The sequence below is a fragment of the Adlercreutzia sp. CNCM I-6215 genome (assembly GCF_977072315.1).
The window spans coordinates 91966-142912 of the sequence record NZ_CDRVMA010000008.1; the positions used below are offsets into that span (position 1 = coordinate 91966).

The 50947-nt window shown below is 56.3% G+C and carries 38 protein-coding genes and 1 pseudogene; 18 read left to right on the top strand and 21 right to left on the bottom strand.

Annotated elements, in window-relative coordinates:
• Both ACW4LP_RS07690 and ACW4LP_RS07695 read right to left on the bottom strand, forming a co-directional pair.
• Window positions 1-579, bottom strand: a pseudogene (locus ACW4LP_RS07690) (hypothetical protein); the annotation flags it as partial.
• Window positions 580-655: 76 nt separating this feature from the next.
• On the bottom strand, window positions 656-3802 hold the full coding sequence (locus ACW4LP_RS07695) for a GH25 family lysozyme (RefSeq protein WP_173113615.1): 3147 nt from the start codon (window positions 3800-3802) through the stop codon (window positions 656-658).
• A gap of 265 nt (window positions 3803-4067) precedes the next feature.
• On the opposite strand from ACW4LP_RS07695, the gene rfbB reads away from it, so the two are divergent.
• From rfbB to ACW4LP_RS07735, 8 genes are all read left to right on the top strand, one after another.
• Complete coding sequence (gene rfbB, locus ACW4LP_RS07700) at window positions 4068-5081, top strand: dTDP-glucose 4,6-dehydratase (protein ID WP_114539815.1); 1014 nt, start codon at window positions 4068-4070, stop codon at window positions 5079-5081.
• Window positions 5082-5139: 58 nt separating this feature from the next.
• Window positions 5140-6399 carry an ATP-grasp domain-containing protein gene (locus ACW4LP_RS07705; protein ID WP_173113617.1) on the top strand — a complete coding sequence of 420 codons (1260 nt, stop codon included), beginning with the start codon at window positions 5140-5142 and terminating at the stop codon, window positions 6397-6399.
• Between the two features lie 2 nt (window positions 6400-6401).
• On the top strand, window positions 6402-6848 hold the full coding sequence (locus ACW4LP_RS07710) for a triose-phosphate transporter family protein (protein ID WP_197745937.1): 447 nt from the start codon (window positions 6402-6404) through the stop codon (window positions 6846-6848).
• 2 nt (window positions 6849-6850) lie between these two features.
• Window positions 6851-7198 carry a multidrug ABC transporter gene (locus tag ACW4LP_RS07715; protein ID WP_114539817.1) on the top strand — a complete coding sequence of 116 codons (348 nt, stop codon included), beginning with the start codon at window positions 6851-6853 and terminating at the stop codon, window positions 7196-7198.
• Between the two features lie 17 nt (window positions 7199-7215).
• Entirely contained in the window at window positions 7216-8136 is a 921-nt protein-coding gene (locus ACW4LP_RS07720; protein WP_173113620.1) for a glycosyltransferase family 2 protein, read from the top strand.
• Window positions 8137-8172: 36 nt separating this feature from the next.
• Window positions 8173-9198, top strand: coding sequence for an NAD-dependent epimerase/dehydratase family protein (locus tag ACW4LP_RS07725; RefSeq protein ID WP_302011962.1), 1026 nt, complete (start codon window positions 8173-8175; stop codon window positions 9196-9198).
• A gap of 2 nt (window positions 9199-9200) precedes the next feature.
• The gene (locus ACW4LP_RS07730; RefSeq protein WP_173113626.1) at window positions 9201-10394 is read left to right on the top strand and encodes a type III PLP-dependent enzyme domain-containing protein; all 1194 of its coding nucleotides are present in this window, start codon (window positions 9201-9203) and stop codon (window positions 10392-10394) included.
• A gap of 105 nt (window positions 10395-10499) precedes the next feature.
• Window positions 10500-11870, top strand: coding sequence for a sodium/glutamate symporter (locus ACW4LP_RS07735; RefSeq protein ID WP_173113629.1), 1371 nt, complete (start codon window positions 10500-10502; stop codon window positions 11868-11870).
• Window positions 11871-11951: 81 nt separating this feature from the next.
• Here the strand turns inward: ACW4LP_RS07735 and rfbA are convergent, their stop codons facing one another.
• From rfbA to ACW4LP_RS07790, 11 genes are all read right to left on the bottom strand, one after another.
• The gene (gene rfbA, locus ACW4LP_RS07740; RefSeq protein WP_173113632.1) at window positions 11952-12845 is read right to left on the bottom strand and encodes a glucose-1-phosphate thymidylyltransferase RfbA; all 894 of its coding nucleotides are present in this window, start codon (window positions 12843-12845) and stop codon (window positions 11952-11954) included.
• Window positions 12846-12872: 27 nt separating this feature from the next.
• Entirely contained in the window at window positions 12873-14477 is a 1605-nt protein-coding gene (locus ACW4LP_RS07745; RefSeq protein WP_418133399.1) for a hypothetical protein, read from the bottom strand.
• A gap of 269 nt (window positions 14478-14746) precedes the next feature.
• Window positions 14747-15667, bottom strand: a complete 921-nt coding sequence (locus ACW4LP_RS07750) for an acyltransferase (RefSeq protein WP_330039005.1) — start codon at window positions 15665-15667, stop codon at window positions 14747-14749.
• 10 nt (window positions 15668-15677) lie between these two features.
• Entirely contained in the window at window positions 15678-16931 is a 1254-nt protein-coding gene (locus ACW4LP_RS07755; protein WP_114539825.1) for a DHHW family protein, read from the bottom strand.
• Between the two features lie 8 nt (window positions 16932-16939).
• Window positions 16940-18466: an MBOAT family O-acyltransferase gene (locus tag ACW4LP_RS07760; protein WP_455803694.1), complete on the bottom strand. Its 1527-nt coding sequence runs from the start codon at window positions 18464-18466 to the stop codon at window positions 16940-16942.
• A gap of 132 nt (window positions 18467-18598) precedes the next feature.
• Window positions 18599-18853: a D-alanine--poly(phosphoribitol) ligase subunit DltC gene (dltC, locus tag ACW4LP_RS07765; protein ID WP_114539827.1), complete on the bottom strand. Its 255-nt coding sequence runs from the start codon at window positions 18851-18853 to the stop codon at window positions 18599-18601.
• Window positions 18846-20030, bottom strand: a complete 1185-nt coding sequence (gene dltB, locus ACW4LP_RS07770; RefSeq protein WP_114539828.1) for a D-alanyl-lipoteichoic acid biosynthesis protein DltB — start codon at window positions 20028-20030, stop codon at window positions 18846-18848. The genes dltC and dltB overlap by 8 nt, the downstream gene beginning before the upstream one ends.
• 12 nt (window positions 20031-20042) lie before the next feature.
• The gene (locus ACW4LP_RS07775) at window positions 20043-21551 is read right to left on the bottom strand and encodes an amino acid adenylation domain-containing protein (RefSeq protein WP_275178646.1); all 1509 of its coding nucleotides are present in this window, start codon (window positions 21549-21551) and stop codon (window positions 20043-20045) included.
• A 114-nt stretch (window positions 21552-21665) separates the two neighbouring features.
• Window positions 21666-21830 (bottom strand): hypothetical protein, encoded by a 165-nt coding sequence (locus ACW4LP_RS07780; protein ID WP_173113647.1) that lies wholly within the window; start codon window positions 21828-21830, stop codon window positions 21666-21668.
• The gene (gene dltD / locus ACW4LP_RS07785) at window positions 21817-23052 is read right to left on the bottom strand and encodes a D-alanyl-lipoteichoic acid biosynthesis protein DltD (protein ID WP_227069987.1); all 1236 of its coding nucleotides are present in this window, start codon (window positions 23050-23052) and stop codon (window positions 21817-21819) included. Before dltD ends, ACW4LP_RS07780 begins: the two co-directional genes overlap by 14 nt.
• A 229-nt stretch (window positions 23053-23281) precedes the next feature.
• The gene (locus ACW4LP_RS07790; protein WP_173113653.1) at window positions 23282-25987 is read right to left on the bottom strand and encodes a bifunctional glycosyltransferase/CDP-glycerol:glycerophosphate glycerophosphotransferase; all 2706 of its coding nucleotides are present in this window, start codon (window positions 25985-25987) and stop codon (window positions 23282-23284) included.
• 227 nt (window positions 25988-26214) lie between these two features.
• Between ACW4LP_RS07790 and ACW4LP_RS07795 the strand changes: the two genes are divergently transcribed.
• From ACW4LP_RS07795 to ACW4LP_RS07810, 4 genes are all read left to right on the top strand, one after another.
• A complete protein-coding gene (locus tag ACW4LP_RS07795) occupies window positions 26215-27324 on the top strand; it encodes an NAD/NADP octopine/nopaline dehydrogenase family protein (protein ID WP_227069989.1) in 1110 nt (369 codons plus the stop codon).
• A gap of 12 nt (window positions 27325-27336) precedes the next feature.
• Window positions 27337-28395 carry a pyridoxal phosphate-dependent aminotransferase gene (locus tag ACW4LP_RS07800; RefSeq protein ID WP_455803695.1) on the top strand — a complete coding sequence of 353 codons (1059 nt, stop codon included), beginning with the start codon at window positions 27337-27339 and terminating at the stop codon, window positions 28393-28395.
• Between the two features lie 102 nt (window positions 28396-28497).
• Window positions 28498-29850, top strand: a complete 1353-nt coding sequence (locus ACW4LP_RS07805) for an adenylyltransferase/cytidyltransferase family protein (RefSeq protein WP_173113659.1) — start codon at window positions 28498-28500, stop codon at window positions 29848-29850.
• A gap of 12 nt (window positions 29851-29862) precedes the next feature.
• On the top strand, window positions 29863-30525 hold the full coding sequence (locus ACW4LP_RS07810) for a GNAT family N-acetyltransferase (RefSeq protein ID WP_455803696.1): 663 nt from the start codon (window positions 29863-29865) through the stop codon (window positions 30523-30525).
• A 481-nt stretch (window positions 30526-31006) separates the two neighbouring features.
• Here the strand turns inward: ACW4LP_RS07810 and ACW4LP_RS07815 are convergent, their stop codons facing one another.
• Together ACW4LP_RS07815 and ACW4LP_RS07820 are read right to left on the bottom strand one after the other, a co-directional pair.
• Window positions 31007-33604 (bottom strand): helicase C-terminal domain-containing protein, encoded by a 2598-nt coding sequence (locus ACW4LP_RS07815; RefSeq protein ID WP_417003675.1) that lies wholly within the window; start codon window positions 33602-33604, stop codon window positions 31007-31009.
• A gap of 104 nt (window positions 33605-33708) precedes the next feature.
• Window positions 33709-35709 (bottom strand): transglutaminase domain-containing protein, encoded by a 2001-nt coding sequence (locus ACW4LP_RS07820; RefSeq protein WP_417003674.1) that lies wholly within the window; start codon window positions 35707-35709, stop codon window positions 33709-33711.
• Between the two features lie 822 nt (window positions 35710-36531).
• Here ACW4LP_RS07820 and ACW4LP_RS07825 point away from each other — a divergent pair.
• The 4 genes from ACW4LP_RS07825 (at window position 36532) to wecB (ending at window position 40606) form a co-directional block, all read left to right on the top strand.
• Window positions 36532-37182, top strand: coding sequence for a sugar transferase (locus ACW4LP_RS07825; protein ID WP_455803697.1), 651 nt, complete (start codon window positions 36532-36534; stop codon window positions 37180-37182).
• Window positions 37179-38102, top strand: a complete 924-nt coding sequence (locus ACW4LP_RS07830; RefSeq protein WP_417003672.1) for an NAD-dependent epimerase/dehydratase family protein — start codon at window positions 37179-37181, stop codon at window positions 38100-38102. The genes ACW4LP_RS07825 and ACW4LP_RS07830 overlap by 4 nt, the downstream gene beginning before the upstream one ends.
• A gap of 152 nt (window positions 38103-38254) precedes the next feature.
• A complete protein-coding gene (locus ACW4LP_RS07835; RefSeq protein ID WP_417003671.1) occupies window positions 38255-39484 on the top strand; it encodes a nucleotide sugar dehydrogenase in 1230 nt (409 codons plus the stop codon).
• A gap of 9 nt (window positions 39485-39493) precedes the next feature.
• The gene (wecB, locus tag ACW4LP_RS07840) at window positions 39494-40606 is read left to right on the top strand and encodes a non-hydrolyzing UDP-N-acetylglucosamine 2-epimerase (RefSeq protein WP_417003670.1); all 1113 of its coding nucleotides are present in this window, start codon (window positions 39494-39496) and stop codon (window positions 40604-40606) included.
• 39 nt (window positions 40607-40645) lie between these two features.
• On the opposite strand, the gene ACW4LP_RS07845 is transcribed toward wecB, so the two are convergent.
• From ACW4LP_RS07845 to ACW4LP_RS07870, 6 genes are read right to left on the bottom strand one after another with little or no spacing between them, the layout of a single operon-like run.
• The gene (locus tag ACW4LP_RS07845) at window positions 40646-41104 is read right to left on the bottom strand and encodes a serine O-acetyltransferase (RefSeq protein WP_417003669.1); all 459 of its coding nucleotides are present in this window, start codon (window positions 41102-41104) and stop codon (window positions 40646-40648) included.
• 1 nt (window position 41105) lies between these two features.
• Window positions 41106-42119, bottom strand: a complete 1014-nt coding sequence (locus tag ACW4LP_RS07850; RefSeq protein WP_417003668.1) for a glycosyltransferase family 4 protein — start codon at window positions 42117-42119, stop codon at window positions 41106-41108.
• The gene (locus ACW4LP_RS07855) at window positions 42116-43495 is read right to left on the bottom strand and encodes a phenylacetate--CoA ligase family protein (protein ID WP_417003667.1); all 1380 of its coding nucleotides are present in this window, start codon (window positions 43493-43495) and stop codon (window positions 42116-42118) included. Before ACW4LP_RS07855 ends, ACW4LP_RS07850 begins: the two co-directional genes overlap by 4 nt.
• A gap of 10 nt (window positions 43496-43505) precedes the next feature.
• Window positions 43506-45131, bottom strand: a complete 1626-nt coding sequence (locus tag ACW4LP_RS07860) for a heparinase II/III domain-containing protein (protein ID WP_417003666.1) — start codon at window positions 45129-45131, stop codon at window positions 43506-43508.
• Complete coding sequence (locus ACW4LP_RS07865; protein ID WP_417003665.1) at window positions 45128-46375, bottom strand: glycosyltransferase family 4 protein; 1248 nt, start codon at window positions 46373-46375, stop codon at window positions 45128-45130. The genes ACW4LP_RS07860 and ACW4LP_RS07865 overlap by 4 nt, the downstream gene beginning before the upstream one ends.
• A 23-nt stretch (window positions 46376-46398) precedes the next feature.
• A complete protein-coding gene (locus ACW4LP_RS07870) occupies window positions 46399-47502 on the bottom strand; it encodes a YveK family protein (RefSeq protein WP_417003664.1) in 1104 nt (367 codons plus the stop codon).
• A gap of 322 nt (window positions 47503-47824) precedes the next feature.
• Here ACW4LP_RS07870 and ACW4LP_RS07875 point away from each other — a divergent pair, with 322 nt between their 5' ends.
• Window positions 47825-49132: a hypothetical protein gene (locus tag ACW4LP_RS07875; protein WP_417003663.1), complete on the top strand. Its 1308-nt coding sequence runs from the start codon at window positions 47825-47827 to the stop codon at window positions 49130-49132.
• Window positions 49129-50430, top strand: a complete 1302-nt coding sequence (locus ACW4LP_RS07880) for an oligosaccharide flippase family protein (protein WP_417003662.1) — start codon at window positions 49129-49131, stop codon at window positions 50428-50430. The genes ACW4LP_RS07875 and ACW4LP_RS07880 overlap by 4 nt, the downstream gene beginning before the upstream one ends.
• Window positions 50431-50947: the final 517 nt, after the last annotated feature.

Below are 50947 nucleotides of genomic sequence, written 5' to 3' on the forward strand. Positions count from 1 at the left end.
GAGGGCGCGGCCGTCCCAGTCGAAGAAGCTCTTGGTTCCGTTCTTCCAGGTCACCCATCCTGTCTGCATACGGCACTCATCGTCGAAAAAGTACCAGATACCCTCGATTTTCTGACGACCGGCTACCGCCAAGCCATCGGCACCGAAATAGTAGCGAGCACCATCCACAATCACCCAGGCATCGACAGCGAAAGATCCGTCGGCATACTCATAGCGGAAAGAGGAGCCTTCCGCAAGAAGGCTCCTCTCTCGCTCGTCCGGAACGACATCGTCAGAATCTTCGGCGCCACCGGCGGCGTTCTCCGCACCAGCGTCTTCAGACTGAATCTCTGGCCGGACTGACACCGCACCACCGAATTCAGCAGCATCCGCCTCTTCGGTACCGATAGCGAGAGCATCGCCATCGACCGGCTTGTCCCCCATGACAGCCTCAGAAGGCTGCGCCTCGGCCTGCTCCTCCCCATTCGTTTCCGCGGCGTAAGCCATTGCAGGCATCGAAAAGCAGAGCAAGCCGGCTAAAAAAAGACTCGTCACTTTACGCACCCGAAACGACAAAGCGCCCCGTTCCCGTTTCTTCATGCTGGTACATCCTCCTACGCAAAACCATTAGACAAAATATCAGTATACCCCAATACATCATTCGAATGCCGAGCGACTAACGATAGCTTGGCACCAGAAATGTCAACCCCGTCTTGGCCTGGCCCACGCTGGCAGAGGCATAAATTGCATTCATAAGCGATCCAATTTTAGTCGCCCAATCACGATCAGTCGCATACTGGTGACCCACCGAGCCATAACGCGCATACTCCACGTAATTCCATCGCATTTTATAAAGAGTATTCTGACTAAACGCATTATTGAGATAGTTGGTGGCGATCCAGCGAGCCGCCCCGTGGATTGCCTTCTCAGGAGTATCCCACCCATTCTTGATGGCCAAAGCTCGACCTCCCGACAGCGGACTGGAATCATAAGCGCCGATCCCGTAAAAATTGTAATACGTTCCCTTCGGCCATGTCTTGCCATCTACTAGCGTCTTTCCGTCATAGACATAGCCCTTGGCCAACGTAGACGTTCCCCATCCACTCTCCAAGATCGCATGAGCCAAAAGATACACCTCGTTGACCCCGTAACGGCGCGCAGCGTTCACAAACGCCTCTCCGTTGCCCGCAAGTGTGCCGGTTCGCCCATTTGCAGTTGAGGCGATGTAGGCATCTAACTGAGCCGCCGACACCATACCGGAATAGCCATGATTCAACTGGGCGAATTGGTAATATCCACTCGTACCTGCTCCACAGCTCGTCGGCGTCATAGATGCGACAATATCAGCTTGGGTATATTTCAGGGCAGAAGGACACGCCCTAAGTTCTTTGGCCGCCAAAGTAGCCAACGAGACGCCCGTAGCCTCGGTCTTGGTCTCCGATTTGGCGCCTACTAACTCAGAGCGCTCATTGAAGTAGTAGGACTGCCCGTCGATGACCTGCATACCCCGCAACGACTGGCCATTGGAAGGATTAAAGTAGTAGGTCTTACCGCCTATGGTTTGCCACTCCATAAGCGCGCGGCCATTTCCATCGAAGTAGCTCTTCGAGCCATCGGCCTTCCACGTCACCCACCCTGTCACCATCTCGGAATCGGTGTTGAAGTAGTACAACGAGCCGTCTATCCACTGGCTCCAACGAACGCTCTTGCCTGAAGACTGCTCAAAGTAATAACGCTTCCCGTTTACGTTCTGCCAGCCGACACGGAGCTTGCCGTCTGATCCATAGTAACTTTTCAGCCCGTCGGCATGCCATGTGAGCAGCCCTGTGAACATAAAGCTGTCGCTGGAGAAGTAGTACCACGCGCCATCGATCTTCTGGCTGTAGCGACGTGAGATACCGGTATTAGGATCAAAGTAGCACTTCCTTCCTTGGAAGCTACGCCACCCGAGCAGTGCTTTACCATCCCAATCGAAGAAGCTCTTAGTGCCATCCTTCCAGGTGATCCAACCAGTCTCCATGACGCTATCGCCATTGAAATAGTACCACGATCCATCGATCTTCTGACTCCAACGCTTTGAGATGCCGTTAGCGGGATTGAAGTAGTATTTCTTATTTCCAATAGTCTGCCATCCCAACCACGCTCGACCGGAGCTGGGATCGAAGTAGCTCTTCGTGCCGTCGGCGCTCCAGGTAACCCAACCAGTCACCATCTGAGACTCACCATTAAAATAGAACCAGTTTCCGTTAATTTTCTGACTCCATCGCAAGCTGATACCGTTGGAAGGGTTGAAGTAGTACCATTCTCCGTCGATTTCGTGCCAACCGGTCAGCGCGGCAGCCTTGCCGTCCTCTCCGGGCTGGAAGTAGCTCTTCGTGCCGTCGGCGCTCCAGGTGACCCAGCCGGTCTTCATGCGGCACTGGCCGTCGAAGTAATACCACTTCCCATCGATCTTCTGGCTCCACTTCACAGCCTTGCCATCGGAACCGTAATAGTAGGCGTAGCCGTTCATCCACGCCCAGGTGTTGGGCGTGCCGGTGAGCACCACCTCTTGGGGCGTCGAGGAGAACGATGTGAACGAGAAGTTCACATCGCAGTTGCCAGACACGCCACTCACTTGGCCAGACTCCGTGAATTGCCAAAGATCGGAAGAGAACGTCACGTCAGGAGCGCCGATTGCGCTCCCGGGATATTGTGCAATCCATCGGCTCCAGGAGCGATTGTTGAAAACGGGGCTTGTCAGGTATTTCTCCCACCAAGTCTTGTTCGCGTAAATACCCACTTTGTATCCCGCAGCTTGAATCTTGTTGCAAAATGTTTCTGCAAGCTGGCCGCGCTGAGCATCAGTCAAGCTCAGCTGGCTATCATCTTCGAGATCGTAGTAGATGGGCAACGCCAAATCACTCGGTTTCAGGTTCGCATGATCTGAGTCCAATAATCTTAGAACATGCTCAGCTTCACTCTGAGCGCTTGGAGCTGAACCTGTCGCTTTCTTCGCGTAGGAATAGAGGTAGATGCCGATCTGAATACCATTTTTGCGAGCGCCTTCAACGTTTTGAAGAAAGCATTTGTCGTCCTGCTCCTCGATGTCGCTTCCGTAACCACATCTTATGATAGCGAACGTAATGCCAGCGGCCTTCACCTTGGCCCAGTCAATACTCCCCTGGTGAACCGACACATCGATGCCAACGGCCTTGGCACCGGAAACCGTAACCCGCTTCCCGCCCAGAGTATAGGTGGTGGCCCCGTTCGATGAGGTCCAAGTCGGCGTCGTGCTGCTTGCCGTTCGAGCGCCTGGGGCGGCAAGGGAGCCTAGCGCTACACCGTCCTCGTAACGCCAACTGTTCTCAGGCCCCTCGGGAACCCATGTCGTTGAACTCCCTTGTCCAGAAGATTCTTCCTGTACCTCGGCGGCGGCAAGCGCCTCCGCCCCAAGACCTTCCCGAAACCCCGCATCATCGACCTCGCCGAACGTTCGATCCCCAACGCCTTCTGCGCCACCGCTTTCGGGGAGAGCTCCCTTATTGCCGGCATCAGACTTGCTGTCGACCGACGTCGCCCTATCGCCCGCCTCGAGCTCGGCGAGCGCGTCCGGAGCGGTCGACGAGGGCTCGGTGGGAATCGGCGCATCGAATGCAGGGGGCTCGGTCGCCTCGATGTCGGAGACATCGGCGTCGAACTCATCGCCCAGAGCCGGAACGGCGGGCACGAGGCTGGCGGCAAGGGCCACGGCGAGCACGGAGGAACTCGACTTCGCCCAATATCCTTTGCGCAAAGCGGGCTTGGCGTGCTTCGCGCGTTTGGCGACCGAGCGATTGACCATGGTGCAACCTCCTGGGATGTTGTCCGTTTTCTGCTTCATTTCCCAAAATGAGATGTCAGATTCTATCAGTCCATTCACAATATGCACATGCTTCTGACAACTTCCCGTAAAAAATCGGCGAAAACGCACGGGGGCTACAGAATCACGGTCCCAAGGGCCTTTTGCTGAAAAGGAGTGTGCCCGTTTTCCCTAAAGTCAACGTAGAGCCAGAATATCCTTTACACTATAGGAAAGTATCACTGCGGCACGAAGGAGCAGCCCGATCATGGCAAGTCCATTCAACCACATCGTCGTCACCGGAGGAGCCGGGTTCATCGGCTCCAATTTCGTGCATTGGGTGCTCGACAACCAGCCCGATGCTCATGTCACGGTGCTCGACGCCCTCACCTATGCGGGCAACCGCGAGAACCTCGCAGGCTGCGATCCGGAGCGTATGACCTTCGTGCATGGCGACATCTGCGATGCGGGCTTAGTCGATCGCCTCTTTGCGGAAGCCGACGCCTGCGTCCATTTCGCCGCCGAGAGCCACAACGACAATTCCATCGCCGATCCCACCCCCTTCCTTCGCACTAACGTCGAGGGCACCTTCACGCTTCTCCAGGCGGCTCGGAACCACGGCGTGCGCTTTCACCACATCTCGACCGACGAAGTCTATGGCGATTTGGCCTTGGACGACCCGAATCGATTCACGGAGGAAACGCCCTATCGCCCATCGAGCCCCTACAGCTCCACCAAGGCGTCCTCCGACATGCTCGTCCGCGCCTGGCATCGCACCTATGGCGTGGAAGCCACCATATCCAACTGCTCGAACAACTACGGACCCTACCAGCATATCGAGAAGTTCATTCCTCGGCAGATCACCAACATTCTGTGCGGCATCCGCCCGAAGCTCTACGGAGACGGCAAGAACGTCCGCGACTGGATTCACACCGAAGACCACTCCTCCGCTGTCTGGGCCATCCTCACCCAAGGGCGTATCGGGGAAACTTATCTCATCGGAGCCGACGGGGAGCGGAGCAACATAGATGTCTTGCGCGCTATCCTCACCGCCATGGGCAAGGACGCCGACGATTTCGATTGGGTAAAGGACCGACCGGGTCACGACCGCCGCTACGCCATCGATTCTACGAAATTGCGCCGCGAACTGGGCTGGTCGCCCAAGCACACAAACTTCGACGAAGGACTGGCCCGCACCATCCAGTGGTACACCGACAATCCCAGCTGGTGGCAGGGCGCCAAAGAGGCCACCGAAGCCAAGTATCGCGCCCAAGGCCAGTAGGACCTGGACAGCAGACAACCACATTGAAGCACGAGTTCGCAGCTAAGGAGCTTTTGTCATGAGCGAAGAAAACCACCGCTTGGTCATTCTCGGATCGATGGACGAGTTCGTCGACCTTGTCGAATGTGCCAAAAAAAGGGGCATCTACACCATCGTTTGCGATGGCTACGAGGACGGTCCCGCCAAAGCCCACGCCGACAAGGCCTATCTGGAAGACGTCCGCCACACTGACGCCATTGCGGAAATCTGCAGGAAGGAACAGGCAGACGGGATCATCGCGTCGTTCTCCGACCTTCTGGCCGAGTGCATGATCGATATCGCCGATGCCGCCGGCCTCCCCTCCTACCTCAAGCCCAAAGGGGAAAAGCTCTTGCGGGAGAAGCCGCTTATGAAGCAGATGTTCCAAGAGCTCGGCATCGCGTCGCCTCGCTACAAGAAGATTCGCCTCGATACGCTAGAGGAAGACTTCGCCGACATGGCGTTCCCTTGCGTCATTAAGCCTGTCAACGGCTACGGCTCCCACGGAGTGTTCGTCGCGAACGCCATCGAGGACGTTCGCGAGCGCTTCCAATCGACCGCAGCCCAATCCACGTTCGACTATCTGATGGCCGAGGAGTACAACGACGGACGAGAATTCAACATCATGACCTGGATCGTGGACGGGCAAGCCCACATCATAAGCATTGCCGATCGCGAGAAAATCGCTTTCGAAGATGGCGAGATCCCCCAAGTCGTCCGGTGCGCCTACCCGAGCCCTCTCACGGCTGAGCTGCAAGACGAAGCCGCTTCCATCGCCACCAAAATCGCCGGTTACGTCGGTCTTGAGAACGGCCCCCTCTGCGTTCAGGCGTTCTATCGGGAAGGCGAGGGGTTAGCCGTGTGCGAGGCGGCCGGACGCATCTTCGGCTACGAGCACGAGCTCGTCACCTTGGGCAGCGGCCTCTCAGTCGAAGAGCTGTTGATCGACTGCGTGTACGACCAACCCGCGGCCAAGGAGCGCGTGCTGGCTCACTCCCCCTTGTTCGCCAACCATGCCGCCGGCCTCTATTTCCACGGCCATGACGGAGAGGTGGCCGACACTTCGTCCATCGATGAACTCGGAGCACTCCCCGGCGTTGTTGAGTATCGTCCCTATTACCGTACAGGCGACACGATCTCCCATGAGCGGGGCGCCAAACCCTACGTCGTGCGCTATTACGTGGCCGGACCATCGCGGGAAAGTGTCGACTCCCTCTCTCGAACCATCATGGGTCGGGCATCGGTGCTCGACCCGGACGGAAACGAGCTGCTGCTTAGAACCGCTCCGATGGCCCACTAGCAATGAGCCCGCACAAGAAAACCGACGGCAGGGCGAAGACGCTCATCGCCCTGCACCTGCTTCTGCTGGTATATTCGCTTTCCGGTATCTTCAGCAAGAACGCGGCCCGCGAGCCCTTCTTGAGCCCGATGTTTATCCTCCTGTACGGTGGCATGCTCGTCATTCTTTTCATCTACGCCATCGGGTGGCAGCAAATACTCAAGCGCCTGTCGCTCTCCATGGCGTTCGCGAATAAAGCAGTCACGGTAATCTGGGGCATGGTATGGGGATTCTTCATTTTCGGGGAGTCTGTTTCCGCCTTGAACATTTTGGGGGCGGCCATGGTCATCGTCGGCGTGGTGCTCTACGCGCGGGCGGATGGCAAGGAGGAGAAGCCAGGCGATCCGATCGATGGCGACCAGTGGACGACCGATGCGCCGGGGAATCTCCCGCCCTTAGGCGGTGAATAGCGATGCTCGAACTTTATGTCGGCGTCTACCTGCTCGGCGTGCTCATCTCGTCAGTATCTCAGGTTCTTCTGAAGAAGGCTGCCATGCGACAGTACGAGACCCCGCTGAAAGAGTATCTCAATCCCTGGGTTATTACCGCCTACGCCCTTTTCTTCGGGGCAACACTCATGACCATCCTCGCCTACAAGGTAGTGCCGCTTTCCATGGGCGCTATATTGGAGGCCACCGCCTACCTGTACATCACGTTCTTCGGTGTGACGATTTTCAAAGAAAAGCTGGGTAGAGACAAAGCCATCGCGCTACTACTCATAGTGGGCGGTATCATTGTGTACTCGTTAGGTATGTCGTAAGCTTACGGAGGAGCTTTATGCTTGTTTCGGTAGTTATCCCCTGTTACTACTCGGAGAAAATGATCGGTACTGTCGTCGATCAAACGCGAGCTGAACTCGTCAAAGCGGGATACGAATACGAATTCATCCTTGTAAACGACGGCTCGACGGACGGCACTTTCGCGGCCATCGAGCAGCTCTGCGCCGCGGACGACCATGTGGTCGGCATCAACTGCGCGAAGAACTCAGGCCAGCACAACGCTATCATGGCAGGTCTGAGAAAGACCGAAGGCGACCTCATCTTGCTGATGGACGACGACATGCAAACCCACCCCTCTCAATGTGTTAAGTTGCTGGACGCCATGGAGGACGGCAGCGACATCGTGTTCGCCTGCTGGGACGAGCACAAGGAAGCCTGGTGGCGCGAGCTCGGATCGAAGTTCACCATTTGGTCGATGCGCGTGCTCACCGATCGCCCCAAAGAGATCTACTCCAGCAACTTCGCTGTATTCCGTCGCCACATCCGCGACGAGGTGGTGCGGTACCAGGGGCCCTACGTCTACATTCAAGGTCTGCTGTTCCGAGCCACGGCGAACATCAAAAACGTGAAGGTAGAGCATTACGAGCGGGCCCAGGGGACATCGGGGTACAGCCTTAAGTCGCTCATTCGTCTCTGGTCCACCGTGCTGAACTTCTCGATGGCGCCTCTTCGCGTTGCCGCAGTGGTGGGCGCAGCACTCGGCGTTATAGGCCTGGTGTCCGCCCTCATTGTTTTCATCATGCGTCTCGCCGACCCCGGCATGCAGGCAGGCTGGCCCTCGCTCATGGCCACCATGCTCACTTGCTCGGGACTCATCATCTTGTTCCTGGGCATTATCGGGGAATACCTCGGACGCATGTTCATGACGATCAACAATGCACCGCAATACGTTCTCAAAGAGACCATCGACAACCGCTAGAAGCAGACCGGACGCAACCATTCGAAAGGAAACCTCGTGAGAAAGAAAATCGTCATCTTCGGTGCTGGGGGCACCCTCGGCTTGTACCTGGTAGATCATCTGTCTCGCCTTCTGTCGGCCGATGAGTGGGAAGTCATCGCAAGCGGGCGCTCCGACATAGCGTTCTTCGACCGCTATGCGCCGCTGGTGCGCTATGTGCAGGCCGACATCACCGACGAGAAGTCGTTCGCCGCACTCCCGCAGCAGGATGTTTATGCCGTCGTCCACTTCGCTGGAGCGCTGCCGGCCTACATGGAAGGCTACGACCCACGCCGTTACGTAGATGCCAATGTCATGGGCACGCTAAACGTGCTCGAGTACGCGCGCACCGCAGGAGCTGATCGGGTGCTGTACACCCAAACCATCTCCGACTATACCGGTTATTTCGGCGAGATGATCGAGCTGGCCGACGACATGCCCCGCAAGCCAGCCATGACCGGCGATCATGCCGTGTACGCCATCACGAAGATCGCCGCTGAGGAGCTTTGTTGGCACTACCGAGCCGCTTACGGCATGGGCTTCTTCGCCTTCCGCCTACCGAATATCTACTGCTTCATGCACGACAGCAAGACCCTCTACCACGACGGAAAGCCCGCCGTAAGCTCCTATCGCCTGATGATCGACAAGGCGCGGGCTGGCGAGCCGTTGGAGATCTGGGGCGATCCCACCAAGGGCATGGACCTCATCTACGTGAAGGATTTCTGCCAGATGATCGAGAAAGCCCTATTCGCTCCTAAGGAGGCCAGCGGCACCTATAACGTCGGCACAGGCGTGCTGACCTCTCTCGAAGATCAGGTTCACAACATCGTGGACGTGTTCTGCGAGCCCGACGCCGTGTCGGATATCAGCTACCGTCCCGAAAAGCACGACTGCGTGAACTACTGCATGAACGTGGATAAGGCACGGGCTAACTTGGGCTATGAGCCGGTTTACACGCCCGTGAAGATGCTCGAAGATTATAAGGCCGAGATGGAGACCGATCGCTTCGCCGACTTCTTTACCGAGCGCTATGAGGGGCGATAGACATGCCTCTTCCTTTCGATGTTGCTTCCCTCCAGACTCCCTGCTTCGTGTTTGACGAGGCCGAGCTGCGCCAGAACTTCAGTGACTTTCGCCGGGCCTTGGCGGATCACTGGTCGCCCTACGCGAACGTCGCCTACTCCGTGAAAACCAACCCCTTTCCATGGATCCTGGAAGTGGCCCGCGATGAAGGTTGTTATGCCGAAGTCGTTTCCAATGAAGAGTACGCACGGGCCCTCCAGTGCGGCTTCGCTCCCGATAAAATCGTTTTCAATGGACCGATCAAGGGCCGCGATTGGCTGTTTTACGCCCTGGACGCGGGCTCCTATGTGAACCTCGACTCGAAGCGAGAGATCGAGTGGGTACGCGAGTACGCTGAATCGGGAAAGAGCGCTCGCGTCGGCCTGCGCGCCAACATCCTGCTTGAAAAGCACTGTCCCGGGGAGACGCTCTCCGACGACCGCCACGGCCGCTTTGGCTTCTCTTTTGAAGGCGGGGAGCTCGCACGGGCCATCGAGGAGCTGCGAAGCATTCCGGGCATCGAGCTGCGCGGACTCCACATGCATGTGACTACATTGAGCCGCTCTCAAAAGGTGTACCGGACGCTGGCCGACTTCGCCGCAGAGATCATCCGCTCGTTCAAGCTCGATTTGGACTGGTTCGACATCGGTGGAGGCTTCTATGGTGGTGGCCCGGCCAATGTCGGCGCCTATGATGAGTACGTGCGCACCATTCGAGAGGCCATCGGCGACGCCTGCGACCCAACTCATACTGAGCTCCTCGTCGAACCAGGTGGTGCGGTGGTGTGCACGCCAGGCTACTACGTTGGCCGCGTTATCGATGTGAAGGACATCGTAGACGAGCATTACGTGGTCACCGAGTTGTCGCGCATCAATATCGACCACGAGATGAAGAAGACGTCCTACGTCCACGAAATGGTGACCGGCGCCCAAGAGACGTTGCCCCGCCAGATCATTTGCGGATACACTTGCATGGACAGCGATCGCCTGTTCACAGCCCATGACGAACCGGCTCTTCGGGTTGGAGATGCAGTGGTCATCCGCTATGCAGGCGCTTACTCCATGTCGTTCACGCCGCAGTTCTTCATCGAGTACCCGCCGGCGGTGTACGCCATGGCGCCCGACGGCCAGCCGATGCTGTTGCGCGAACCTTGGAACGAGCAACCGCCGAGAGGCTAATTATTACCTTCCAGCATAGCGCAGTTCAGTGAGGTGCTAGAATCATCTCACTGAACTGCGCGGAGACCATCTATCCGCGTGCGCATATTCGAGGAAAGGTGGTCTATGGAATTCTCGGCTCTTGATTTGACGTTCGACGTGTGCATCATGTCGGCGCTGCTGGTGCTCGGAAAAATCATCCGAACTCGGGTTCCGCTTCTGCAGAACCTCTTTATCCCTTCAGCCCTGATCGCCGGCTTCATCGGCATTATTCTCGGACCCTTCTGCCTGAATTGGGTACCTCTCAGCTCTCAGGCCTCCAGCTACGCCGGTATTCTCATCGCTGTGCTGTTCGCTACTCTTTACCTGGGCCGACGCAGCCAGGGCAGCTTCAAAGAGATGTTCCGTCAAGTAGGCGACACCTTCATGCTGAACGGCGCCGCCGAAATCCTGCAGTACGGCATTGCGCTTATCCTCGGCGGCATCCTTATCGCCACGGTGTTCCAGGGTGTAACCGAATGGTTCCCCATCCTCATGCCTGGTGGCTTCGTTGGCGGCCACGGCACGGCAGCCGCCATCGGATCAGTGTTCGAAGAGGGCGGCTGGGCCGAGGCTACCACGGTGGGCCAGACCTTCGCCACCTTCGGCCTTCTCGGCGGCATCATCAGCGGCATCATCGCCATCAACTACTGCGCCAACAAAGGTTGGACCACCGAGATTCGTAAGGTAAAGGATATGCCCGAGGAGGTTCGCGTCGGCCTGGTTCCCGAGAAGGATCGCACCCCCATGGGAGAGAATACCGTGAACCCCATGTCCATCGATCCCCTTGCGTGGCATGTGGCACTCGTCATGGTTGCCGTGGGCGGAGCCTACCTCATCAATACGGGCCTCAAGATCCTATTCCCGCAGGTGTCGGTTCCTGTTTACGGCATTGCCCTCCTCGTTGGCGTCGCGCTGTTCGCCCTTCTCAAGCTCATCAAACTCGACCGCTATGTTGACCAGCGCGTCGTGTCCCGCATCGGCAGCTGCGCCACCGATTATCTGGTTGCCTTCGGTGTGGCGACCATCAACATCAACGTGGTTCTGCAGTACTGGGCGATCATCCTCGTGCTGTGTCTCCTCGGCTTTGTACTGGTGGCTTTTTATTTCTTCTACATCTCCCGACATCTCTTCTCCGATCACTGGGTCGAGCGCGGCATCTTCATCTGGGGCTGGTCAACGGGCGTTATGAGCATCGCCGTGCTGCTGTTGCGCGTCGTCGATCCTGAGTTCCGTACCACGGCGCTGGAAGATTCTGGATTCGCCTGGATCTTCGTATCGTTCATAGACATCGCCCTGGTGACGTTCCTCCCCATGTTTGTCATACAGGGAGCAGGCGTTGCCGCCGGTATCGTCTGCTGCCTCATCGCCGTGGCCATGCTCGTCGCCACCGCCTTCCTCTACGGCTGGAGAAACAATCAGGGCGTCAAGGTCTTCCCCAAGGGCAAGAAGGCCTAAGCCACCCGTCTACACCAATAAGAAGGGCTCGCCAGTGTTAAACTGGCGAGCCCTTCTTATTGGTTGCAAATGCTTTGCCTCCTAGGAGGCCATATTTCCAAAGAGAATGCGGTTTTCCGCTACCCGCAGCAAATGCTGCCCATAAGCCGTCTTGGCATGGCGCTCGGCCGCATCAAGTAGCACCTCTTTGGTGATCCATCCATTGTTGTAGGCGATCTCCTCCAAAGCGGCTATCTGAAGGCCTTGGTTGTCTTCCACAGCCTTTACGAACTCGGAGGCCTTGTACAAGCTGGGAATAGTACCCGTGTCAAGCCATGCCGAGCCGCGATGGAGAACCTTCACCTCCAGGCTCCCCTCCTCCAGGTACATACGATTCACATCGGTGATCTCCAGTTCGCCGCGATCGGACGGGATCACGTTCTTGGCGAACTCCACTGCGCGGCTATCGTAGAAGTAAAGGCCCGTGACCGCATAGTTCGACTTAGGATATTCGGGCTTCTCCTCAATGGAAAGAGCGCGGCCCTCAGCGTCGAACTCGACCACGCCGAAGCGCTCCGGATCGTCGACGTAATAGCCGAACACGGTTGCGCCGCACTCGCGCGAAGCCGCCTGCTTCAGCAGCGCCGAAAGGCCTCCGCCGTAGAAGATGTTGTCGCCCAGGATAAGAGCGCAGCCTTCTCCGTCGAGAAACTCCTCACCGATAATGAGCGCTTGAGCCAGCCCGTCTGGCGAGGGCTGAACCGCGTAGGACATGTTGACGCCAAACGAAGATCCGTCCTTGAGCAATTCCTGGAAATTAGGCAAATCCGCCGGCGTGGAGATAAGCAAGATATCGCGAATGCCCGCCAGCATGAGTATGGAAAGCGGGTAATAGACCATCGGTTTGTCGTACACGGGAAGCAGCTGCTTCGACGTGACCTTCGTTAGCGGGTACAGACGCGTTCCCGATCCTCCCGCTAGAATAATGCCCTTCATTTCAACCTCGCTCCCACAGATAAAGAACTAATCTGCATAGAATCGTACCACAAGAAGAGGATCAGCGCCCTTCTCGCTCAGAGGAACCTCGTCTACAACTTCCGCCTTTGCATCTTTGCCATAATGCTCGCGCAGATAGCGCGTCAGTTGCTCTATAGCCTCTCTGCGCCGGGTCACGAAGTAGGTTTCTGGGCGATCGAGAAGACTCTTTATGGGATTGGGAACACCTATCTCCTCATTATGGGCGCGCACCAAAGGAGACCCCTGCGTCCAGCCGCCCATAAGGGCCGTCGACCCCATGAACGACGCCGGGGGCAGATGGCGATATTTCAGCTGCTTCTCGAGCTGCGTGAAGGTCGTCGTGTCCCATACATAGACGACGCCTGGCTCCGTGAACCTCTTCACCAGATCGTTGCTCTCGACAAAAGCGCTGCTCTTCTCGAATTGATCGATGCGCTCGACGTTGAAAGTGGGGGCCCATTTCAGCACAAGCCCCACTACGCATAACAGGGCGAATACTACACCGATGAGCGCCGATGTCGTTACACGCCGTAACCCTACAGGCTTAGCTGCGACAGGCGCGGGGGGTCTAATGGTGAGAAACGCGACGAGACATGGCAGCAGAGAAAGAACCCACGTGGAATACTCGACACGAGCTGGCAAACGGCCCGTGTACCGAAAGAGCACGCAAGCCGCAAAGGCCCCGCCAAGAGACAGGACAACCGCCGCAAGCACCCGTTTACGTCCGAGGAGCAGCGCACAGGCGGCAATACATGCTAAAGAGACAGTCAGCAGAGGGGACTTGACCAAGTGGCGCCCCTCGGCAAGGAAAGCGGTCGGCAAACTGCGGTCTGCCACCGGCTCTCGAGCAATATCGGACACCTCCATAAGCAAATCGGAGGTGATGTAGTCGGGATCGGCCGTAATCCAGTTGCGCATGAGCCAGTAGTCGCTCTCCGAAACGCCGATTGACGCCAGCTCGTCTCGCACTTCGTCGTAATCGCTCATGGGGTAATCAACCAAAGCGTAGCGAGCGTCATTGTACTCGAGCCAATCGGCCCACTTCGGCTCAGCCCACACCGCCTTGTCGAAGGCCAAGGCGCCGCCAACACAAAGCCCGACAGCTATCATGCAGACAAGAGCCCTAACGACTAGAGCCTTAGCCCGCTGGAACTGTTCATGCCCGAGACGAACGAGCAACCCCGCGAAAGCGAGGGCAAGAAAGGGAGCAGAGAGAAGCAAGACAAGGGCCCGCCACATGAATCCCAACGTCACCAATACAGTGCCCGCCACACAGGAGGAAGGAGCCCTCCGCATAGTACCGGAGCAGCAGCAGAGCTCGCCTGACGTAACGCACAGCGCCGCGACCACGGTAAAATTGCTCCCCAAGGTGCACTTCGGCATAATGAAGTACGCAACAAAACCGATGCAAGCGAGCGAAAGCCCGAGCGGAGCATGGCGCAACAGGATGTAGCAGAACGAGAAAAATGCCACCGTCACAGCGAGACGTTCGATCACGAGAAACCAGTTCAACTCCGGTATGGCGATATTGAGCTGGTAGATGATGCCGTTGAGCACCGCACTGGTAAACAGGCATTGGCCGCCGTCGGGATAGAGTCCTGAAAGGACCATCGAGATCCCCAAATCGTCATCAGGGCCTCGGTAGTCGTCGTTTAGGACAAGAATCCCAACCACAAAAAAAGTGAGGGCAAGCGCTGTCGCAACGCAAGGCGCAACTGGTCGACTCTCAGCGGGGCAACACCCCCAAACCTTCAATGCGCGTCGAACGCGCTCTACAACCCTGTCTGACATAGCCCCACTTCGTTAACGCACAGCAGCTTCGATGAACAACAGAACGACAAGATGCCATTGTACCTCAAAGAAGAAGCTGAGGCGATGGCTCAACGACGACGCGATCGCAACCTCAGGAACTCAAAGGCCCTGAACGATGAGCCGCGATTTCCAGATGCTGATGAAGTCGCCGCCTCTGCAATGGCGAAGCGGTTCTTCCCCTTGTCCTCGTAAGCACTTTGCACGAGAGCGATACGCTCCTTCGCATCGGCAACTCCGGCCAGTCGATTTGCTAGCCGCACGAGACCCGACTGATCGCGCTGCGGCGCATTGGCGTAAACCCATTTATCAGAGGTGAATGTCTGAGAGGCAGCCGTCTGCTCGGCAGTCCAGCCGTGGACGCAGGCACCGTCGAAGAAAATCCCACGAGCAATTTGCCGAGCGGGATTGCCCGCCCAACTTGTGTTCGAAGGGACCGTCTTGCCGGCCACTACGGCAGCGCCACCGACAATACTTCCAGATCCAATAGCCGCGCCCTTCAGCAGCATGGCAGATTGACCGAGCCATACATGGTCGCCTATCACCACATCGCGGCTAGGATTAATGCGCCTGCCATCTTCTGCCCTGTACACCAAATGAGGGTCGGCAGTCCTTATCCACACATCAAAGGAAAAAAGGCCTCTGTCGCCAATAAGCACACTGCGCCGCTCGGATACAATTACATGGAGTGAACCGTTGGTGTACGTCGACGAGCCCAAGGCAAACGTGCATCCAGCATGCACCGTTGCATCCAGCCGCAACGAGGTGTTTCCGCTCGCCAGGTAGACGATGGCACCGGGGCCAGCGAAAACCAGCTTGCCTCCCGTCAAGGTTACATCTTCGCCACAGCACAAGATGCACTTTCCCGTATGAGCCTTCTCGGTAAACACAATTTGCGCATTCTTCATTTTCGGCGGAGGGCCCAAAAGAACATTGTCGGTTTCTTGGAAAAACCGCTCAACCTCTTCAGTGGTCTTCAATGTAACGTCCATTGAGCTCCCCCTATTCGCGCATATCTTCCGGCTCAAGAGCATGTTCCGTCGCTTGCGCCAACATGTTCGGACTCCGCATTATGAAAAGGACGTCGGACACATCCTGGTGCTGAGCAAGAAACGCATCAATCGTCTCGTCGTCGTGACGGGGGTCAAGCACGTAGGTTGTTCGATAGTGAACCGCCAGGAACCGCTCCATACAATTGGAATACGAGTCTGCGACAATGAGCAGATCCTGCCGCGAATCCGATTCCTCGTTCTCCAAGGTAATAAGCCCGTAATCGGTATGGAAATACTCGGCATAGCGACTGGTGAAAGCATTGGCACCTACATTGGCCGCTTGGTAGTTCTTCCAATGCACAAGCGAGTCCATAGAAGCCTCAGCCCCGTCAATAATGATCGATAGCTGAGGGAAATCAGCGAATTCGTAGTCGATCATTTGATCCACGTATCGCGTTTCCAACCCACGTCGCGCGAACGTGCCCCGAAAGGATGGCGCGTCATAGGTCACAAGACGCGCGGGCACAAGAAGTTCGTCCCGAAAACCGAGAGCGCTCGCCATGCGCTCATAAGCCCGAAAAGCTCCTTGGATATTCCAGTGGTGATCAGTGGAATTCCACCCATCCGCAAACTCGTCGAACGTGACGTTGCCGTCTATCCATTGGAAATGGCCGCCTTCGTCCTCGAAGATCGAGGATAACTCTCCGTAGGTAAGTGGATTGGAGATGAGTTTCGCCGTCGGGGATCCCTCAACATTCATAGAGTCGGGGCCCATATACACGAAGAACCGTTGCTCGGGATGTCTCAAACTCAGGGCGTCGAGTCCATCCCGAATATGACTGGCCGTTGCAAGGGTATCGCCGGTCGCCTTTTCGGCTATTTCGAGCAGACGGTGCCGACTCGGCATCTCCGCAATAGACGAGCCATAGAAAGCGGGGTAGCACTCCCAGCCAAAGAGCGCATTCGAAGTCTCGATGGCTGAGCGCTGGAGAGCTGCATTTGCGAGAAGAGCCGTAGCCTTCATGGGAATGCAATTGCCCACAGCATCCTCAGCGGCTATCTGAAACTCTCCCGAGCTGAACCCCTCGAGGGAAGCATAGGCGGCCGGATCGGCTTCTACGACACCGCCAGAAAGATAAGCCGCATCGTCAGCCGTGAACCAAGAGGGAAGAGCAACCCCCCCCCATGAGGCTAATCCGATCAGGGCGGGGCCGCAAAGCAACAGGCAGAGCACGCCGGCGAACAGGATATTCCGCAGCTTCATAATGCCCCCTAAAACTGGAAGTAAATAAACGGGTTGTACGAGCTGGAGACCACCGACATGCAGCTCAGGACGAAGACGGCCAGAAGGGCCACGTCGGCGAGCACGTTCACGGCAGTCACGGCGCGGGCGCGGCCGGCGGGCACGGGGCCCTCGCAGACCACCTGGCAGGGCGGCACGGCGGTGTTACCCTTCTGCGGAGCGGCGACGATGGCGCGGTGCGGGTCGCCCTCGGCCCAGGCCTGGATCTTCTTGCGCAGCCACGGCGCCCAGGGCAGCGACCCCACGATGAAGACGGGCACGAGGCTCACGTAGCTCCAGGACTGCAGCTCCCACAACGTGGAGGTACCGAGCCACCCGTAGGCGCCGAACATGGCGCAGAACCACTCCCCCACGTTCGAAAGCCCCGTCACGGCGAACAAAAGCCACCCGAAGAAGAACAGCACGACGCACCAGATATGGCTCACGAACCGCGGCAGCTTATCGAGCACCTTCATGACTAAGAACTTCTCCAACAGGATGAGCACGCCCCAGTACAGGCCCCACAGAAGGAAGTTCCACGCGGCGCCGTGCCAAATGCCCGTCAGGCCCCACACGATCATGGTGTTAGCCACGAAGCGCGGCGTGCTCACGCGGTTGCCGCCGAGCGGGATGTACACGTAGTCGCGGAAGAAGCCGCCGAGCGACATGTGCCAGCGGCGCCAGAACTCCGTGGCCGACTTCGACGTGTAGGGGTAGTTGAAGTTGCGCGGGTACTCGAAGCCCATCATCTTGCCGAGGCCGATGGCCATGTCCGAGTAGCCGGAGAAGTCGAAGTAGATCTGGAAGGTGTAGGCGGCCACGCCCGAGAAGCAGCCGATGAAGCCGATCTCGGCCGCCTCGCGGGGCAGAAGCGAGTCAGCCAGCACGCCGGCGGTGTTGGCGAGCAGCACCTTCTTGCCCAGGCCCACGCAGAACAGCCGCAGGCCCTGGGCAAAGCCCTCCAGCGTCGCGCGGCGATGGTCGATCTCGTGCTCGATGTCGGCGTAGCGCACGATGGGGCCGGCCACCAGCTGCGGGAACATGGCGATGTACATGCCGAGGTACAGCGGATTCTTCTGCACCTTCACCTCGCCGCGGTAGACATCCACCACGTAGGTGATGGCCTGCAGGGTGAAGAACGAGATGCCGATAGGCAGCGCCAGGTTCAACTCGGCGATGAACTCCTCGCCAATGGCGCGGTTGATGTTCTCGGCCAGAAAGCCCTGGTACTTGTAGAACCCGAGCACGAGCAGGTTGGCTGCGAGCGCCGCCACGAGCCAGAAGCGCTTCGGCGCCGTCTTGCCCTCGCCGCACTTGCCTATGATGAAGGCGAACAGCCAGTTGAAGCAGATGGAGACCACCATGAGCCACACGTACACTGGCTCGCCCCAGGCGTAGAACAGAAGCGAGAACAGCAGCAGAACCACATTCTTCGCCGGCCGCCACGGCATGGCGAAGTACACCGCCAGAAACAGCGGCAGAAACGCGAACAGAAAAATAGTGCTGGAGAAGACCAACGCGAGTCCCTTCGAACTGTCATCCCGTCAATTTAGCTCAGGCAATGATACCTTAACTTTTCCTTAACGACGCATCAGCGCCGAAATTAGCATCATGCCCGCGGAGGGACCGAGGCGCGCCTCGCATAATCGCTATTGGGCATCGTAGCGAATCTGCACCTGATAGATGATCTTATTAACCGAATTCATTTCCTCACGCTCCACCGCCGTAGGCGCAATGGTCACGCCGAATTCCGTCTCGATGGCCACCAGCAGTTCAATGGCTGCCATAGAATCGAGCAACCCCTCCTCGAACAGATCGGCGTCGCGCTCTTCGCGAATAATCTCGTCGTCGCAAATCTCCTCGATGAGCTCGAGCATGCGCTCCTCGACGGAATTCTCAGCCATTGGTCAAACCTCCTATGACAGTGTGCATTTGCCCAGAGAAAATAGCCATGCCAAGCATGACCAGATTAATGGTAACAAACCATTGGAGAACCTTGTACCATTTCTTTTTCTTGTGCTTCTTGTGAAAGGAAGATTTCTTCTGGTACACGTCGGTGGCGCCCATGAGAACGCCATAATAGGCGCCATAGACCAGATAGTCCACGGTCAGCCCGTGCCAAGCGCCCATGAGCATGAAATTCGCCATGTAGCCCGCACAGGCCGTCTGAAGTCGGTCTTTGAACAGCTTGCGACGCGTCGCCGACTTCACCGCGCGCATGAACACGAAATCACGTAGCCACGTGGACAGCGTCATATGCCAGCGATCCCAGAAATCGCGCACATCGAGAGCAAGAAAAGGGGCGCGGAAGTTGCGCGGCGTCTTAATGCCGAAGCAGTAGCTGGCCCCCATGGCCATAAGGGAATAGCCAGCAAAGTCGAAGAACAGGTAAAAGCCGTACATATAGGCATCTTTCACCTGGGCGCCCAGCTCTTGCCACCAAGGACCGTCGCCCAAAGGAGCAGGGGTGAAGTAATGGTGGAACACCGTGCCCAACACTTTCTGATACACTGCTCCCACCAAAAGCAGCATAATGCCGCGAGCCAGCAAGTCCGCATACTCAGAAGCGGTATACCTTCGGTTCGCATCCTCAGTGAACCGCCGGCTGCGATCGATGGGGCCGGATGTGAAGGGTGTGAAAAACACCAAGAAGTACAAGTAATCAGTGAAGTTCATATCTTCAATGAGGTCATCTCGGATCTCGATAATGACCTGTATTGCCTTGAATGTGATGTAGGATATCCCCAGAAATCCCATGAGGTTCTGGTCGAATACGGCACCGATTTTGTAAACGACTAGAGGGGCAATAACGGCCGCGAGTGCCAACCGGTACTTCCAAAGCGCCTTTTGCCCCGACCGCCAACTGGAAAGCTCCCAGAACGTAACCGCACAGGCGATGGCGATGAACGCAACGAAAGCGAGCATGCCCTCCAAGTTCTCGCCGAAGAGCAGGAGCAGGAACGCCAACGAGGCCGCCAGTCCGTAATACTTGATGCGGCGCCCCGAGAAGCCGAGAATGGCCGCAGGTACTATGGCAACGGCCAGAAACACATAGAATGCCGGATCGATATAGAAGTTCATAATTGTCGAGCCCTACGCCAACGCCTTGCGATCGATTTTGCCATTGACGTTCAAAGCGAATTCCTCATGGAAGACGATCTTTTTGGGCACCATATAGTCGGGAACAAGTTCCTTAAGGGCCGCCTTAATGGCGCGCGCTCGAGCGAAGTCGGCCGTCATCCCCGGCTCAGCAAGACGTACGTGAGCTACGAGATGAGTCACCTTCCCGTCGCGATCGGCGGGAAGCACCACCGCCTCGGCCACTTCAGGTATCCGGACGAGGGCCTGCTCGACGTCGGCCAGCTCGACGCGAAACCCATTCAGCTTCACTTGGAAATCGAGACGGCCCAAACAGAAGAGCCGACCATCCGCGTCAAGATAGCCCTTATCACCGGTTTTGTAGCAACGCGTCACAGTGCCATCGGAGCCTTCCCTCTCGGAGAATACGGCCTCCGTCAGATCGGGACGGCCATAGTAGCCCGCCGACACCGTGTTTCCCGCAAGGTATATCTCTCCCACTTCCCCGCAAAGCAGCTCCTCACCGGTTTCCGGATCGCGAATAAGGGCACGCACGCCATCGCTCAAATAGCCCACGGGCAAAGGATTCACCTCACGTGCCAAGTTCTCGTCTACCACAATATCGGTGACCGCCTGAGTCTCGGTGGGGCCGTAGGTGTTGAGAACCCTCGCCTCGGGAAAACGTTCGATGATCTTCAGGGCCGTAGCGTTGCGAAACACCTCTCCGCAGAGAATGACGTTGTCGAGCCGGGGCAGGAGATCCTGGTCGAAAGAAGGATCAACCAGGCACATCTCGATAAAGGACGGCGTCGAAATCCATGTTGTAAGGTCACTTGCAGCCAGAGCGCCGAACGTGGCCCTCATGGACTGCTCGTCTTCGGACTCCAGGGAGAACAGGGTATAGCCCGAGGCCAAACCGGCGATAATGTCGAACAGGCTCACATCGAAGGTGTAGGGCACGCGGTTGAAGCTGACGCCGTCGGGCCGCTCGGGGAAAAGTGCGCGGAAATAGTCCATAAAGGCGTCCACGCAGCGCGAGGGCATCTGAACACCTTTGGGGCGGCCGGTGCTCCCCGAGGTGAACAACAAATAGAAGGGCGTCTCATCGGCAATCCAGCGGGAACTGTCCCAGGAGCGTCCCGCCAGGGCCGCCTCGCGAACAACGGCATCTCCGACGACTGAATCTGCCAGCGATGCGTCGCCGGGAAATTCGTCGTCAGACAACGTGATAACAAGAGGGTGCCCGATCTGATCCAAGATGTCGTTCACGCGATCGGACGGATAGGCGATGTCCACCGGGGCATAGGTCAGACCGGCCTTCGCAGCGGCGATAAAGCACACGAGCATGAGAGGCGACTTGTGGCCGTAAACCACCACGGGCTTGCCCTTTGGAGACCATTCGGCAAAGGAAGCGGCAAGAGAGTCGGACCAGGCGTCCAGCTCGGCGTAAGTCAGGCGCTGGCACGCATCCTCCTTTATCCGAGAATTGAAAAACGCCTCTTTCTCCGGATACTCAGCGCTCACTTCCCGTAGCCTTTCAAGAAACCTGCTCACGGTTGTGCCTCCCCTTTCTTTCATCGCGTCATCATTCACTCTCCATTGGCGGAAACGCCAATCGGCTCATCGTCAAAACCATGCTCAGAAGTTCTCATATACCGGCATCGCCGGCTCTCCAAACCCCGAATAAACGAGGAACCAAACGACCAGAGCGAGCATCGCCGCTGCAGCGGCGAACCACAGGATGGCACCGAGCCAAGTGTCGCTGAAAAACACCTCGAGAATCTTGTCCCTAATTCGCTTCATCGGCCTCATCCTTGCCCATGAAGAACTCGTAGATGTCGTGATTCACCTGCACCCAGCCCGTCCAGCCGAAATGGGCCATATCATAGAGAAAATAGGGATCGTACTCATAGGGCGAGTAGTCGACGTATTCAGCGCCCCGTTCTTCGCAGATCGCCTTCATGCGGTCGTACCAGATGGCCCGCACATCGGCGGTGTAATCGGTCTGATCGACCATAGCGCCTTTGAGGGGCATGAGAACGACTAACGGCTGGATACCTGTCTCCTGGCAGACATCGAGAAACAGCTCGAAATCCTCGAACTCGGTCTCCTGATAGGGCTCGTCGGTAAACGTAAGCCAGTCCTCGCGGCCGGCATACCATTTGTCGTACCCGCCGTTCTCGTACCAGCTATTGTAGATGCCCATGTCGTTGCTCGACGTCTGATCCGCTCCCTCGGCCTGCTCTTGGCTCATCCAGGCATCCCAATCGGGCACCTGGGCCTCACCTTGGGTGCGCCCCTCTGGCACGGGACGACTCTTGTTCAACTCACGCTCCGGCGCGTTCCAATCATCTTCTTCGTCGCTGAGCACCGCGTCCCAGTTTTTCGACGTATCAAAGATCTTCTGAACACCTTCGTTGATGCGATCCACGAAGGTCTTATCGGACGCCTCAGCATAGACTTCGTCCTCCGACACGCCGTACTCAACCATCTTCTTCTGAATATTCGCCTTCGTCTTGTCGCTCACCTTGGGATTGGCCATGAGGTCAGCGTAAGCCTCGGGCGAAAACGACAACCTGAAACATTTGGCGGGATTCTGGTAATCCATGAACCAGGAGATTCCGCAGAAGAACACCACTTTGTCGTCGGGAATGTCTTCAGAAAGCGCGCCCGCTTCAATGGCGTGCCACAGATCTTGGCAATAAGGCTGGCCCAAAAGGAACGTGTCCATACCATAATTGTTGTTCGCGAAAAAGTTCCCCGGGTGCGACGAGACCGTATCGGGATAAACCCAGCGAAACTCGGAAGTGCCGAGAACCACCTTGCAGTTATCGCCCTGGGCGTTTCTCTGCTTGATGGCCGCGCGCACGAAGTCCGGAGAATTGGAGCGCGCCTTCGCAGGCCATATCTGATAGGGAGTACTGGCGATCTGCTTCTCCAGAGCCGACGAGGACGCTGTGGCGCCCATAGCCACAGGGACGCACACGAGCGCTATCGCCAAAACCACTGCCACAAGACGCTTCAAAGCCTGCTCCTCCTCCGACGGAATCGATCCGCGCATCCACACAAAACGGGCGACGCTCTCGCGTCGCCCCCTAATTCAAAACCGAAATGCAGATTCATCGTAGCAAAATCGAGAAGCACTGGCGCAAAACTCCCCGCAGTTGCCCCGCATCAACATATCGCGTACACGCTATGTCCACAGGGTTTAACTTCTCCTTGCGCCAAAGTCGAGGCCATGACGAACCGGCGGATCACCGAGCGCAGCCATCGGCGCGGCGCCGCTCTGACAATGCTCGAGCGCCCTCGAAAATGCGTTTGCTGCTCTCGTAGTCAGAAAAACCGAACATGGCGTCGGCACGGCTTCGATATTCGGGCTCCATCTGGCAATCATTTTCCATGTAGCGTATGATGGCGTCCACTGTTTCCTCCAATGTGCGAGTCACAGGGCCAAAGCCGTCGATATCGTAGTCGAAGTAGCTGTCCTCACCGTACGTGTGACCACCGCTGAATACCGAATCGTACTGGCTGTACACCACTGGTTTGCGCTGGTAGCCAAAATCGAATCCCACCCCTGAGTAATCCGTCACCATGAGCGCCGACTCGCTCAGCACGCGCTCGTAGTCAGCCGACCCCTCCCCCACCTGCACAAGCTCATTGCCCTGGAAATCACCGGCTTGCTTCTCGAATGCAGGGTGCACGTAGAACTCGGCCGTGTACCCGTAACGCCTCATGGCGTCCAGCAGACGTTCGTCATTGATGAGGGCATTGTAAAATTTCCAGAAATCCGTGGATTTGAAATGATGCACATACTCGCGCGTGCTCGTGCCCGGGATGATCTTGCCAGCGATATTCGAGCGCCACGTGGGCAGAAACGCGATCTTCTTCTGAGTATGGACATCGCCGTAGGCGTCGTAACGAGCCATGCCCATGAGAGACACCTCATCCTCTCGGTAGCCATAAGCCTCGCTCAAAAGTGCATTGCGCTCCATCTGGGTGCTCACCGAGAACAACTTGATTTTCTTCGCCGGCTTACCCAGCATGAACGCCAGATCTCCAAAGAGCGTCCCATGGGTGAGGTATACGAAATCGTAATCCATGAGATCCTTCACGAACACGAGCTCGGGGCCGTAGGGGTTCACCATGGACTCTTCGGCGCGCGAGGACACCACCACCGAGGACAGCAGGAACAGCAGCTTGTAGCGGAAGGTGGTCGGATCAATTACGTGACCGTACTTGGCCACCGAGGCGTAATCGGCGCTCGACTTCTCCAAAGCGAAGTACATCTTAGCGCCGCGATAGCCGGATCGCTTCATGGCATAACGGTACACGTTCTCGGCGTTGTCGCCTGCCTTCCACTCCTTGTCGCCGAAGATCCAGATGGGTTTCTTGAACAGCAGTCGATGAACCCGGTAGCACAGACGCAGCCAAACGTACTCGAAACGCAATCGGGACGTCCCCTTCTTCGAGCGTAGGATCTCCGCCCAACGACGCAGCTCGGACACGACGGCCATGCGCCACGTGGCGCGATAGGTGCGCAGCTGCTTGCCGATATGCTTCACCATGACGCCGCCGAAACGATGGTAGTCGCGCTTCATTGACTGGCTGAAAATAGCGAAGTTGCCATAATGAGGCGTGAGGATGACCTCCTGGACACGCCCGCAGAACCTCGCGCGGAACGAGAAGGAGCGCTCCGGCTCCAAAGGCAGATCGAGCGTGAACCGCATACCCTTGCATACCGACTCTTTAGCCAGAGTGCGACGATTATCGGTAGGGAATGGGGATAAATGCGCATTGAAGCGCTCACCGCTCTTCTCGTCGCGAACGAATAGCTCGAAGGGCATTCCCAATATGTCGATGTCCGTCGTTCCCTCAATATGCAGCGTCGTGCCTTGGGGAGTGATCTCGTAAAGATAGCAGGGCGCCTTCGCGTTCATGCTGATGAGCTGCATACCGTCGAGCAACCCTCGATCGCGGTCAACCCAAACCAGTTCCTTAAAGACATCCACCCCGTATTTGAGGCGGTACAGAACGATTTTCTTTTCGCGAGTAAGCCAGCGCGCATTGGCGATGACGTCAGCATCGGCGTCCGCGACAATCTTGCGCACAGCGGCCGACCAATTCGCGGCGTCCTCGGCGGACAGGGCATCGCTCGCCTTGCCCAAAAGCTGCCACCCGATGATGTAGAGCGCCACCGCCTGGGCAAAGGGAAGCACCCGCCCCTTGGCACGGCGCGACGCCTCGAGCACGCGCTCGCACACATCCAGATTCTGCATATGCTTGGAATAGGTAATGACCTGGCTCAGAGACGAACCGTCCTGCCGCTTTCGGTAGAGATACGTGCAGAAAGGAGTAACCGCGTAGGCGCACTTGTGCAAAATAACCCGGTTGACGAACAGCGTATCCTCCGACGTAGTCAGATCCTCGTCGAATCGGATATCACCGATAGCTTCGCGCAGAAAGAAGCAGTTCCCAATCGTACTCTGGATGTCGCAGGGGCGATCTCCCAGACGGATGATGGAATCCTTGTCTTTCGGGAAACGGTAAGCCAAGGGATGGGTGTGGTCCTCGCCCTCGAAGAGGGTGAGCTCGCCAACGAGAACGTCGACGTTGTTCTCCTGGTTGTCGAAAAAATCCACGGCATAGGCAAACGATTCCGGCGTCCATTGGTCGTCACTGTCCAGGCAGGTGACGATGCGCCCGCTGGCCCGGTCGAGGCCGGCGTTGCGCGCCGAGGAGACGCCTCCGTTGGGCTGCTGGTGAAAAACGACGTTGGCTGGGTAGCGATCTTGGAACGAACGACAGATGGCGGCGCTGCCATCAGTGGACCCGTCGTCGACGATAACGACCTGAACGGCGTCCATCCCCACTGTTTGGGCAGCCACCGATTCCAGAGTCTCGCCCAGATACTCCTCGGAATTGTACACGGGGATCACGACGGATATTTCAAAATCTGACACTCTCGCTCCTCCAGCCTCGGAAAACGCCTCTCTGCCATCACACATTGCATCGAGTACCCACGCCTGACGGCAGTCCTCATATGATAGCACAAGGGCTCGGCGCAACATTTTGCTCATTTGCCGTAGGCAAGCTCCTTTGCAAGAGGGAAGGAAATCTTTTGGTCTATCATATAAGGTCAGCTCATTCGTTGAGACGAGCCCCTCGCCGGGCGACAAAGGAGTTTGCAGTGAACATTACGGTATTTGGCGCGGGAAACCTCGGCCTCGCCTGCTGCGCGGTGCTTTCGCAGGACAACGACGTCACGCTTTACACCACGCGACCCCATAAGAGCCGCGAAACGCTCGCATACACCTACGAAGAAAAGGCCGTCGCATCGGCGACCTTCACCGTTACCGACGACATGGCCCGGGCCTGCAACGCGGAACTGATCCTGTGCACCTACCCCGCGTTTCTCCGGCAGCAGTTCGTCGCCGACGTAGAGCCTTATGTCGGCAAAGGCACCCTCATCGGCTTTGTTCCGGGCTACGGGGGCGTGGAATACTACTGCCAGGGTCTCATCACCCGCGGCGTCACCGTCTTCGGGCTGCAGCGCGTGCCCTACGTGTGCCGCTCGAGCTGGGACGAGCGCACGGCCGGAATTCTGTCGGCGAAAGAAACGCTGTACGTGGCCACGCTCCCCAAGGGTCGAACCGCCGAGGTGGCCGCGCTTCTCGAGGATCTTTTCCATATTCCCACCGTAGCTCTCAAGGAGTTCCTCGCGGTAACGCTGGTACCTTCAAACCCCCTGTTGCACACTTCGGGCGCCTACGGCGTCTTCAAAGACTACCAACCGGGCGACACCTATCCCGAGCAGCTCATGTTCTACGAGCAGTGGAACGACGACACGTCGCGCTTCCTTCTGGCTTACGACGACGAGCTGCAGGCAATCTGCCGCGCCCTCGCCCCTCTCGATTTGAGCGAGGTGGTATCGCTGCGCGAGTACTACGAGTCCCCCACTCCTGAGGCCATGACTCGCAAGCTGAAGAGCATCCGGGCCTTCGAGGCGGTCAAGGTACCCCTGAGCCCCACCGAGGACGGCACATTCCTGCCGAACTGGAACGACCGCATGTTCACCGAGGACTACCCCTTCGGCGTGGCCATCATCAAGGACATCGCCTCCATGGTCGGCGTGCAAACGCCTACCATCGACACCCTCCTCGATTTCTATCGCGCGCAAACTGGCACTAGCTACCTGAACGCCGACGGTACTTCCAGCAAAGACGCTGGCGCCAGCGCCATGCCCCGCAACTTCGGCCTCACCGACAAAGAGGCCTTCATCGAGTTCTACCAATCGTAAAGGAGACGACCCATGGCATTTTACGTTGACGAGCACATCAAGAACACCGAGCGCGTTTTCCCCGACCAAGGCCGCTATGGGATGCTCCGTTACGACATGAACGAGAACCCGGAAGGGTTGCCCGCCTGGTTCGTGGACGAGGTCAAGGCCGAGATCACGCCGGAGTACCTGTCCATCTACCCCGAGCCCGACCGCTTCCTCACGAAGTACGCGAAGTATGTGGGCGTTCCCCGCGATTGCGTTACGGCCACCAACGGCACCGACCAGGCCATCCGCTACCTGCTGCAGACATTCTGCGGACAAGGGCACGACGTGGTCACCGTGGCCCCCTCCTTCGAGATGTACTGGGTGAACTGCAATATCCTCGGACTGAACCATGTGCCGGTCGCCTACAACGACGATCTGTCCTTCAACATGGAAAACCTCATCGCCGCCATCGGCCCCAACACCGACATCGTCGTGCTGCTGAACCCGAACAACCCCGTGGGCGACGCCTTCAGCCGCGAGGACGTCATCGCAGCCATCGAGGCAGCCCGCGCCGTGGACGCCGTGGTCATCATCGACGAGGCCTACCATTACTTCTACCCCAACACGTTCATCGACTTGACACAGACCTACGACAACGTCATCGTCATGCGCACCTTCTCGAAGCTGTTCTCGCTGGCCGCTTGCCGCCTGGGCGTTATCATCTCGAACCCGACCATCATTCATTACGTCGAAAACGCCAAGCTCACCTTCGATGTGAACGCTCTGGCGCTGCTGTTCGGCGAGAAGATCCTCGATCACCCCGAGATTGCCGAGGAGCTCATCGCTGCCGAGCGGGAGGGCCGCACGTGGGCCATCGAGACTTTGCAGGAGCAGGGCTATGAGGCCCGCCCCTCCGAGGGGAACTTCATCTTCATCCGCACCCATCGTCCCGCACCGGAGGTGGCGGCCGACCTTGAGGCCCGGAACATCCTAGTGAAGTCGTGGAAGTCCGGCATGCTCGCCGACTTCCTGCGAGTGTCCACCGGCTCGAAAGCCGCCATGGAGAAGTTCGTGGACGCCCTTTTGGAAGTGGACGCTGCCTAAGTTGGGCATCCGGGGGCGCACCGCCGACGAGCGGCGCGCCCCCGCATCGGCCCTGCCCCATCCTGCGGCTCAGCCGCACCCCCCCAAGCGAAGGATCAAGCTGTGAAGAAAGTCATCACCTACGGCACGTTCGACCTGCTGCACCACGGACACGTAAACCTGCTGCGCCGGGCGAAGGAGTTGGGCGACTACCTGATCGTGGGCGTCACTTCCTCGGACTTCGACAAAAACCGCGGCAAGATTAATGTGAAGCAATCGCTGATGGACCGCATCGAGGCCGTGAAGGCCCTCGGCATTGCCGATGAGGTGATACCCGAGGAATACTACGGCCAGAAAATCGATGATATCCGCAACTACGATGTGGATATCTTCGCTATCGGGTCTGACTGGCGCGGGCACTTCGATTACCTGAACGAGTACTGCGAGGTAGTGTACCTCGATCGCACAGAGGGCATTTCCAGCACCCAGTTGCGCGAAGGCGGCCATCACATCGCCCTGGGCATCGTGGGCGCCTCGCGCGACATCGCCAAGTTCATCGACGAGTGCAAGTACGTGAGCGGTGTCGATGTAGTGGGGGCGTTCCCCGACAGCGACGAATTCGACCTAGCGGGAAAGACGGCGCTGTTCGGATCGCTCGAGAAGCTCATCGAGGCAAGCGACGCGCTGTACGTCGCCAACGCTCCCGAGCGCCGCTTCGCCACGGCGAAGGCGGGGTTGGAGGCCGGCAAAGACGTGCTGAGCGAATCGCCCGTGGCGCTGGCCGCCTCCGAGGCAGAGGCGCTGTTTGCCGTGGCCGACGAGCGCGGGCTGGTGTTCCACGAGGCCGTGAAAACCGCCTACGCGCTGGCCTTCTCGCGCCTGACGTTGCTCGTCAAAAGCGGCATGATCGGCTCACCGGTCTCCGTGCGGGCCACCTGCACAAGCCAGGCCTTCACGAGCCCCGCAGGCAGTCTCATCGGCTGGGGGCCCATCGCCTGCCTCCCCATCTTCGAGATGCTGGGCACCGACTACACGGCAGCCAGCGCGGCGTCGCTCATGAGCCGCACCGACGGCACCGACGTGTACACGAAGGTGGATTTCATCTATCCGGGCGCCTGCGCGTCCATCGAGGTGGGCAGCGGGGCAAAGTCCGAAGGCGAGCTGGTCATCGCAGGCACCAAGGGCTATGTGTACGTGCCCTCTCCCTGGTGGAAAACCGATTACTTCGAGGTGCGCTTCGAGGACTTCTCCAGCAATAAGCGCTACTTCTATCAGCTGAACGGCGAGGGCATCCGCGACGAGATCTCCGTTTTCGCGAAGACCATCCAGGACGGCAAGAAGCCCAACCTGGACATCACCCGCGACCACACCATCGCCCTCAGCCGCCTTATCGAGAACTATCGCAACGGCCAGATGCAAGTCTACAACCTAGGAACCGAATCCGAAGGCTGCAGCATCAGCTTCTTCCAGAATTAGAGGAAGACAAGCGTGCGCCTTCGCAACAAAAGTAAAAACGCTAGACGATCAGCGGATAAAGCCGAGCGAGGCCATATGAATTGCGAAGCATTGCTTTTCGATCCGGACATCGATGAAGGCGGCTTAATCGCAAGAGCGGGAGACTGCTTCGCTCCACGAAAATACTGTGTGAAATTTTATCCAAAAAACCGTACGGAAAGTCTCCACGGTTTTTTGCACGACATCTCCTTAAAACAACTTCCTACAGTTGAAGTAGTGATTAAAGCGCTTGATGACGAGAGCTCGTCGGGGGAATGCAGATTCACATTAGAAACTGAGGAGGGGGTATGGAGCACAATCAGCCATTTCACAATCCATGTATACGATGAGTTTCGAAACAAGGGCGTCGGCACCGATTTAATTCTCTGTATGCACTTTATTATCAATTCAATTGATAGAAACCTTGTGAAGATGACTCACTCTGAGATTAATCCAGAAGACGAGAGTTATTTTTCTCGCTTACTTGCTTTTTATAGACGAAACGGATTCATCATTGGCAAGGTCGGCAACAACGATCGAGCGATCGTCGAGCGAAAGCCCGTCTGCACATCCAGTTCCCAAATTGCATTTCTGGGAAGTAGCATACGCGACTTGGTCGAGGCTTACACCGCAGCGACCAACTCTGGTCAACGGTAGAGACTCATTGGCTACATGTAATTACCATAATGCATATCACTTACTTTCATTCCGAAATCTCATCATATAGCATCGGAGCGGTCACTGGGGACAATCAGCGTTGTCGCAATGCTCTGGGCCTGCGGAGGCTGGAGCTAACGCTAGACTACCAAGCGTACCGTTGAAAAGTGCCCACACGACGTTCCACGCACGCCACCCTAACGATTCACGCCAACGCTATCTCGCCCACTACAAGCCAGACGATAATTCCAGTCTACAACCCAACATCGGTCTGCATTCAACAGCCTCAATAATCTTTCGCACTGTGGCTGAGCGGCCCGATCGCGCGCCGAATGTCGGTGCAACGACATTCGGCGCGCGATCTACGAAATTATTGCAGATGTGAAGGCGGATACGATAGCTAGCCGATATATGCGAGATGGTCGTCGCCGGCTATTACCAATTGCATTTCGTTCTTTTGTTCTAAGACATTTTTTTCGCATCAATCCTTCTTCAAGTTCGATAACTTCTTATGCCTGATAAAATCAAGAAAAGACTGCGAATCAACTTTGGCGGCTCGAAGCATATTGCTCATGTTTGTTTCAAAATCCGGATCATCGCGCGGATTCTTGTTTTGCCGGATGTAACGTTTTAAAACCCCAATCGCACGTGAGGCCCATTCTGCAAATTGACCTCTCTCTACACACCATAAACCCTCAGCATTTACCGCGGCTTCCTTATCTATTTTCGTTGCTGTCGTCAAAAAAATTGTAATTACTTCGGCATCTACATTCAAATGCAGTTGATCGCTTCTTCTAACCCACCCTTCATGTCTCTTTGCTTCATCCACATGCCTCAATGGGATAGTTTTGTCGAACGCGGAATAGATCTTGTCCTCCGCCACCACGCAGCTGCATGCATCTAACACCCAAATTGGATCAGGAGCGCTCGAGCTACTAGGGTTCAAGCTCTCATAACCAAGCCATTCTCCAAGCTCTTGGTGAGGCTGCTCAAAGTTTCCTTCTTCTGCGTTCTCTATCCTCTCTAGAAGATCGTCCAAAGATGCTTGCACCGCAAATATCCCATTCCTCGATAACTCACGGCTAAGCTTCTTCTTCATTCGCCCTAAAATTGTTGCGTTTTCGAATTGAGTTTCGTTCGCAGTTGCATCTCGAGGCACGATCCACGCGTTGTAGGGAGACGAATGCATAGCGTCTTCCATGAGTATACGAATGTCAATATTGTTGGCCCGCGCATACTCAGCATCTGCTCGAGCAACATGGTACAGAATATAGCTCCAATAGCCAAAATAGCCCTCAAGGCCCTCGTAGTCTCGTAACTTATTCACTATTTCGAAGGCATCTGTCATTGCAGCACCAAGCTGGCTGTTCCAGAGGTTAAGAGCGCACGAAACTTCGAGCTCAACAATATCCCTAAGTTTGCGAGCAGCCATGCCCTCATGCTCACCCGCTGCAGTTAATTGCTTTCTCAGTCCTACGATGTTTCGCTCTGCAATTTCCCATTCATCGCGGTGGTTCAAAAACACATCCACCAATTCCAAATAATCATCCAACGTGTCATTACCAGTTGCATTCCGCAGGCCAAACTGAATCTCCGCACGCAGCTCATCGTTGAACAATTTCTGCTCTTTCGGAGATTGCAACAACCGCACTACCCTCTCGTCAAGCACGAAAATTACCGCATAATCCGTCTGGCTACGCGTGCAACGCCCCAGTGCCTGGGTGATGCGATTACGCATACGCTCAGAATACACTTCGTCGGCATTGGCTGACTCAACCAAAAATCTCTCGTGCATACTGGTTCCTTGCGGTAATTGCACAATGATCTCCGATCGACATTCACCTCCCGGAAAATCCAAGCCATCCAACCTATTTGCTAAAATCGCGACCGCATCTTTCTTACTGATAAATGGCTTCTTATCATTCTCGAGTTCAGCTGCCGTGAACACCGTTTTTCCTGCGACCTTTGCGAGATCCGAATACTGCTCGGCCATGGCATTACTAGACACCATGAGAAGACTTCGCTCGTCCTGATCCAATATCCTGGATACAATCCGATCGAGCGGCACATCGTCTGCTGCGATCGTCGGAAACATCAGCAATCGACGTCCAGTCGTTCGCCCCCTCCATTGATCAAGCATAGGTAGCGCGGTTATACCCCGGACGCCGAAAGACCTCTCCAATTCGCCTCGTTCGCTAAGAGTTCCAGACATGTAAAGTCTTTGACGGGCATCGGCAAAAGGAGCAAACAGCTGCGTAGGAGGAATCACGGGACGAATCAGTAGAGAATTACTTGAAACGAATATTTGGCACCCACGAAGATGATCCTTGACCATATTCCAGCTAAAACGCAAATCATCTTGTCCATTTTGAATAAAATATCGATTAAACGCCATTGAGATACTTGAGATTTCGTTATCAGCACTCACAAGAGGCACTAAGCTAATCCAAGACGACGGCGATGCCGCGCCCCCTCCTGTCAAAGCACGCTCATACTCTTCAACAGTCATGAGGGGCCGCAAGGCCGTGACAACAGCTTCAAACAGTTTTGGGCGTACGGCGGAATCAACCTCCACTGACCACGGCGAAGCGACGAAGCTCTCCGCAGAATGCGCATCATCGAACACTATGAAATCCGCATCAACGAAATAGGGGTTAGAGTTGAACAATGCACTATATGTCGTAACCGCGATACAATTTGCAGAATTGAAATCGGCAGCATCCTTAGGATCAAAATCTTTCTTGCTACCTATAAACGGTCTAGCATCTATGCCATACTGCATCTTTGATTGCGTGCAAACCTGATTCACTAGCTGCTTGTTCAAGCAACAATAAACAACTTTTTCCCTATTTTTAAGTCTGCGAAATTCACCTATTAACAGACCTACCAAAGTTTTTCCACTTCCCGGCGGCAATTCTAGGGACACATCGCGCGTCTCGAATTCTCTCATGTACAGGTCTATCATCTTCGATTGATGATCGAACAAGGATTGAATGGAGCGATTCTTCCTATCCGCGTACATTTCCTGCGGCGTATTGTACGAAAATTCATCTAATTCCACTAATTTAAAACTACCCACCAATATCCTCCTAATCTCTCTAACCTGTTCAATCGAATACCGTTGGCGACATGGATGCTGACGCTCATCTAATAAAAAGCCTTGAAACTACCGCACATGATCTCTTACCTCGAGGTCATGCCCGTCACGGGATCGAGGTAGTACTTTATGCCGTTGAAGCTACGCCAGCCGGTTAGGGCGCGGCCGTCCCAGTTGAAGTAGCTCTTGCGGCCGTCCTGCCAGGTGATCCAACGGTTTTTTTGCATGACGCTGTCGGTGTTGAAATAATACCAATGTCCATCGATCTTCTGGCTCCAGCGCCTGGATATGCCCGTGGCGGGGTCGAAGTAGTACTTCACGCCGTTGAAGCTGCGCCAGCCCGTGAGGGCAGCGGCGTGCCCCGAGGAGTCGGGGTGGAAGTAGCTCCTGGTGCCGTCCTTCCAGGTGACCCAGCCCTTGACCATGCGGGAGGAGGAGTCGAAGTAGTACCACTTGCCGTCGATCTTCTGGCTCCAGCGCTTGGATATGCCCGTGGCCGGGTCGAAGTAGTACTTCACCCCGCTGAAGCTGCGCCAGCCGGTTAGGGCGCGCCCGTCCCAGTCGAAGAAGCTTTTGGTGCCGTCCCTCCAGGTGATCCATCCCGTCTGCATGACGCCGGAGCCGTTGAAGTAGTACCAGAAGCCACCTATCTTCTGGCTCCACTTCACCGGCTGGCCGTCAACTCCGTAGTAATACTTCTTACCGCTGATGGTCAGCCACTTATTCTTAGGAGCCACAATATTGAAGGAGACCGTTCGTGTGCCGGTATAGTTCTTCCCCGTCCCCCGAACCGTTGCCGTCGCCCGGCCAATGCCAACGTTGTTTCCATAGGAGATCGTATAGCCCTCCCCTTCCTTTAGCAGCCGGCCGCTGTGCTTCACGGAAACCTGCGGGCGTTGCGCTTCTCCGGTGTACTCGCAGGAGGGCTGCGCAACGACCACCGTTATCGCACTCGATGACAAGAGCGCAGGCTCTATGCTCCACTGATAGCTGCGGGACTCCCGATTGCCCGTCTCGTCCCACGCGTAGCCCGCAGCAGGCGCCACCGTCGCCGTATAGGTGCCGGCATTCGTCGCCTGAGGCGCTCCCGATACCACGTATTTTCCCGTATCGGGCACCGCAACTCCCGTCTGAGGATCACCGTTGTACGTCAGCCCGCTCGCCACCGAAGGCGCGCCCGACAGCACCGCGAAGGCCTCCACGTTGAAGTAGTCGTCAGCGTAATCAACACGCACGACTGCATCGGATGTCTGGTTGTCGGTGCTCCACTCGCATCGATTCAGTTCGTAGGCCACCAGGTTGTTGATGGGATTCTTGTAGGTGGGCTGGGGCCACGCCGCATTGGTTGCCTTCACCTTGAAGGACGTCACCTTCTGGTTGAGCTTCTGCAATATCTGGTCAGCTACCGGATCAGACCACTCAAGGATGTCGCCCGTCCTGATGAAGTAGTTGTTCTCCAGCGAATTGGCCTCATACCCCGGCGTGGAACCCGCGTAAGAAGGGTTCGCGAGCGCCATAGTGGTGTCGTCTAGCCCGAACAGCAGATGGGCCTGCTGCTCCTTCGAAAGGGTACCCGGCGCCGTCGCATCCAACAGACCGTCCTTCACATCGTCATGGGTCGTGTCCACGTGATACCACTCGCCATCCATCTGGACGGCCGTCCACACATGGCCTCCACCTGTGATGCGTCCTGTTTTCATGCCCGCCGTTTCAAGCAGCTTCACGTAGGCGGCATGATACCCCTCGCAAGTGACCGCCATGCCGGCCAGAGCGCGATCGACTCCCATGTTGCGATAGGTACGGTCATAGCTGACGTTGTCGATGATCCAGTCGTGCAACACGAGGGCCGTTTCATAATCGTCCCGATTCCCGTTCGGCAGACACTCGGCAATGATTTCGCGGGCCCTCTCGTCCGCGTCGACGAAGCCCTCCCCCTCCACATCGACGCTGATCGAGAAACGCTTGTTTAGCTTGCCTGTCGGCTGAACCAGAAACTGATACTCGTATCGTCCTGCTCCGATAAACTCGTAACTCAGCACATTTGAATCTTGGGGAGGATCGAATGTGCCGAAGGAAGGATCGTACACATACGCACCCTCCTTCGAAATGAAGCCTTGCTGATATCGGTAGGGTCCCGTTCCGTTCGGACCGTCTTCAACCGTGATAGTGAAATCTGTCGGCTTGCCCGCCTCGGGTCGCGCATACGACACGAACACGCGCCATCCCTCGGAATTTACCCCGCGCACTTGGGCTTCAACGGTAATGACATCGTTGTCGGCCAGAGCACCCGATCCCTCGGCGTAAGCGCTCGGAGGTGCCACCAATGCAACAAGCACCGCTAACACGATTACCGCAATCAGGCCAAATCGCCGCATTTGCTCAAATGCGCCCACCATACAAGTCTCCCCCCAGATTCCTGACACACTTTCAGACATTAACGCAGCTTTCAAAAGCCGCAGAGGCGATCTTATTTGCATGATGTCAGTCTATCGAAATACGCTAGTTATCGCAAGAGCATTTCCTCGTTTCCGAGCCAGCAAGTCCCTCCATTGCAACCTTTGGTTGATTCACAGTCAAAACCGAGGGGCGCAAATGACCTCGGTTTACGCTACTATATAAGTCAAACGAACTGAGTGGCATGCTCGCGATTTAAATCAGCGCGTTTGTCCGCAAATATTTTCACTTCGGGAGAACAACGCTAGATCTATGAAGAGACAACTACAGACGAAACCTGAACGTGCGAACAGCTCTCGCGATGCAAGCCCACACACCTCAACCGAATCATCGAATGATGAGTGGATTCGCGGGGAAGTTGCCGACGCGGCGCGAATTCTTCAAGAACGCATCTTGCACACGCGAACGCCATCGCCGCCCCCGTCTCCCCCGCAAATGGGATATACGTACGCTACATGAAGCGCATCTTGGATATCGCGCTATCTGGTGTCGCCCTTCTTATTACCCTCCCTATCAACGTAGTGCTCGGCGCACTCACTTTCCACGACGTAGGCTCCCCCCTTTTTTTTCACCAGCAACGATCGGGAAAAAACCTTAAGCCCTTTGATCTCGTGAAATTTCGCAACATGACCAACGAGCGCGACGAGAACGGCGAGCTACTCCCTCCCGAAGAGCGAACGACCAACCTCGGTCGCTTCGTGCGTCAGCACTCCCTCGATGAGCTGCTCAATTTCTGGAGCGTATTCAAGGGCGATATGTCCCTCATCGGACCCCGGCCCCTTCCTGTTGAGTTTACGCCACGTATGACCGAACGCCACAAAATGCGCTACGCAGTTCGCCCTGGTTTAGAGTGCCCGTTTCTCAACAATGCCCTATGCGAACAGTACGATTTTTGCCACGCCCGTTTCGAGAACGACATCCTATATGTCGAGAACGTTAGTTTTATCGTCGATGTTAAACAAGCGTTGCGCCTTGTCCGCATGGTACTCGGTCGGGGACAAACCGGCAACTACATCGGAACTGACTCCCATTTCATAGGCTACGACGAAGACGGTCTTGCCATGAGCCAACAGCGATTGAAGAATCCAGAAGGAACTATTCAATGAAGCGCATCCTCATAACCGGTAAAACTAGCTGGATCGGCAACGAGCTGGAGCGACGGCTTGCCGCGTTTAACGATGAATATGAAGTAACAAGAGTGTCACTTCGCGATGCCGCCTGGAAAAACGATTCTTGGGAAAAGTACGATTCTATCGTCCATGCCGCAGCCATCTCTCACGATGGAGAAGGAACGGCGGAAACGATGAGAGACGTCAACGTCTCACTTACCTACGACGTGGCCACCAAAGCGAAAGCGGACAGCGTTGGCCACCTGATCTTCCTCAGCTCCTTTCATGTATACGCATCCGACACTAACGGCAGTGTTGTCGTAGAAAAGGACACCCTTCCCTCTCCCACCACTGCATACGGAAAGAGCAAGCTTGCCGCCGAGAAAGCTATTAAACCGCTGGCAGACGATCAGTTCTCTATAGCCATCTTGAGACCCCCTCTTGTCTATGGGCCATATTGCACTCAGCGAAACTTTCCTCGCCTCGTCAAGCTTGCGACCACAACTCCCTGCTTCCCGAACGTCCGCAATCGCCGCTCAATGCTTTATTCGCAAAGCCTCGCAGAACTTATGCGCCTTCTTATCGACGAACAGCGCGGAGGACTTTTTTTGCCTCAGAACAGAAAGCATGTATGCACCGCAGACATGCTTTCCAGCATCGGGAAGCATCTAGGTCACAGAGTACGCATGAGCAATTTTTGGGCTAAACCAGCCACGTTTCTCGCTTCCCATAATCAAGTGTTCAGAAAAATGTTCGGCGATGCTTATTACGAACTAGATGCCAGTGACTGCGGTTTCGACTACCACGTAGGTACTTTCGATGAATCGATTGAGGATTCAGTTGCATCGGTCAAGACCAATCAAACAGATAGGGGCTGCCCCATTATTAGAGATACGACATCCTCAACTCCGTACTAGCACGTCGTCGTATAATAGAAAAGTGCGTTCATTCTTAGCTTCAGCAAAATGGAGCACGGCCAATACGCGATCTCGCATAGTCAATCGGTCAAATCTAGAGAGCAGTCGGCATCCACTCCAACCGTCAATCAGAGAAAGGCACAGGAGACAGTATGAAGGTAAACGTAATCGGACTGGGCTACATCGGATTGCCCACGGCACTCATGCTGGCGAGCCATGATGTAAAGGTAATTGGCACTGACTACAACGAAGAACTCGTTGCGACACTCAATGCCGGCAAGACCACGTTCAGCGAAAATGGGCTCGACGACTTGTTCGCGGTCGCCCAGGAAAAGGGCATTACGTTTACAACCGACTATGAAGCCGCCGACATGTACATCATCTCAGTGCCCACTCCCTACGATAAGGACTCCAAGAAGATCGATCCCTCCTACGTAGTAGCAGCGATCGAAGCAACGCTCGACGTATGCCCCAAGGGTGCTATTCTCGTCATCGAATCAACCGTATCCCCTGGCACAATGGATAAGTTCGTTCGTCCTGCCGTAGTGGCGCGAGGACTGGAGATCGGCAAGGACGTTCATTTGGTTCATGCTCCTGAACGTATCATTCCCGGCAACATGGTCAACGAGCTCCTACACAACAATCGCACAATCGGAGCAGACGATCCCGCTATCGGCGAGACCGTTAAGAACATCTACACCTCATTTTGCGAAGGCGATATCGAAGTCACCGACATCTGCACGGCAGAAATGACGAAGGTAGTCGAGAACACATTCCGCGACATCAACATCGCTTTCGCGAACGAGCTAGCTAAGATCTGCCGTTCTGACGAAATGGACGTCTACGAGATTATCCGCATCGCTAACAAACATCCCCGCGTTAGCATCCTCTCTCCCGGACCCGGGGTAGGAGGTCACTGCATCAGCGTTGACCCCTGGTTTCTTGTAGGCGACTATCCAGGTCTGGCCAACATCATCTTAGCAGCCCGAAAAATCAACGATTCCATGCCCGACTTCGTGCTGGAACGCGCCCACGACATCATGGAGGAACGCGGTATTAGATCCTCCTCAAAGGTGGGCATTTATGGCCTGACCTACAAGGAGGACGTCGACGACGTACGTGAATCGCCCACCTTGCAGATGATCGAGTCCATGGAGCGTCATCTGGCCGGAGGCGCCTGCAAGGTATACGATCCATGGGTAGAGCGGGATATCGTGCCGGGCCAGGTACATACCATGAAGGAATTTCTCGAGGATCTCGAAATGGTCATCGTGATGGTCGGACACTCCGAGTTGAAGGACAACCCCTCCGCCCTCGGAGATGTTGTAGTGCTTGATACTCGCAACGTATGCGGCACGGGCGACAACATCTACAAGCTGTAGGCGGATTCCATGGCAGAACGTCGCAAGCGCGTCATGCTCGTCTTCGGCACAAGGCCGGAAGCAATCAAGATGTGTCCGCTGGTGCGCGAGCTTCGGGAGCAGCCTGACGATTTCGAGACACTCGTATGCGTAACGGGGCAACATCGGCAGATGCTCGATCAAGTTCTTGAGGCGTTTTCTGTTACACCCGATTACGATTTGGCGGTCATGGAGCCCGGGCAGACGCTCTTCGACATAACATGCCACGTCCTGCTCAATATCAAAGAAGCCCTCGAGACGAGCCATCCAGATATCGTCCTCGTTCATGGAGATACGACCACCTCTTTCGCTGCCGCGCTCGCATGCTTCTACCTCCAAATACCCGTCGGCCACGTAGAGGCGGGCCTACGCACCCGCGACCTCTACTCGCCGTGGCCTGAAGAGTTCAACCGCCAAGCCGTTGATATTATCTCGAAGTACTACTTCGCACCCACGGAGCAGGCCCGCCAAAACCTCCTCGCTGAGGGGAAGGCCGCCGAGCACATCTATGTCACGGGCAATACAGGCATCGATGCGCTGCGCACAACAGTGCATGACGGCTACACGCACCCCGATCTCGCATGGGCTCAGGGAAGCAGGCTCGTGCTCATAACTGCCCACCGTCGTGAAAATCTCGGAGCACCCATGCATCGCCTCTTTCGGGCAATACGCCGCGTCATGGAAGAGCATCCGGACACAAAAGCCATATATCCTATACATATGAACCCGCTCGTGCGTTCAGCGGCTCATGCCGAACTCGACGGTTTTGATCGCCTTCGCATCATCGAGCCGCTATCCGTGCTCGATTTCCACAATTTCCTCGCCGCCAGCCATGCTGTCCTGACAGATTCCGGCGGCATTCAGGAGGAGGCGCCGGGACTCGGCAAGCCGGTTCTTGTTATGCGCGACACCACCGAACGTCCGGAAGGCGTCGAAGCTGGCACACTCAAGCTCGTCGGCACCCAAGAGGAATCAATCTACCGTTCCTTCACCGAACTCCTCGACAATGAGAGCGTCTATGAGGCCATGGCTCACGCTTCGAATCCCTATGGCGACGGCCATGCATCGGAACGCATCGCCTCAATCCTTCGAGAGTCGACCTAACACGTCAACTCGACTGAACAGCAACCGCGGAGGGTGCCGCTACTGTGCAGAGGCACCCTCCCCTTCCGGCTTGCGCACGATCTCGCGAGCTGGAACGCCGGCCCAAACCGTCCCATCGGGAGCATCTTTCAACATCACGGCATTTGCCCCAATGGTCACGTCGTTCCCTATCACAATGGGCCCGAGAACCTTCGCGCCAGCACCTATCGAGCAGTTGTCTCCGATAACAGGTACCTCGCAATGACCGCTCCGCCCTCCGATGGTCACGTTCTGGGAAATCATGCAATTGGCGCCGATCTTCACGCGTTTATGCAGAACAACACCGATGCCCTTATAGCCAAATGTAGTGCCCGATCCTATTTCACATGAGGCAGGGATAAAGCAGTTGTGAATCAGATAGATCCACATCTCATACAAACGGGCCAGAGGCTTCAAATGGTGCTGCTCGAGCCAATGGGCCCTCCGATACTTGTTCACCGCATTCATGAAGCTGCTCATATCAGCTTACGCTCCCTCCGTTTAAAACTTCTAAAAGAACTCCTATGCAAGCATCCGTGTAGTACTCCTCCGCAGACTCGTATGCGCCGCGCTTGAGCCGATCGAGCTTCGGCCTGTCATCGTCTAACGCCCTCAGCTCGCGAGCCCAAGCTTCAGTGCAATCCTCCGAAACCAAGATCCCTGACAGCCCATCGACGACAATCTCTGCGTTGTAGCAGGCATCGCTGACAATGCTCGGAACAGCCGCCATCTTCGTTTCGACCAAAACCCCCGGCACGCCCTCATAAGGCCATCGTGATGGAAAAAGGTGTACATCATATTGCGCCAGCTCGCAGATAATGTCACCAGTCGCATTGTCAAAAACACCGCAGTACCGGACGTTAGAAAGCGATTCCATTTGTGTCTTGAACGATTCGGCGTATGCATCGTCCACTGGACCGTATATATCGAACTCCACCCCAGGCACAAGACGAGCCGTTTCCAGAACGATATCCGCGCCTTTTTCCGTACTGACGCGAGAGAGGAACACGGCGCGAAGAGGCTCAGAGCGCTCTCGCGAAACAGCACAGCTACAAGACTCCGGTCTCGGGCGACAGTTGCGCAGGACGACAGCGTTGCGCACCGCCGCGCGATGCGCCGCAGCCACCATGCCTTCCGTTTCTAGACACACCGCGCGCATCCGCGCGCAGCAACGAGCATAGAATGCGTCTTCCTCCAGCTCATGACCGAGACGACCGCCCATGCCAATAAGAAGCATGCGACCCAGAACCGCAGGACGCACCGTTCCCAGCACCTTGACAAAACGTCTCCGGAGATCCTTGTTGCCAAATCCAACGACGAAAACGTCTTCCGCTCGAGACAAGAGAACCTTTCTCAGTATATGAACCAAGCTCGTCTCTCGGAAACTCAGAACCTCGATGGCGACATGTTTTGAAAGCTCTTCGCACAGCAGGGCGTTCTTCACCGTCACCCCGCCATAGGGGGGCGGGAACTGCCCTAGATAGTAAACGGTCATGACGGTCGCACCCCCGAGCGCCCCTCGGTAACCTCGGACACGACGAACTTCAACTTGCCTGCCTTCGTCTTGGGAATACAATCCACATAGCGGAAGCTGATCGGCACGTCGCAACCGCTTTCTTGCAGCTCCCGCCGGGCGACCTTTTCATCGGCCGCCGAATCTCCCCCAGTAGCGACAACAATGAGTTCGACCGAATAATCGGGCAGCTGGTGTATCTGAGCCTCCCTGAAATGACGAGTGTCCTTGAACACATGGTCGAGCTTGCCGATCTTTCTCCCCGACGGAAGCAGCAGGTAGTCCTCGACGCGGCCTTCCACTTTCGTTAGGTATCGATAGCCGCGCTCGTCGATTGCCTCCTGCGCGACATCCTGCATGCGCCATCGCAAAAGCGGCATTGCGTAATTTGTCAGCGATGTTCCTACGATGATGCATTCATCGCTACCGTCAACGGGGACGACCTCCATTACAGCATAGTCTTCATCAATGTAATATCGATCGCCCACTGTGTTCTGGGAAGCATTGGCAACGCCCTCACTCGACGCATAGTGCATTCGCGGCTCAACTCCAAACGCCTCGACCATGAGGCTTTTCTGATGCGGGAGTAAGCTCTCCGCAGCCAATGTCAAATGCCGCAGCGGCCGCGAGAGATGCTTCCCATTTTCCACCATATACGATGCAAGGGGCGTGACCAACGATGGGTAGCCGTGAATCCACTCCAAATGACGTGTCTCGATCTCATCAAAATAATGGGCAATCAGATCGTCCGATTCGTGAAATGCACTAAAGTAGACCTCGCCTAGGGCGGCCTTTGACCGCCAGAACGGGGGTCTTGTCTGACTGGGTGCCACAATGCGGCGCGTGCCAAACATAGCGTGGGGCTTTCCGAACTCTATACCCAAGCCCTCCCAATATCGCCAAACCACCGCCCATTGTTCGCGATAAGCCGATGGATCCATGACGAACTGAAAAGAGCTGCCGGTCGTTCCGCTCGTATGACGATGGATCAGCCTCTTTCCCCTGTAATCACTCGACAGGAAATCGTCGGGACAGGCTCGCACGTCATCCTTGGAAAGAACGGGGAGGAGCCGAAGGTCGTCGATGGTCTTTATCTCCGATGGGGCGACACCAAGATCGTTGAAGAGCCTCGTGTAATAGGGAACCGTTCGATAGCAATGGTCGACCATCTTTCTCAAGCGGTGGTCGCGATAATCGGCCAAACGATCAGCCGACCATTCTCTTCTCTCGCGATACTCCGCCATGACATCAGGGAAATCTCCCCCATACCGCTCGCGATAATTGAGGACGGAGATCGAAGCACACGCCACGTTTTGAAGCCAAACAGGCGCTTTGAAGTAAACGTTAGTCAAGCTCATGGAATTCCTTCTATCCGAAACATTCCTCGGGAACCGGCAGGAAATACTCGACTAGGCCCACACCCCGAACCTGGTGCTGGTGGCAAGTTCGAGCGCCACCAAACTCCGGGGCATAACGCGACTCGGCAGAATCGACACCTTCCGCGAACGCAAAGGGCTCAGCCACGTGCACCGTCGAAACAAGGGGGATGTTCTTCTCGGAGGTCGAGTCCCTCACAAGCACTCCTTCGGGGAAAAACTCGATACGTCGCGTAATAGGCCTCCCCCGATGGTCGACCATAGTCGCTTCAAGTTCGTTCTCCGTCCGCGACCAGCCCGTCATGCTGGCCATGCGGGCCATGCGAAACGATGCCCAGCACTCAGATTGCTCGCAGTCCTCGAAACGCGGGGCGTTGTGCGCATCGGTATTCTTGTAGCGAAGACGGGAGGGGTCTTGGTAGGCAAATGTCCCGCAGTTCACCACCCAAGGGCGGCCGTTGTAGAACAATTCGAAAGACAGCATGTCGCAATGGGCGTGGCCGAGCGCGTAGGCAGGTCCGGGAGCGCCCACATCGATGATGGCCTTAACCTGGGCATTACCCATAGAACGTTCGAAGATACAGTAGCCACTCTCGGAAAGCTCGGCTGTAAACGAGGGCTCTACCCCGAAATGGCGCTCCGCGCATCGCAAGAGGGATACGGCGCTCTTCGATACATTGTCGCCGGAATCATTGAAAAGGGGGGTTCTCTCAATTCCCCTTTCCAACGAGTACAGGCAGTCGACCATGGATTTCAACGAACAATGCAGCTTGGCATAGGCTTCGGAATCGCAGGCGCGGACAACGCCCGCGACCCGCATGAGACATTCCAGCATGATCTTCTGGTACATGGGAGACAGCTCGAAGTGCATGCCATCCGAAAGGATCTGCTCGCCAATTTGCTCAACAAAACGAGATACGGTGAGGTGGAGCGTCTCAGCGTCATCGAAGTAGGCGGCAAGCAATATCATAGCCTTGAGATTCTCCAAGTAGTGATTCGCCAAAATGTCCTTTTCGAGATGGACGGACAGATGGCAATACTGCTCGTACAGGGAGTCGTTGAATTTCCGCAGAAACGGCTCGTCCCCGTCGATGGCGTCGCGCGCCTCGCCATAGAAGGCCAGCCAGTTTGCCACCCGCATGGAGATGACGTAGGGATCCCAAGGCGCTCCCCCCGCCGAGCGAGGATGAACAGAGATCCACGACGAGATGATGTCCTTGCCGCCCTCGACGTATTTATCACTCCCTGCGCCACACGCAGCCTTTGCCAGCGGAAGGACGAACTCGCAGTAATGCAAGTTGAATTTCCAAAGAGCGCTCATTTCCTCGCAAAGCCACGGCTTCCCCCAGTCGATGCTGACCCCGCAGTTCAAAAGCTCAATACGACCTCGAACGATATCGTCAGGCGAAAAGCGCTTCAGAAAGACCGTGTCGAAATCGAGCTCTTGCAGCAGCGGAATGCGGCCAATGTCGGCACAGGACGGATCGCCCTTGACGCGATGGCCTCGGCGCAGGGGAGTGGTGCCGCCCAACCTACGCCAAAGACGATAGACAACTTGGCTCGGCTTGAGATGGGAGACAGTGCGCAGATACAGCTTTCCTTTCGACAAGAGACTCATGACACACCGCGCCCATCAGGATCGACACCGGCCGCATCGCTAAGAACATCGACCACCCGATCGGCAAGCACACGGCGGGAATAGCGCTCATCCATCAATGCGAGAGCCCGCTCCCCCATGGCGGTAAGCTCCGCTTCCCAATCTGGAGATCCGAAGAACTCGCTCAAAATCTGATCATTCTCGTCCGGGGTGCCCGTCAGAGTCACGCCCACTCTATTTTCACTCACCAGCCGACTGCACTCCCCCTCGGGACCTAGGAACAACACGGGGATGCCTCGGGCGAGAGACTGAAACACCTTCGAAGGAATAGTCGAAGCAAACTCCTCGGCCTTCCGGAGGCTCACGACGGTCATATCGCATGTAGCGTAATGCTTCTCGAGGTCGTCCTTGCTCATGCCGTGAAGGAGCTCGCAGAAAGGATAGCGATTCGTTCCGATCGTCTCCTCAATATCGCCGCGCGCAGCTCCCTCGCCGATGATGAGATACCGGGGCTCCCGACCGGCAACGCAAGCAGCCCGCGCAGCACATTCGATGGTACCGGGGATATCCTGGGACAGACCAAGCGTCCCGAAATAGCCGAAGCTCAAAACATCCGGCGAGACCGCCCTCGTCACTGGGCAAGGATCCGCACCGTTAGGCACAACGGAAATTTTTGACAAGGGAATGCCCTCACGCGCCAAAATGTCGCGAAAACCCTCAGTCAAAACGACAATCCGATCCCCTCTCTTTGCCAGGCTCAATTCAGCAGCTTTCATAAGCCGTACGCCTAGCCCCTCTCGACGTGAGCCCGTCGCCACCATCTGCTCGAAAGTGAGATCGCGAAATTCGACAACAAAAGGGAGCTTAAAGCGGCGAGCGCAGATAAACCCGAGCCACCCTGCGAAGACCGTGCCCGACGTGCCAAAGACCACATCAAAGGGGCCCTTGAAGTCCCTTTTCCGAAAAACAGCGTTCAAGGCCCCAAACCACAAGAACCCCAAGCCGTTCTGGATACGCCTCACAAAACTGGTAAGAGGGCGGGCCACGACACGGCTACGCAAGACGCGCACAGGGCCGCACCACTCCTCGCCCAGGGCATCCACCTCGTAGCCCTCGAAAACCTCGCCCTTGGGATAATGCGGCCAGCCCGTCAGCACGGTCACCTCATGACCTCGCGCGCACCAAGCTCGAGCATGATCAGATGCGCGGAAAGCCCCCGCGACGTTTTCGGGTTCGTAAAGCTGCGTCACGTAGAGTATTCTCATAGGAAACCTCGCGGCGGGCGTCGCTAATTGCCGAAGTAAATGATACCGACCACCTTAGAGCCGGCCAATCGTAGTTCATCAAGCACCTCAGCGAAACGTTCGAGAGCATCGCTCCATTGGCGTACACACACCACCGTCGCATCCGATTGGCGGGCGCACCACAAGGCCTCTGCGCTGGCAGTAACAGAGCCGCAGGGGTAGACCACGATTGCGTCTTGCTGAGCGCCGCATGGCCCCGTCTCCGCATTGTGGATACCGTCGGGAACCTCGACAGAAGCGTTCCGGCCTGTCGCGCGCACAGCCCGGACAAGACCCTCCGATACCGCCCGCACGTTCTCGTTGCCTGCGGACAATACGCAAATCGAACGCGGCTCCGATCCAGCAGCAAATTGGACATTCGCCCACAAGACCTCGGAGTTCTCCCTCTTGCCGCCTAAAACAGGCAGATCGCACACGGCCTCGATATCGCGACGACCCTTGATCGGTCTTTTGACAAAGCCGTAAAGGGCAATACCGCAAAGGCTCAGCAGAAGACCAACGACGAGCCCTAGAATAAGAAACTTGACAAGGGACGACCCCTGGGAGGACGCCTCCTGAGCTTCCTCGACATTGAACTCGCAAAATGCATAGGTATTTGGTGCCACCACGCTGTTGATGGCATCGATGCGATCATTGCCCAGCTCCTCAAACAGCTGGAGGTTGTCCGCATAGGCATGGAGCCGCTCTTCACCGTCGGCCGCCAGCTCCACATAAACGCCCTTGGCCTCGTCGGCTATCCGATGGGCGGCGGTATTTGCGGCGGTAATACTCTCCTTTGCATCGCCCGATACAGCAGTGAGAATATAGCACTGGCTCGTCGTAGGGGTAGCAGCCGCGCCCGTAATAGTCACGCCGTCGCCCGAGGTCTCACGCTCGACGGTAATACCTATAGCTTCCACGGTGGCCATCAGCTGGGCGGTTGTCACCTTTCCCGACGGATCCGTGGCAACCACCGTGGCCGTCGCCTTGTACACAGGCGCACTCCCCTTTAGGGAATAAAGGCCCATCCCAAGTGTGCAGGCCAGCACAATAGCAAGGGCGATACGCCAGCAGTGACGCACCATTCCGCACAGTTCGTAAAACGTCAACGTGTTCTCCTCGTCAAATCCCACCCGAGCACTGCGGGCCTCTCTGCCCCACCCGGATCAGGCGGATACCTCAGACGATATGCTAGTATAACAGCACACGCTGATCAGTAGGATGATTTGTATTTCTCAACATACACGACAAAACGAGGATTCTTTCCCCTACAATTGAGTTATGCGCCCATGGCGCTCAGAGCACACGGAGAAGATGAGGAGGAGGCACGCGTGAGGCATATTCATCCGAATCCCGCAGCTAAGCCCATCGTTCTTGCGGTAGCCTCGCATCGCAGCCCCGTAACACCGCCCAAGGCCAACAGGATGTGATTTGTTGACCTCGATTGCGCCCATACGTCAGAAGTGCCTTTATCCCAGCTTGCTTATCCTTGCACTGATCTCGCATACTGTTTACTATATCAACGTGCTCAATGGAACCTACGAGCAATGCCTCCCTCTGCTGGCTGCAGCCATTGCGGCCCTGACACTTGGTTATCTTCTCGGCTCCGTCACGTCACCCAACCGAATCGAGCGTCCCGAGCAGCACCGGCCACTCAACGCCCAAAGTGCCAATCGCATCAAGAACATCGCCTTCTGCTTTTTCCTTATTGGCGTCGCGGCTCACGTGGTGCACTACACAACGCATCCCTTAACAAGCTATTCAGCATCTTACGGAGCCAATCAAGGGTCGGGCTATGTCACTGCATTCTTTATTTTCTGGCCCCTCAGTATCATCCTTAACGAATTTCTCATAACTCGAGGATTCGGCGGCAAGAGCCTGAAGTGGGCTAGCCGTCTCAGCCTCATCCTGTTCTGTTTTACGTACTTCTTCCTGTTGATGAAGCGCCGTCAAATTCTCTTTCTCCTCATTGCCCTCGGCGCCATCTGGGGGCCGAGGCTCAAATCGCCTGCCAAGATCCTCGTCTACGCGGGAGGAGCGTTTCTCGTTCTGGGGTTCATGGTGTTCGGAAAAATACGCGGATATTACGACGTCCATGGCCTGGAATCGTCGATCACATACGCCATCGCGAACTTCACCCCCGAGTGGCTCTCTCTCGAGCAAACAGAGGGAAAGTTCATCTCGCGCACCCTAGACGATGTCTTTCGGTATGTGCGCACCTCCGGATACGACCCCTCGGTGTTGACTGGCGTCGCCACCTGCCTCATCCCGCGCTCGCTTCTTGGAGGCAGTAAACCTCTCGCCTTTCCCGAGTGGTACACTTCTCATTTCTATCCGGACAATTTCACCGCCGGAACCGGATACGCCGGCTCAATGGCGGCAGAACTTTTCCTTATCGGAGGGCTAGCTGTCGTCATCATCGGATATGCGATATTCGGCGTGCTCTGCGCGCGCATTCAGATACGTGGACGTCAATCGGACGACGCCATGGGATGCATCGTGTATGCAGTATTCGTCTATACCGTGCTCTTGCTCCCTCGCTATGATTTGGCTAGCCTTCTTATCGATCTCGTCTTTACCTATCTTCCCCTCATCTGGGCTGTTAGTTCATCTCTTCGAGAGGGCGACCCCCACAAAATACCGCAACGCAAAATGTTCGGGAAGCAGAAGGGCAACGCGAAGAGCCGGCAAAGCGTCAGTGCGACTCGTCGCATCGCCGAGAGCGATAGCATCTCATGAGCGCGCGACACGACAGCACTCCGCCCTCTTCACTGCAGGCAGGACGTCGAACTTTCCTAGGCAATACTGCGGCGCTTATGATCATGCAAGCGGTAAAATTCCTTTTTCCCCTAGTAACATTGCCCTATCTCGCTCGCGTGCTTGAGCCAGACGCCTATGCCGTAAGAGCCTACGTCGTATCGTATATGGTGTTCATCCAAACTTTGATAGATTTTGGATTCGCGCAATATGGCACCAAGCTGATCGCGGAAAACGCCCACGATCCTCAAGCCATGTCGTCCATTAGCACCGATGTGTTCATCGCCAAGCTGCTGCTAGCCCTCCTCGGAGCTGCCATCACGCTTGCTTCCGCTGCCTTCATCCCCATCCTCGGTGACAATCTGGCTTTTGTCGCCTTGTCTTTTGGAGCCATCGCCGCAAAGTCGCTTCTGCCCGACTTTGTCCTCCAGGGACTTGAGAACATGAAGGCAATCGCCGTTCGATTCTCCATCACTCAGGTAATTGCCGTCATCCTCATCTTCCTCTTTGTGAAGAAGCCGAGCCAGCTCAATTTGATAGCCGCCTTCGAGGGGATGGCCTCCGTCGTCGCCCTGGCCTGGACGGTAGCGTATCTTAAAGGAAACTACCGTATTGGAATCGGGCGGATCTCTGTGAGCAAAACGAGGAAGATCATCGCAGGCTCGACGCCTTTCTTCATCTCCCTTGCCGCATCAGCCCTTATGTCGAGTACGGTAACAGTGCTGATGGGTGTTTTCCAAACCGATGCACTCGTTATCTCTTGCTGGACCATCGCGACGACGGTCATCCAGGGAGTACAAGCCTTATGGCAGCCCGTGACGAGAAGCCTCTTCCCGCATATGGTCAAACGCCGCGACATCTCGCTGGTAAGAAAGCTACTGATCGTCGGAACCCCCATCGCCATCGCCATCGCCGCGGCCTGCCACTTTGCCGCCAGCTGGATCGTACTCGTAATGGGAGGCGAGGAATACGTCGCTGGCTCCTATATCCTCAGCTACGCGGTGCTCGTCCTCCCCTTCTCATACCCGATCGCTGTGATCGGGTATCCCATCACAGGTGCTATCGGACGAGCCTCTGAGCTGTCGGCGTGCATCGGCATTGCGGGAGGCGTGCAGCTCGTCTTTCTCGTCGCAGCCGGCCTCGCAGGCGCGTTCTCGGTAGAAGTAGCCCTTATCGCCCGCATTGGCTCAGAAGCGCTTTTGCTTGTGCTGGAGGCATTTGTTGCGCGCCGAACCATCAAACGTATTCACGGGACACAACCAATCGGCGAAACCAGCTAGAATCTACCAGCACTCAGCAGGGGATGGCATCCCAGCAACCATACTGCGTTTCCGCAAGAGACCTCCAATAATACGCAAGTGCCACGAAAAAGCGGCCATGCTATGGTGATGAGCGACTCCATGAGGCCAATCATGAGAAAGCACGCCACCGCAACGGCAAGCACTGCCGCGGGGGCAGTCGCGACAACAGCGATAAAGCGTCCTCATGGCGAGTAACAGAAGAGTTGCGCGCAGGACGAAGCCGATAATTCCCCCGCTCAGCCGCAGACACAAGAGGAAGCTGCGGGGAGGGGTCGCTGTACGGAATGCCCTGAGCCACGATGTTGAACTGAATCGAGGAACCGTACCCGACCAGCAGGTGCTTACCGGCCATAAGGCCCAGCACGCTGTCCCAAATAAAGGTGCGCCCCGCAAACGTTGAGTAGTAACCTCTCGCGGTACCATCGATCACCTGGCTTGGTACCGGCGATCAGCAAAAGGCGGTACCGCGAGTAGGCTGTCTCGGTACCGCTAATCA

Bases quoted from the DNA above. Each gene is read 5' to 3' on its own strand.
- ACW4LP_RS07695 (WP_173113615.1), bottom strand. From the start codon at position 3,802: ATGGTCAATCGCTCGGTCGCCAAACGCGCGAAGCACGCCAAGCCCGCT.
- rfbB (WP_114539815.1), top strand. From the start codon at position 4,068: ATGGCAAGTCCATTCAACCACATCGTCGTCACCGGAGGAGCCGGGTTC.
- ACW4LP_RS07705 (WP_173113617.1), top strand. From the start codon at position 5,140: ATGAGCGAAGAAAACCACCGCTTGGTCATTCTCGGATCGATGGACGAG.
- ACW4LP_RS07710 (WP_197745937.1), top strand. From the start codon at position 6,402: ATGAGCCCGCACAAGAAAACCGACGGCAGGGCGAAGACGCTCATCGCC.
- ACW4LP_RS07715 (WP_114539817.1), top strand. From the start codon at position 6,851: ATGCTCGAACTTTATGTCGGCGTCTACCTGCTCGGCGTGCTCATCTCG.
- ACW4LP_RS07720 (WP_173113620.1), top strand. From the start codon at position 7,216: ATGCTTGTTTCGGTAGTTATCCCCTGTTACTACTCGGAGAAAATGATC.
- ACW4LP_RS07730 (WP_173113626.1), top strand. From the start codon at position 9,201: ATGCCTCTTCCTTTCGATGTTGCTTCCCTCCAGACTCCCTGCTTCGTG.
- ACW4LP_RS07735 (WP_173113629.1), top strand. From the start codon at position 10,500: ATGGAATTCTCGGCTCTTGATTTGACGTTCGACGTGTGCATCATGTCG.
- rfbA (WP_173113632.1), bottom strand. From the start codon at position 12,845: ATGAAGGGCATTATTCTAGCGGGAGGATCGGGAACGCGTCTGTACCCG.
- ACW4LP_RS07745 (WP_418133399.1), bottom strand. From the start codon at position 14,477: ATGGTCCTTTCAGGACTCTATCCCGACGGCGGCCAATGCCTGTTTACC.
- ACW4LP_RS07750 (WP_330039005.1), bottom strand. From the start codon at position 15,667: ATGGACGTTACATTGAAGACCACTGAAGAGGTTGAGCGGTTTTTCCAA.
- ACW4LP_RS07755 (WP_114539825.1), bottom strand. From the start codon at position 16,931: ATGAAGCTGCGGAATATCCTGTTCGCCGGCGTGCTCTGCCTGTTGCTT.
- dltC (WP_114539827.1), bottom strand. From the start codon at position 18,853: ATGGCTGAGAATTCCGTCGAGGAGCGCATGCTCGAGCTCATCGAGGAG.
- dltB (WP_114539828.1), bottom strand. From the start codon at position 20,030: ATGAACTTCTATATCGATCCGGCATTCTATGTGTTTCTGGCCGTTGCC.
- ACW4LP_RS07780 (WP_173113647.1), bottom strand. From the start codon at position 21,830: ATGAAGCGAATTAGGGACAAGATTCTCGAGGTGTTTTTCAGCGACACT.
- ACW4LP_RS07800 (WP_455803695.1), top strand. From the start codon at position 27,337: ATGGCATTTTACGTTGACGAGCACATCAAGAACACCGAGCGCGTTTTC.
- ACW4LP_RS07825 (WP_455803697.1), top strand. From the start codon at position 36,532: ATGAAGCGCATCTTGGATATCGCGCTATCTGGTGTCGCCCTTCTTATT.
- ACW4LP_RS07830 (WP_417003672.1), top strand. From the start codon at position 37,179: ATGAAGCGCATCCTCATAACCGGTAAAACTAGCTGGATCGGCAACGAG.
- ACW4LP_RS07835 (WP_417003671.1), top strand. From the start codon at position 38,255: ATGAAGGTAAACGTAATCGGACTGGGCTACATCGGATTGCCCACGGCA.
- wecB (WP_417003670.1), top strand. From the start codon at position 39,494: ATGGCAGAACGTCGCAAGCGCGTCATGCTCGTCTTCGGCACAAGGCCG.
- ACW4LP_RS07845 (WP_417003669.1), bottom strand. From the start codon at position 41,104: ATGAGCAGCTTCATGAATGCGGTGAACAAGTATCGGAGGGCCCATTGG.
- ACW4LP_RS07850 (WP_417003668.1), bottom strand. From the start codon at position 42,119: ATGACCGTTTACTATCTAGGGCAGTTCCCGCCCCCCTATGGCGGGGTG.
- ACW4LP_RS07855 (WP_417003667.1), bottom strand. From the start codon at position 43,495: ATGAGCTTGACTAACGTTTACTTCAAAGCGCCTGTTTGGCTTCAAAAC.
- ACW4LP_RS07860 (WP_417003666.1), bottom strand. From the start codon at position 45,131: ATGAGTCTCTTGTCGAAAGGAAAGCTGTATCTGCGCACTGTCTCCCAT.
- ACW4LP_RS07865 (WP_417003665.1), bottom strand. From the start codon at position 46,375: ATGAGAATACTCTACGTGACGCAGCTTTACGAACCCGAAAACGTCGCG.
- ACW4LP_RS07880 (WP_417003662.1), top strand. From the start codon at position 49,129: ATGAGCGCGCGACACGACAGCACTCCGCCCTCTTCACTGCAGGCAGGA.